Consider the following 53,694-nt stretch of genomic DNA (forward strand, 5'->3'; position numbering starts at 1 on the left):
AGCTACTGTTTATCAAGCTATTGTTTACCAAGCTACCGTTTATCAAAGTATTGTTTACCAAGATACCGTTTATCAAGCTACTGTTTATCAAGCTACTGTTTATCAAGCTATTGTTTACCAAGGTATTGTTTTACCTTGCCAGTCTAGAAATTCCGCTTCATGATTGAATGATAACCCTTGATGAATCGTCAGTAATTGTTGTGCGACAAACCTAGTTGTGAACAGTTTTCCTTCGGGTACGTTGTGTTGAAATGGTTTTGACAAATCAGTGTCTGTGGTACCAGGATGAAACGCAATCAGTTTGACGTTGTTAGCTCTGCGGCCATATTCAATTGCAGTGGTTTTGATTAGCATATTTAATGCCGCTTTCGATGCACGATAGCTATACCAGCCGCCTAAATGATTATCACTGATACTGCCCACTCTGGCGCTTAATACCGTTATGATGCAAGGCTGTTTACCTTTAAGCAATGTAGTAAGTTGTTGTAGCCACATCATCGGCACTATGGTGTTTGAATGGAATAGTGCCTGCATCGATTCTGGATTAATCTCTTCTAAGCGCTTTTCTGGCGCAAGTAATGGGCTCGATGTTGTGTCTTTTGAACTTGTCAGGGATTGAACCTCAGCAGTAGAGCTGCCGTTGGCTTGCTTATCAACTTGATTGTGTAACCTACCATTACAGATAAACACGTTAACGATATGGCCTTTGATTGGGGCTAAGGAATCGCAAATTTTTGCTATGCTTTCAGCTGTATAATCTGAAACCATATGCTGCAGATTAACCTTATTCTTAATCGCATCAGTCACAGTAGCTTGGTATTGTGTACTTTGACTGACAGTAATGATTTGTTCGATGTCATTATTTGCAATTAATTGATCAACAATGGCGCTTGCAATACCTGATGATGCGCCAATGATGATGGCTGATTGAGTGCTGTTGAGCATTGACACCACCTAGGTTGCTTTATTAATCGATTGAGTCTGCTTACTCGATGTATTCAAGTTACTCGATGGATTCAAGTTGCTCGATTGATTCAAGTAATTTGATTGATTCATTTTAAGTTGCAGCTGCCTGTTTCACAGCGCTGTTGACCTGTTAATAAGTAAGAAATTTTATAGCGATTTTTAGCAAAACCTCGATAAGCGATATCTGCAAAAGGCTTGACACAAGGCAACCTGAGTAACTGTATCCATTTGTGCTTGCCGGTTAATGCCCACGCTTTAGCTGTCACATCTAAGCCTGTAAGGATTTCACCCGTGTTGGTTTCAGCATGTAATATCTTATTAGCCACACTTAAATCAATATGAGGATACTTTTGCTCAAAACCCTGCTGATTTAGATCCGCCAGTTCAATTTTATGCAAGCGGTCATACTTTTTAAGTTGCTCCATTTCATTACTGCACAATGGGCACGCGCTATCGTAAAAAATTCTTAATTCCATTGTGAGACCTCTTTCAGATTTATTAATAGTCATTATGGGTACGCTCAATGTCACACAATAGATCTCTTATGAGTATCAGCGCACCTTTAATGCCAAGGTATTGAGTGTTACTATCGAGTTAATTGCTCACTTTTTGATGGAACAAAATATGAAGAAACTCAACCAGTTTGCTTCTTTTTTACTCATAACCTCCACGACGTTCTCCTGTCTTTTTACTTTTTCCGCCGCCGCTGCAAGCAGCGATGAAGCCACTAGTGTTTCTAGCATTCCAAGACCTGTCAAAGTGGAACAAGTCGATATCGGCACAGAATACCGTGAGCGCTTTTTACCAGGAGAAGTTAAAGCATCTGAAAAAGCGGCTTTATCTTTTCGTGTGTCAGGTGAAATAGCCCAAATATTGGTGAGACCCGGTGATCCTGTCAAAGCGGGTGATATTTTGGCGACACTGGATAGTGATATATACCAGCAGCAATTAGCCGTCGCCCAAGCGCAGTTTGAATTGGCTAAAGTACTTTTTGAGCGTAATGAGTCCTTGGTTGAGCAAGGTGTTGTATCTCGTAATGATTATGACCAAGCAAAGAGTGATTACACTATTGCCCAAGCAGCGTTGGATAAAGCTAAAGCTGACGTGACGTACACTAATTTAATCGCACCCTATCAAGGGGTGATTTCTAAGCGGATGAAGCGTGAGTTTGAGTTTGTGCAAATGCAAGAAGAGGTGATGGGGATCCGCACTGAGTCCGCAGCAGATATTAGCTTTCAGTTACCCGAACAGTTTATTGGATTTCTACAAAAATCAGATAAGAGCTTACAAGATATCAATAATATCGAAGTGAAATTTGATAGTCGCGATCACTGGTATGCGGCAAAACTCAAAGAGCTAAACACGGTTGCGGATCCAACGACCAGCAGTTACACCATCATTCTTACTTTACCTATGCCAGATGAACTTAATGTACTTCCCGGGATGTCAGCGCAGGTGAAAGTTAAACTGCCCGCAAGAACGGCAGATGCTCACCCCAAAATTCCTGCTGGTGCAATGGTTAAAGAAAACCAAGATACTTTCGTATTTGTTTGGTTACCAGAAGAGAAGCGGATAAAAAAAGTGGCTGTGACATTACAAGGCACTCGATTAATGACAGGTTTAAATGATGGTGATTGGTTAGTGGTTGCTGGAGCAAGCGAGCTCAAGGATGGTCAGTCTGCGGTTAAATGGATTAAAGAGCGAGGATTATAAGATGAAGACACTTTTTCCTCATAAGATACTTTCTACTCATAAGAAAATTTCTTCTCATAAACTGGTGAGTCATAAAGTGAGAAACACCTTAGCGGTATTAGTAAGCCTTATTGCTATAACAGCATGTACGCCGAAAGTGACCATAGAGCCAACTGAAACCTTAGTAAAAACTTACACTTTACCCCGTGCTAATAATGAAGTGATCAGAGAGTTTAATGGCGTTGCAAGAGCGCAGGATTTAACTAACCTGTCATTTCGAGTCGAAGGGCGAATTGAGCGAATACCTGCAACCAAAGGCAAAGTGGTTGAAAAAGGCGAGCTGCTTGCAGTGCTAGAAAAACGGGATTTTACAATCGCATTGAGTGACCGACAAGCCCGAAAAGAAGTCAGTTATAAGCAAGCCCAGCGAGGCAAACAGCTGGTTGATAGTAAGCTGATGGCACAATCTGAGTATGATCAAATGAATGCACAGTATTTGGTGGCTAAAGCGGAAGAGAAACAAGCTGAACTCTATTTGCAGTATACCGAACTTAGAGCACCATTTTCAGGCATTGTCAGTGATGTATTTTTGGAATCTTTTGAAAACGTTCAACCGGGAGTGTCGGTATTGAGCATGCAAAAGGTTGAGCGAATCGAAGTCGATGTGCAAATCCCTGACGTACTGATTGCAGTGTCTAAAAAGGAAGAGGACAGAAAGCAGCAGGTACGACTAAAAGTGAGCTTTGAAGCGTTTCCTAATACGACATTTGAAGGGCGTTTACTTGAAGTTAATACCGAAAAAGACCCACTAACATCAACTTACATTGCCACCATAGCTGTCGATTTAGACCCTAAGTACAAAGTATTGGAAGGTATGCCTGCCAAAGTTGAAGTCAACTTAAGTGATATGACATACACCTATAATCGAGAGTATCTAGTGCCTATTGAAGCCGTGGTCATGCAAGACGGTAGCGATATCAATACCCAAGCAAGTGGTGTCTGGCTTTATAACCCAAGTGATAAATCAATTGAATATCGCTCAGTGACGCTAGGGGTGATTGTCGGAAATGATATTGAAGTCACCAGTGGCCTTGAAGATGGATTGACGATTATTACGACTGGCGCCGCAAGGTTAGTGAAAGGTCAGCGTGTAAAGCTGATAGAAGGAGCCTAAATGATGGGAATATTAATGGGCTCTTATGGCCACAATAGTGACTTACTAACAGCGAAAACAAAGGAATGTGTCTTATGAATATTGCAGGTTACTTTGTTAAAAATACCGTTATCAGTTGGATGTTTACCTTAATCTTATTGATTGGCGGTTTAATGGCATTCACCGGTCTTGGTCAGTTAGAAGATCCACCATTTACGATTAAAGATGCCGTTGTGGTAACGCTGTATCCGGGGGCGACTTCAACAGAAGTTGAAGAAGAAGTGACATATCCCATTGAAAAGGCGATTCAAGCTTTGCCATATGTGGATTACATTCGCTCATTAAGTACTTCTGGTATGTCACAAATCACCGTGACCATGAAAAATGTATACGGCCCAGAAGAGCTACCGCAGATATGGGACGAATTACGTCGTAAAGTGAACGACATGTCAGCCAGTTTACCGCCAGGGGGTCAAACACCGATCGTTAATGATGACTTTGGTGATGTATACGGCATCATGTTGATGGTCAGCGGAGCAGACTATAGCTACCGAGATATTCTCGATTATGTTGATTATGTAAAACGTGAACTTGAGTTAGTTCCTGGTGTGGGTAAAGTTTCTCTTGCAGGTAATCAGCAAGAGCAAGTCTTTGTTGAGATGTCACTGAACAAAGCGGCTAGTTCTAACATTGATCCTTCATTAATCCAAAATTTGCTTAACTCGCAAAATATGGTGTCTGATGCGGGTAATATCAGAGTGTCAGCCGACAACTTAAAAATCCGCACCAGTGGCGGATTTAAGTCCGTCAGCGAGCTTGAAGAATTAATTATTCCTGGCACCCAGGGCAACAAGCTTATCTATTTGAAAGATGTCGCAACGGTTTCTCGTGGCTTTCAAAACATTCCAACCAATCTACTTAAATTTGATCAACACGATGCCATTAATATCGGTATTTCATTTTCAACTGGGGTAAATGTAGTTGAAGTTGGTAAAGCGATTGATGCCAAACTGGCGAGCATTGAAAGTGTCCGCCCAGCTGGGATGGTCATTGAAACCATGTACAACCAACCAAACGAAGTGGACGCTTCAGTAGGCAGCTTTGTGTGGAATCTGATTGCCGCAGTGGTGATTGTGGTCGGGGTGTTACTGGTATTTATGGGCTTCAAGTCTGGTATCTTAATTGGGTTAATCTTATTTTTAACCTGCCTAGGTACCTTTATGTTGATGCTACAAGCCGAAATTGAGCTGCAGCGGATCTCATTAGGTGCGCTTATTATTGCACTGGGGATGCTGGTGGATAATGCCATTGTGATTGTCGAGGGGATCCTCATTGGCAGGCAACGAGGGCAAACAACACTAGAAGCAGCTCAAGCTATTGTAAAGCAAACCATGTGGCCACTTTTAGGCGCAACAGTGATTGCGATTACCGCATTCGCCCCTATTGGCTTATCGCCTGACTCGACAGGTGAATTTGCCGGTTCGCTATTCTGGGTATTGTTGTTCTCGTTATTCTTATCTTGGATTACCGCAATTACGATTACGCCTTTCTTTGCGCAGCTATTTTTTGGCGCAGAGGGTGAGAAAGTAGAAGGTGAGTTAAAAGATCCTTATGGCGGCGCATTTTTTGTGTTTTATAAAATGCTGCTCGATCTATGTATGCGCTTTCGCTGGGTCAGTGTTATCTCAGTAGTGATTGCGTTTTGTATCTCTATCTATGGTTTTGCATACGTTAAACAATCCTTCTTTCCACCTTCAACGACTCCGATATTCTTAGTTGATGTTTGGATGCCTGAAGGCACGGATATACGTGAAACCCAAACGGTTGTCGAAGGCATGGAGAGCATCGCGGTTGAGCTTGATAATGTGGAATTTGTCGCCTCGACCATAGGTAAAGGTTTCCCGCGCTTTTTGCTGACGTACTCACCTGAAAAGAATTACGCATCTTATGCGCAAATTTCTATTCGTACGACTGACTTTGAAACCTTAACCGATGTAATGGTTAAGTTCAGGAAGGATGTTGAAACGGATTACCCTCAAGCGCAGCTTAAATTTAAGCGTCTTGAAATTGGTCCATCAACGGATGCGAAAATAGAAGCGCGCATTAGTGGCGCCGACCCAGATGTATTGCGTAGTATTGCCGCACAAGTGATGGAAATCTTTAATGCCACCCCCGCCACAGTCAATGTACGTCATGACTGGCGTGAGCGAGTGAAATACATTGCACCACGCTTTAACGAAACCCAAGCGCGTCGTTTAGGTATTGTAAAAAGTGAAGTTGATGAGGCATTGAAGTTCTCGTTTACTGGCATGCAAATTGGTGTTTATCGAGAAGGAACAACACTGCTGCCTATTATCGGTAGGCTACCAGAAGATGAACGTATTGATATCGAGTCAATGGAAAGCATCCGCATCTGGAGCCCAGCACTGAGCGCGTTTGTACCGCTGCAGCAAGTTGTCGATGGTTTTGAAGTGAAGTTTGAAGATCCGATTATTCAACGCCGGGATCGTAAGCGTACCTTAACGGTATTTGCTGATACTGATTTTGAGTATGACATTTTACCTGCAGAGCTATTTAAAACCATTAAGCCGAAAGTTGAAGCATTGGAGCTGCCTGTGGGTTATGAGCTGCAATGGGGCGGTGAGTATGAATCTTCAAGTGATGCGCAGGAGTCATTATTTGCGACGCTGCCATTAGGGTTCTTGTTCATGTTCTTAATTACGGTGTTCCTATTTAACTCTGTTAGAAAGCCGTTAGTTATCTGGGCTTGTGTACCGCTTGCGATTATTGGTATTACCTCAGGTTTATTGATTTTAGATAAACCATTTAGCTTTATGGCGCTGTTAGGGATGCTGAGTTTATCGGGCATGCTACTTAAGAATGGCATTGTATTACTGGATCAAATCAATACCGATATTAATAATGGGATCGAAACTTTTGAGGCAGTATTTAACTCAACAGTGAGCCGTGTAAGGCCAGTATGTATGGCGGCAATTACGACTATTTTAGGGGTGTTACCGCTATTAACCGATGCCTTCTTTGAGTCGTTGGCTGCCGTGGTAATGTTCGGTTTAGGTGTGGCAACCATACTGACATTGATCATTGTGCCAGTGTTCTATCTGATCATATTTAAAGTTAAGTATAGAAACTACAAAGAGTTTTAGTTAGCAAAACTAGCGATTTATCGCTATAACTATAAGAGTCAACGGTGAAACGTTGGCTCTTTTTTATGTGATCTAACTTGCTCATTCTCACGTATCACGTTTATGTATTTACAAGAGGCTCACTATGTCTATTAGCCAAGCAATGATTAAAGTAACAAATCTTCGTTTACGTACCTTTATTGGTTTTAACCCAGACGAACGTGAAAAACAGCAAGATGTTGTGATCAATATTGAGATCCAATATCCAGCCGACAAGTCATTTGAAACCGACGATGTTGCTGATGCACTAAACTATAAAGTTATCACTAAAAAAGTTATTCAACATGTTGAAGAAGGGCGTTTCTTATTGCTCGAAAAGCTAGTAGCAGATGTACTGGCTATTTGTAGTGAACACCCATCTATTACCATGTCACGAGTAACGATTGATAAACCTCATGCTTTACGTTTTGCCGACTCTGTTTCACTGTCTTTAGAGCAGCGCAAATAAGCGATCGCCTAGCAAGCTTTCACGTAACGGTGTGGTTTTTATTTGGCACGGGTTGTCATAAGGAAAACACATGATTTCAGAAGAAGCACGCAAAGTGCAGCAAGTATTAATTGAGCGAGGTCTTGAAACGCCATTAGTTGAAAATGACATGACTAATGAGCAAAAAATTGAACGTATCCAAGGCTTAATGACTGAAGTTGTTTCAACTCTCGGATTGGACTTAACTGATGACAGCTTATGCGAAACGCCGCATCGGATTGCAAAAATGTACGTTAATGAGATTTTCTCAGGGCTTGATTATCATCAATTTCCTAAAGTGACCCAAATAGACAACAAGATGGGCGTTGAGGAAATGGTTAAGGTCAGTGATATCAGTGTCGTGAGTACTTGTGAGCACCACTTTATCACCATTGATGGTGTAGCTGATGTAGCATATTTGCCGAAAAAGAAAATTATCGGCTTATCCAAAATCAATCGACTGGTGCGATTTTTTGCCCAACGTCCTCAAGTACAAGAGCGCCTGACACAGCAAGTGCTAGTAGCGCTACAAACCTTACTTGAAACCGATGATGTAGCGATAAGCATTAATGCTACCCATTACTGCGTTAAGTCTCGTGGGATTATGGATACTCAATCCCACACTAAAACGTCAGCTCTGGGTGGATGCTTTAAAAATAATCCAGCTTCACGGGCAGAGTTTTTCTCTAAGGGTTAAATAAGCTAACTTGTCTTTTATAACTTAAAATTGATTTTACAAACTAAGTTTACAAAAGCTGAGTTTACAAAATCTAAGTTCACAAAAGCTACAAAAGATAAGTCTATAAAAAGTCATCAATGATGATTAGGCCATTAGTCAGTGCTAATGGCCTTTGTTTTTTTCGAGTTTATTTTTTAATATCCATAAAGCAGATTTGGATTAACACAAGAATAAGAGATCCCAAATGAAACAAACCATACTGATTACCGGTGTCGGCAAACGAATTGGCTATGCATTGGCAAAACACTTTATTGCCCAAGATATTAATGTGATTGGCACTTTCAGATGTCACTATCCATCAATCGAAGAGTTGTTAGAACTAGGGGCTGATTTATATCAGTGCGACTTATGCCAACCCGCTGAAATCGATGACATGCTGACTCGAATTAAGGCGCAGCATCAAGGGTTAGATTGCATTATTCATAACGCATCTGATTGGCATAACGATAAAACCAGTGCTGACATCACCTCTGCCGATATCATGACCAGAATGATGAACATTCATGTCAGCGCACCTTATCAAATAAACCTTGCCTTAGCTGACATGTTAACCGCCTCAGCAGGCGAAAGTGTCGGTAGCAGTAACATTATCCACATTACAGATTACGTCGCTGAAAAGGGCAGTCAGAAACACATTGCTTATGCGGCCAGTAAAGCGGCGCTGCACAATATGACCTTATCCTTTGCTGCCAAATTAGCCCCAGCAGTAAAAGTGAACTCTATTGCGCCGGCAATGATTTTGTTTAACGAAGGTGATGACGAGGCATATAAAACCAAAGCATTAGCTAAAGCGATATTGCCAAAAGAGGCGGGTAATAGTGAGATTATCGAGCTAGTGGATTATTTGTTGTCGAGCCAATATGTCACTGGCAGAAGTTATGCGGTAGATGGTGGTAGGCAGTTAAAGTAGCCTTTAAAATACTGGGCTATGTTGTCGGTTAATGATGATATCACGATGTTCAGTGAAGATAGGCTAAGCGGAAGGCTTAGCCTATTTATGCCGTCACTAAAACATTATGTCATGACAACCAAAAGTTAGTCAGAGCATAGGCTTTGAGTGTCAGATTGAGCCTTTGTATTTAAACCTGCCGTCTTGTTATCTAGTCGGCCACTTAAACGTGTTAATCCCAGTGCGATCAATACAATCACAGCGCCAACCCAAGGGGTGTGCATTAAGCCTGCGTTAGCCACAATTAATCCGCCGCCCCAAGCGCCTAATGCAATACCGACGTTAAATGCGGCGATGTTTAAACCTGAAGCCACATCAACGGCATCTGGCGTGTATTTTTCAGCTAACTTGACTACGTATACCTGTAAACCAGGGACATTACCGAAAGCAAATGCGCCCCAAATCAAGATAGTGATTACAGCAGTCACAGGGTTAACAGCGGCAAAGTTAAACATGATCAATACCGTTACCAAACCAGAGAATATGATGGTTAGCGCTTTAATCGGGCCCATTTTATCTGCCATTTTACCGCCCCAAATATTACCGACGGCTACCGAAACACCATAAACCAACATAATCAGTGCTATCGCATCAGGATTAAAACCTGAAACTTGCTCTAAAATTGGCGCTAGAAAAGTAAAAGCGGTGAATGTGCCGCCATAACCCAAAGCAGTAATCGCGTATACCAGCAATAAGCGTGGCTGAGTTAATACTTTAACTTGAGCCGATAACTTAGCCGCTGGTGGCTGTTTTAAGTTATTAGGCACTAATATCGCGCTACCAATGAGAGCGATTAAACCCAGTACAGCGACGACTAAAAAGGTGGCTTGCCAACCGAATTCCTGGCCAATGTAAGTACCTAACGGTACCCCTGTCACCAAGGCTACAGTGAGGCCGGTAAACATAATGGCAATAGCGCTGGCAGCTTTTTCTTTTGGCACTAAGCCTGTCGCAATGGTTGAACCAATCGAAAAGAAAACACCATGGGCTAAACCTGTGAGTATTCGCGCCAGCATCAAGGTAGTGTAATCAGGCGATTGCCACGCCAAGAAGTTGCCGGCTACAAACAATGCCATTACGGCAAGTAACACATGTTTGCGATTCCATTTACCCGTAAGGGCTGTTAGCACAGGAGCGCCAATGGCGACCCCTAATGCATATAAACTAACAAGTAACCCTGCTGATGGCAGAGTGACATTTAAATCGGCAGCCATAGTCGGAATTAAGCCGACGATGACAAATTCAGTGGTACCGATAGCAAAGGCGCTAAGCGTCAATGCAAGGAGTGCTAAAGGCATAATATTGTCTCATTCAAGTAATTAACTTCAGTGCGTGTTTTGTTTCAATGACGCTATTATGCCGATAAGCTTATTTGCTAAAAATAGTGCTTTTTACAAATTACTTTTGTCATTAATGGTTATAATGAAGAGGTGAAATGACATTGAAAGATTAAGGGTATAGACATGCTGACAAGATCCGATGATTTAACCATCTTACTGACCGTGGTAGATACCGGAGGGTTTTCTGCAGCAGCAGAAGCACTGGATATTCAAGTTGCAAGGGTATCGCGTGCGGTGAGTAAAATTGAAAAGCAGTTGGGCGTGTCTATTCTTAATCGCACCACCAGACGCGTGAATGTTACTGACGAGGGGCGACGTTTTATTGATTCAATTCGCACAGGGTTGCAGCAGATCCAACAGGCTGAAGATGATCTTATGGCTCAAAAAGAAATGCCCCAAGGGCGCTTACGCGTGGATGCCGCTAGCCCATTTGTATTCCATCAACTTGTGCCACTCATAAAGTCATTTAATCAGGCATACCCTAACATTCAATTAGAGCTAAGCTCCAATGAAGGCATTGTCGATTTAATTGAAAAACGCACCGACTTAGCCATTCGCATCGGTCATTTATCAGATTCTTCATTACACGCTAGAGCACTGGGTAAAAGCGCCTTGTACTTAGTGGCAGCACCAGAATATCTCGCTACTCGAGGCATACCGATGCAAACTGCCGATTTAAGCGCACACGACACCATAGGTTTAACAGGCTCAAAAGCACTCAATCAATGGCCGTTAAAAGGATTTGAAGCACTTAACCCGAGTTTTTCATCCAGCAACGGAGAGACGGTGCGTCAGTTATCGATTGCAGGTAATGGCATTGCGTGTTTATCTGGTTTTATGGTCAAACAAGATATTGAAGCTGGGCGATTGATATCGATACTAGAGACACAAAAGCTATCTAATACAGCAAGGGAACAGGTCAACGCTGTGTACTATCGTTCCTCCACAGTCGCCAAGCGGATCTCTGCCTTCATCGACTTTATTCAACCTAAGTTGAGTTTGTAGTTGGTTAAGCTGACTTTTGCGCTCAGTCAATATTGGCAATGCCAAATCTTGAGCGTATCCCTCAACTTTTAGTTAAGCTAACTTTTGATTAAGCTAACTTTTGATTAATCCAACTTTTCATTAAGCTAGCTTTTGATTAAGCTAGCTTTTGATTAAGCTAACTTTTGATTAATCCAACTTTTCATTAATCCAACTTTTCATTAACCCAACTGCGCATTACCCCAAATGTGCTGAGAAAATCCTTCTCGTTGGCGTAATGATCACCGGTAAGGGCACATCCCAATACTCTATTGGCAAAAAGCTCACTTGTTGGCAGTCATGGGCATAACCTACAGCCAGAGGTTTATTGTCAGTTACTTGTGCTAGGGTGCGATCGTAAAATCCGCCGCCCATCCCCATACGGTTACCTTGATCATCAAAGGCCACTAATGGGGTCACAATCATATCTAGTTGGTTTACTGTAACCATATGGCGGATATCTAACTTAGGCTCAGCAATATCATAGCGATTGTTAATCATCTGGGTATCCGGGGTGTAGCGCATAAACAGTAAATGGCCCTTAGCAAAAGGGTGCAAGCGCGGTAAATACACCTCAACATCATGTTTCCATAACGCTTCAATTAACTTGCCCGTTGCTAATTCGCCATCAAAACCTAAATACAGTGCGACCCGCTTAGCAGAAATCCGTTGAATTTCGGCTAACAAGTGACGGCTGGCAATTAAAGCCAATTGATTTTGATCCGCTGCTGAAATCCCATTACGTTGCTGCCTGATATGGCGACGTATATTGTCACGACTCATATCATTACTATCAAAAATAGGCTCAGATAATGAAGGATCGGTAAAAGAGTCATTTTCCAACATTATTTGATGAGATACCGCAGGATCAGTTGCAGTGCTGCTAGAGGAAAAATAGGTAATTGAGGTTTGATTTGCAGCTTGAGTTAATGGCTGCTCATCTGAATTAGTCATAAAACGCGTCATGCTCATAGGTAGGAAGTACTCCATCACTTACAAATGAAAGATAAAAAGGCGTTATTAATAAGGAAACCGTTTTCAGGTTATCGCGATAAAGCAAAATTTCAAAGAAGATAATCAACTGTTTAAGCAGCATTTGCTTATATGACGAGAATTAATCAGTTGTAAGATAAAAAAACGCAGATTAGGTTACCCATAATCTGCGTTTTTCAATTGTGTATTACTTAGCAATGATGGGTTATTTTTCCATGTTCATTGATTTTAGTAATACTGGGCTGTCGTATTCAGCAACTAAACATTTGGCTTTTAGCCAGAATTGGCGACGTGTAAGGAAGTAGGCAAATATTACTGATAACATGGCCCATTCAACTAGGTTTTCGGCCATGAATCGAGTGCCAGGATGTAAAAACTCCAATAATTCATGCGGATACCTTCCATGGTTTTCAATAAAACCGACTCGAGTATTCAATAAATACAGGCCGTAATGCATGGCGCAGAAGGCACCAATACCAGCGATGAACCCAAGTAACTTGGTATACCATCTGTTAGGCAATTTAGCGCCAAACATCATAAAGTAAAAGCCCACTAATATTGATGCTGCCAATAATGCATTGGTTACTTCTAATGGATGGTTAATAACTTCAAGCCCGTTATAGAACAAGCTGAACCCAATATGTGGGACGAGTATGGTTAAACTGAATGCGAGTAACCATGTCTTCCCAGGGCCAATGTTCTTCCAATACCACTTTTTGACGCATTGAAAGCTCAGCCAGAAAAAGCCAAAAAAGAATAAGTAATTACATAAAGCAGGCAGGCCAAATAAGGCAAACTTCATTGTTAGTAATGCAAAATACCATTCAGGAAGCTGTAGTACACTCATGCGGTATGCAGAATCTTGTGCAAAAGTGGGGTACATGGCAGCGAATAAAATGCCTAAAGTAAGGAATAGAAAAGTGAAACTGATCAAGCCGCCAAACATTTTAGGTGCAATACCTTTAACACTTTGTTTTTTAAGCTGGGTCACTAAGGTCTGATAATTGGAGACCACAGCCTCTTTAATATCATTAGAAACCCAGTTCTCTTCCAGTAATCCAATTTTTGTTTTGGTTTCGCTAGCTTCAATGATGTCTTTAATCGCAGGCGTTGCCAGTACCGATTTATCAGTTGATTGACTACCGCCACCTAATTGCTTGGCCACACTCCACACTGCTGGATCGTAAACACCACCGGCATCGTGGGTGTTATTATTGCTCCCAGCAAAGCACATTGTGGTATCAACTTGATCGATATTGGCAGTAAATTGCAAAGTAGGCAGGTTAGCGGTAAACGCATATATAAAGGTGCAACCATCTAACGCACCTTCTACATTAACTTCGGTGACTTCAGTTAGTTGGTGAACGAGTTTTAGGCCGGTTTTCTTAACGTAATCGGTAGTCCATTCATGGTAATCATTGGTGTTATAAGCCCACTTTGTGCTGCGTATTGCATTACCGTCAATGGTGTAACTAAAGTAGAGATAACCACCACCATCACAAGTGCGACAAGTGACCTTGCCACTTCCGCCACATCCGCCGCAAGTATTACTACCGCTCCCCCAACAAGCTGAACATGACTCCGTGGTATGAATGGTGCGATTGTTTTCATAACGAGTGACATGATTACGGCCCTTGCCGCCGCAACTTGAACAAGAAGTACTGCCACGACCATGACAACTAGAACAAGTATCTTTACCTGTACCGTCACAGGTATAACAGACTTTACTGCCTACATAAGTCTCAGGAGCTGATTTTAAGCCCCTATCTTTAATCAAAAAATTCTCAGAAATATCAGGGCCGAGGATTTTAAGGAAGCGATCGTTGAACAAGCTATTTTGACCGCTAACATATTGTTTAGCAGTATCATTAGCACAACTATAGGCATTTGATGCCGAGCCAGATTTTATCCCAGAAGGGCAATGGCCGCCGTGTTCATGTTCTGTAACACCGATCTCAATGGTCCAGCCAAAGGTAAAATTGAGCTCTGGTAGTTTTGTTTGTTCGTCGCTTAATACAACGGGTACATTTACACCCGTTAAGTCTTTACCGTTATTGCGGATAAACTCTTGGAATTGTTCTAATTTACTCACGTAATACTTCCTATCAATCAATGCGTGAATGTGACGTTAAACTGGTCGTTCGTTTTATAACTTTATGGTGAAATCTGTTTCATCGGCCTTGAGGTATACCCATTTTCTAACAGCTTGATGGCCATTAGCTGACACTTTAATGTCATAGCCTCCAGGCGGCAGCATCATACCTGCCGCATATTTCGGTTTTATGTTCATTACGGCGATATTCGCACCACTAATATTAGTAGTAATTGTGAGTGGCAATAAGGCTTTAGCTACAGATGCTGAGCTTGGATGAGAGCTGGTTTCATGCTCTGGCATGATGGCTAAATCAAAGCGGTTAATCGGCTCGCTAATCGCATCAAATCCCCGAGTAATCATTAGGTGTTCATCGATCCGAGCACCAATAGGTTGCACCATAGGCTGAGTCACCAATAACCATTTAAGTGCGAATGAAATACTGGCAGAGTCATTGTTTTCCATTTGCTCAAAAAAGTAATGCATAGCGGAATCTTTCATGGTGTATTGGTTACTACTCACGGTGATTGGTACGATAAAAATCGACAACAATAACACCGCAGAAATTCCGCCTTTAATGTAACCTGCTTTGGCTTTTTGTTTACCATCGGCGGGTTCAGCATTGGTTTTATTGGCTTGCTTAGCTTGGACCAACTCAACGGCTTTCATCGGCAGTTTTAATACCGTTAATAACACTAATGCTAAGCTAATCGACATGGATATAGGTGGCACTATGGTTGCGCGCAGTGCAGATTTACCCGTTGATTCAAATGCGCCGCCATCAGCAAATTCAGCTTGCTGGGCCTCAAGTACATTAAGGTACTCTGTGGTTTTACGTTGAATATTAGGCTCAATAATACGCTGCTTAAATTCGCGGTTATTCCAATCTGCGAGGGTTGGGCTAACATAAAGCTCTTTCATTTTCCGTTCGATACGTTTTTGAATGTCGCCTTGCTTTTGGAATTGTGACCAACTCAAATTAGGCGGCATATCTAAGCCTTTATTTTTCATGCTTGAGCGCCAGCGTTTATCCGCTTCTTGGCGAACTTTTTTGGCAACGGCATTATCAAAACTGGTGCGATCAGCCATCACCCAAGTGGTGGGTAAAGACAAACCTTTTTGTTTGAGGGTTTTATTCACTTTAAGGCTGGTTAATTCATGATGTCTAAATTCATGAATAGACGAAATTCCTAATGGGTAACCACCTGATTCTTTGACAAAGTCAGGTTCCATTTTCACCATCAACACATTCTTATAGTGGTTAACATCATTGGTATAGACCATACGATGATCTTTAAAGCCTGCATCGCCGCCCGTCGCAGCATCAGCTGCTTGCATCGCGGTAAATAAACCAAACGTCATGATGCCGGTGATAATAGAGTTACCGACATTTTCAGACGTCGAAATTTCTTCTCGGATTAACCAATCATCAGGGGGAATATAAGGAATGCTGTATTTAGCGATTTCTTTGTCGTAGCCCTTTTGTAAACGTTCATAACAGCTGTTTTTACGGCTGCCTTTTTTCATGTCGCCGCATTTATTGCGACGCTCAAAAAAATCATACATTTTAGGGGCGATTTTTTGCGCTCTAGATTCAACTCGAGCTTCATAAGCGCTAACGCCTTTTTGATACTTACCCCAACCTTGTTTCACTTGATTTTGAGTATCTAGCCAATACTCATTTGAGCGTTCAGGTGAGCTTGCCAGTGCTTGGTTGTATTCGTTAGAACCTTGAGCATACTCTTTGTAATTATCCCGCAGTGAATGACGAAACTCATCATAGTTTGCGTAGTGCTCGTCAAAGCGAGACAACGCGCGATCGCGGACAAACTTTTCCATGATCATGCGCTTCTTTTGTTTAAGATCATCGACCAGTTTATCGTCAGCGTAAACTAAGCCACCAAACACCGATAAGAAGGTTTTTTCTGTGGCGTTATGGTCAGAGTCAGGGTCGTAATCAATGCCTTCAAACTGGATTGACTTTTCAATCAACGCACTGCGTAATACTTGAGATAAATAAGCTTGTTGACGCTCAGACGGTGACGAGGCATCAATAATAAAATGATCAACCAGCCATTTTTGCCCAAAAAACACCGTTGGCCATACCAAGATTGCAATCAAGGCGAAGTAGCCAATGGCTCGGCCTACACGTGCGACTCGTTTGCCCTTTAATAGCATATCGGCCAACAACAGGGTGACACCAATACCACTGATGGTTCGGCCAAATAATTCAACCGCGCGTAAATCATCTTCGCTGGAGTTTTTGCCGCCTGCCACATCAGTTAGCGCTGCATTAAATACCGCCTCAGGGAACAAATACAATACCGAGCAAATAAACATCAGCATCATCCACCAAAAAGGTTTGCCTAATTTGGTGATTTCATTTTCACGGGCTTGCTGGGCAGCGGCCTTTGCGGACGAGCTTTTCTGCTTTTTTTGTACTTTTTCTAATTGCTTTTCTGCCACTTGCATTTTCTGCTGTGTTGGCGTTTTATTGAGCAAGTTGGTTGCAAATGGGCTTTGTTTTTTATCAGTCATTTTGTTGCTTACTTTTTGTTTTTATTATTGTCTTTGTGTGCGCTATTTTGCTTTGCTATCAGGCAAAGTGAGTAAAATGGTTTCACCGGTTTTATGCTCAATTTTCTCGTCAGTAATGGTCGGAAATCCATGCTCAAGCAAGGGGGTTGGCGTGGTATTTTTCACATGTGCCTTTTTGGTGCCAGTGATGGATTTAAGCCCGTCATTGAGGGAAAGGTAATAGCCTTCAGTCTGATAGCCCAACATTTCCTGAAAACGATCAAAGTCTGCATCTTGAGGCAATGATGCGATATAACGACCAAGGTTACTGAGCGGTTGGTAGCGCTTTGCAGGCACTGAGGCGGTAAATAAACGTTGGCAAATTTTATAAGGTGTCGCATCCACAATCACACCGTCAGGCAGCTTATTCTTGTTGAGTTTAAGCAGCTGTGTTTGATGATAGTCGGTGCCATTGAGTGAATAAGTATAGACTTTCATTCCTAAGCTATGAGCTCGACTTTTTACTGCTAAATGCTGCATATAGCTGCGAATATCCAGATGAATACCAGAATTGCTACCGAGCTTATTTTGCAGTTTTCTTAGGGCTTCGCTGCTGGTGTAGTCTTTGTAACGTGAACGATAGCGCTTAGTGCCGTAACGTCCAGCTAGCTCGATGTCATCTTGGTTATCAAGGTAATAGGCATCATTTTTAACCCCTTTACGTAAATCACTGCGTAGCTTTTCTATACTCGTTGGGTGTCCTCCTTGTAAAAAACCAAGATACACATAAGGGTTAATCCCACGAAGTTTGTATAAAGTGTCTTGATCTGCCGCTGAAAAATAATAACCACTGAGGCCAATATATTTACGCAGCATATTGTCTAAATCGACAAGTTCTTGGCCATTGGCATCGGACTTTATTTCTACATTGAGTTTTTGCGAAGGCAGGCGATAAGCGGCAAATATCTTAAATGCTTCAGTGGCCGTAATTGGGCGCTCATTGAGTAAAGCATTCGTGTCTTTATCACGCAGTTTCAGTTCAGAAAAATCTTTGCGAGACATACGCTCAAGCTTGTAGCGCTCGCCAGTGTAGTGCACGGTTGCACGACCAGTTTGACTGTCATGGTGATTAACCCAAGTGCCATCTTTAAGTAGCATGACGTCAATTTCAACACTATTGAAGTTGTCATTTAATGCTGCAGCAATGGCGTTATAGCTACTTTCCGGCTGTCGAAAATCACCACGATGGGCTGAGATATCAATAGGACATTGTGCTGTTGATAGCATCTTAATATGGCCATGATTGGTGAGGTATAAATTACGATCGCCAAGCGCCATTTGGGTATCAATAATATCTAGGCCCTGACTAGCTGCATCAAGAGGTAAGTGAGCAAGTGCAGCGGGGACAACATAAGCTGGTTCAACGGGTTCTGGAGTTGATTTACAGCCAGATAAGATAACGAGACCAGTGATAACTATGAGGTTGAAAAAGGTAAAATGTCGGGTACGACCTGTCATAATCCATATTTACAAGTTATTAATATTGTAGGCTTTATACATGATTGTTTTCCCTGAAACAATATCAACCATAGTTTTAACGTGTGTATCTTTGTCAGTTTGCGATACGTAACAATTTTGCAGCCTGATTACACAAGTTTTGATACAGTTTTTGACAAGTATTGGATAGTTAACTGAGTTGCTTAAGGGGAGGGTAACGTGGCGGGACTTCATTGTTAAGCGGTCGACATTGTACTAATAAGTATTGAGTTAAGTGCTGAGTTAAGTATTGGGTTAAGTGCTGAAAACGGACGCTTAATCGTAAAAGTATATGGCTAAATCTCAGAGTCAAATGCTGAAGATTCAGGCATAAAAAAACCACCCGAATAAGGTGGTTTGTTTAATTAGGATGCTCCCCAGAATACCGACCGTCGGTGTAGCCCTTGAACCGTAGGTTCAAGGCGGGAAAATGTTCATCTCCTAAGGTTTCTCGGTACAAGCCGAGCATACGCAATGTCAATGAAAGCATTCACCCTGGGTTTGTAAATATCGGCACAGGGACATAACCTACAAGCGCATATCCCAGGGAGCAAAACCGGTGTGAATCATGTCAAACTCAACTTAAAATTGGTCTAACACAAGTCTAAAAACTGTTTAGTCGTCCTTGCTAGTTCGTTCAATCAGCGAGTTTTCTAACGTCGACTGTAATAACGAAATACGCTCATCCATTTGCGCCATGTACTGCTTATTCTTTTGCTGTTCTTCATGTAACTCGTAACCAATATTCAGCGCGGCCATAATGGCTAATTCTTCGCGGCTTAAATTGTTGGTACGTGCTTTCAGGTTAGTCAGCTGTTGCTCAACACCTTTAGCGATCGAACGCAATGCATCCTCTTGTCCTTTTGGACAAGCGATAGAGTAGGTGCGCCCTAAAAGGGAGATATCTATAGCACTATTACTCATATGTCGCTGAGGATCCTTATTCGTCTAAAATAAAAATTGTAGCAGTTTATCTAACCCCTTGACTGTAACGCTTTAGCATTAAAGCCATTTCTCTTTAAGATTAAGCCGTAAAGCTTATCGCATAACACTAAGTGCTTATTATCTAACACTCAATCAAGAGAATGGAACTAGCCTATTTGCGGACTATATAGCGCATATATTAAAAGTGCAAGGTAACTCGCGTCCTTAACACCTATTTGCTTGATGTATGAGCAGCTTAGGCCGCATATGTAACCTCCTAGTGACAACAGAGGTTAATTGCTAGCAATTTATCGCTATCCAAACTGAATCAACAGATACCGCAACTAGATACCGAATATGTTTATTTCGACCTGATTAAGCATACTAGTTTTGACACCATTCGCTTAGTTTATCGAGTTATATGTGGCAAGGTTTATATTAGCTTTTGATTTAGTTAATTCAGCACCATTAAAAAACTGAAAACAGAACCTAATGATTAACAAGCAATTAGCCTGTTATCTAAGCTAATCATCCCAAGGTGCTTTATACTAAAGAGATTCACATCAAAGTTTGTATAAAAACACGTCACCGGTGGCTAAATTACTCAGCAAATTCTTGTGCAGAGTTTGGTGGCAGTTATTAACTCTGCTAGCATTGCAGCAGATTGAATATTTAATGGAACATTACCATGGCAACCCCTCCTTCTTTATGTATTGAAAAACTGAAAAAAGCACTCGATTCAGCTGAAATTGGTCAGCATCCAGTCGAGGTGCATGGCGCCTTAGTCGGGTTAATTTGTGGTGGGGTAGAACAAGCTAATACCGTTTGGCTAAAACCATTACTTGAATTAATGAACGATGGTCAGCCATTAACCAGCGAGTTACAGCAATTAATCACGGAACTGTTTCAAGACACAGCCACCCGTTTGGGCGATGCTGAATATGGGTTTAATCCGTTACTACCTGAAGAAGAAGAGCCACTAAGCACTCGTCTAGAATGTTTAGCCTTATGGGTACAAAGCTACCTTACTGCCATTGCGTTAATTCAGCCTAAACTGAATGGCGCATCATCAGATGTACGTGAAATCATTCAAGACTTAGGTGCGATTGCACAAGTTGAATTTGACGTAAGCGATGACGATGAATCAGAAGCTGCGTTTATCGAACTGCATGAGTTTGTCAGAATGGCCGCTGTATTATGTTATTCAGAGTTCGGCCCAGAAATCCCATTCGATGACAGCGAGCCTGCAGCGCCACTGCATTAATAATTTAAGCTTCACTAAGTACTAAACAGTAAATTAGTCAGCTAAAACACGCGCACAGATAATAAGTCTTGTGCGCAAGCGTCAATCTAATTAATAAAAAGAACACGCTTTTATGACCCAGCCAGAAACACTTTCAACGTCTACTAAGCCTATTTCGAGTAACACAACGACAAATAAGCCTATTGCTAATAACGATGCAGAAAAAGTGGATATCACCATTGTTGGTGGTGCGATGGCAGGGGCCAGTCTCGCATTGGGTTTAGCCCAGCTTTCTGAAAAATATCAAACCAAACTTAACCGACCGTTATCAATTGCCATTATTGAAGCCGTAGCACCAGATGCCAATCATCCAGGGTTTGACGCGCGCTCTATTGCCATCGCTCATGGCTCAGTATTTGAATTAACTCGTTTAGGTATTTGGCCAAAACTTGCAAGCCTTGGCACCGAGATTGAAAACATCCACATATCCGATCGTGGTCATTTCGGCATGACAGAACTCAACGCTGAGCAGTTTAATCTCTCGTCCATGGGCCAAGTCGTTGAGCTGGCTAAAGTCGGTAAGGTCTTGTTTGATGAGTTAAAGCAACATGACATTAAGCTTTATTGCCCAGCGACCTTAGACGCCCTTGAAACTGACGCAACAGGTCACAGCTTAACCCTCAGTAATGGCCAGCAAATTCGTACTCAGTTGCTTGTAGCTGCTGACGGCGCACACTCCAAAGTACGCCAAGCACTAAAACAAGACATTGAAAAAGTTGAGTTTGACCAAGTCGCACTCGTTGCCAATGTACAAACTGATAAGCCGCATCAAGGTTGGGCTTATGAGCGGTTTACCGACACTGGGCCTTTAGCGTTACTGCCGATGTCATCTGAATCTGTACAAGGTAAAAGCCATCAGCCACGTTTGTCATTGGTGTGGGCGCTTGATAGTGAGCAAGCACAAGCACTTAAAACCGCGCCTAAAGCTGAGTTTTTAGCATCATTACAACGCGCGTTTGGCAACCGAGTAGGGCGCTTTACCGATGTAGGCGAGCGTGTCAGTTATCCACTGACATTGTCGTATATGCCGAGACCGATATACCATCGCACGGTATTTATTGGTAATGCTGCGCAAACCTTGCACCCGATTGCAGGCCAAGGGTTTAACTTAGGTTTACGTGATGTGGTCGGCTTAATTGATGCCATAGAAACAGTCATCAAACACAGCCTGCAACAGCAACAAGCATTAGATATTGGCCAACACACTGTAATACATGATTATCTGTCACTGCGTGAAGCTGATCGTAGCAATACCATCAACAATGTAGAGTTTTTAGTGCGCGGCTTCTCAAATCAGTACTGGCCATTAGTCGCTGGGCGCAGTCTAGGGCTAAGATTGTTGTCATGGTGTCCGCCGCTCAAAGCGCCTATTGCCCATAAAGCAATGGGTTGGAAAAGTGCCTAAAGATTGCAAGTGCAGTTATAAAGCATCTCAGTAAACCGATTGAAGATTAAGGATTAACATGTTTCAAACTCAGACCTATGATGTAGCCATAGTTGGCGGTGGAATGGTTGGCTTGGCAACGGCAATCGGTTTAGCCGAGGCAAACTTAAATGTGGTGGTGATTGATGCGGGCCAAACAGAGGCAGTGTCAGGTGAGCCACGTTTACGTGTGAGTGCGATTAACAAAGCCAGTGAGCGATTACTAACAAACTTAGGTGCTTGGCAATACATTGACCAAGCCCGCACTGCGCCTTATCAAAAAATGGCCGTATGGGACAAAGACGGCTTAGGCAAAATTGCCTTTGATGCCGCCAGCATCAGCGAGCCATCCCTTGGGGCGATAATCGAAAACCAATCCATCAGTTACGCCTTAGCCAAGCGCACCAGCGAATTAACTAACATTACCCATCTTGAAGGCCAGCGACTTGAACGCATCGCTTTTGGTGAACGTGAGTCTTGGTTAACCTTAGATAACGGCGAAAACTTAAGTGCTGCGTTAGTGGTTGCAGCTGATGGCGCTAACTCTTGGGTGCGAACCCAGTGTCAAATTCCACTGACCTTTTGGGATTACGGCCACCACGCCATTGTAGCCACCATTCGCACGAGTCAGCCCCATGAAGACACTGCCCGTCAGGTGTTTTTAGCCGACGGCCCATTAGCATTACTGCCACTATACGAAGACAATCTTTGTTCTATCGTATGGTCAGTATCGCCACAAGAAGCCGAAAGGCTATTAGCGTTATCGCCTGAAGAATTTTCTAAAGCTTTAACCGCAGCATCTGATGGTCGCTTAGGCGTATGTGAACTGGTTAGCGAGCGTCAATCACACCCACTGCGTATGCGTTATGCACGCCACTTTGCTCGTCATCGTTTGTTATTGGCAGGCGACGCCGCCCACACCATTCATCCGTTAGCAGGCCAAGGGGTTAACTTAGGCTTTTTAGATGCGGCCAGTATTATCGAAACCGTTAGCGAGTTACATGACGCGGGTAAAGATCTCGGTGATTACGCCAACCTTCGTGCACTAGAGCGCTGGCGAAAAGCTGAAGCGATAGAGATGATCAGTGCAATGGAAGGTTTCAAACGACTATTCGCAGGCAGCAATCCAGTTAAAAAAGCCTTACGTGATTTGGGTTTAAACCTGATTGATAATGTCGCTGGACTAAAAACAGTGTTCATCAAACAGGCTATAGGCAATAAACTGAAACTTCCTAAACTTTGCCGTGAGTAAAATTTGATATCACTTCGGCCTAAAACCTCTTATATATCAGGGGATCGGCCGAAGTAGATGAAATTCTTGTAAAAAAACTACACCCTTCGCATTAGTTAAACTAATGTTAAAATCTCGGATTAGAAAATTTCCTACTATACAAAGTTCACCCTATGGGTATAATTTTGCCCCATTCATAGCCGTGAATATCGGAAAGACGATATTTCCAATGTTCACGGTATATAAATCGCCTTCACCTGTTGTACCCTCAGAAGGCTCATAAAAAAGAGATAATAATGGCTAATAAAACTGTACTCTTTAACAAGCACTTAGAATCAAACGGCAAGATGGTAGATTTCCACGGTTGGGATATGCCACTTAACTATGGTTCACAAATCGAAGAACATAACGCAGTGCGCCAAGACGCAGGCATGTTCGATGTATCACACATGACAGTGGTTGATGTGACAGGTACCGATGCTTGTGCATTCCTACGCAAATTATTAGCAAACGATATTGCTAAGCTAAAAGTCGCTGGCAAAGCGCTTTACAGCGGCATGCTAGACGACAACGCTGGCGTTATCGACGACCTCATTACTTATTACCTTACTGATACCCATTACCGTGTGGTGGTTAACTCAGCCACTCGCGTTAAAGATTTAGCCTGGATGGAAAAACAGTCAGCAAGTTTTGATGTGACCATTACTGAGCGCCCTGAGCTTGCAATGATTGCTGTGCAAGGTCCTAACGCGAAAGCTAAAGCGGCTACAGTATTCAGCGCTGAGCAAAACGCCGCCGTTGAAGGCATGAAAATGTTTTTTGGTGTGCAGTCAGAATCATTATTTATTGCGACCACAGGTTACACCGGCGAAGCGGGTTACGAAATCATCGTCCCAGAAGCTGAAGCCGCTGCATTATGGCAAGCACTGCTTGAAGCTGGCGTAAAACCATGTGGCCTAGGCGCACGTGACACCCTACGTTTAGAAGCGGGCATGAACCTATACGGTTTAGACATGGATGAAACCATTAACCCGTTAGCAGCAAACATGGGCTGGACTATCGCATGGGAGCCAGAAGATCGTGACTTCATTGGCCGCGCAGCACTAACAGAAATTAAAGCAGCAGGGCCAGACAAATTAGTTGGCCTTATCATGGAACAAAAAGGTGTATTACGTCACGGCATGCCAGTGTTCTTCACTGACGCAGATGGCGTTGAACATGAAGGTTCGATCACCAGCGGGACTTTCTCGCCAACTTTAGGCTATTCAATTGCCATGGCGCGTGTACCTAAAGGTATTAGTGATACGGCTGAAGTCGAAATGCGTAAAAAGCGCGTAGCTGTTAAAGTCATTGCACCAAGTTTCGTACGTAACGGTAAACAAGCATTCTGATGTTAGCAGCGAATTGCGCTAAATCGGTTAATTTTTTTGTCGCCTGTACTCATTGATAGTGACACATAAGCTATCAACTCCATACAGGCTGCTCAAATTTAATCGATTTCACAGCACGTTTTGCGACTAACATATTTTGGTATAAGCACTTATTTAGATAATATCAATCAATAATCAACGAATTGATGATTAAGTACTTATCCCATTAACCCAAATTATACTAATAATTGCGCTTTAAATTTATAGATATAGGAATTACGATAATGAGCAACATTCCAGCTGAACTTAAATATGCTTCATCTCATGAGTGGATCCGTAAAGAAGAAGACGGCACTTACACTGTGGGTATCACTGAGCATGCACAAGAGCTATTAGGTGACATGGTATTCGTAGAATTACCAGAAGTTGGCGACACAGTAACAGCTGGCGAAGATTGCGCAGTAGCTGAATCAGTTAAAGCAGCGTCAGACATCTACGCACCGATTTCAGGTGACGTAGTGGCAGTAAACGAAGCATTAGAAGATTCACCAGAATTAGTAAACAGTGAAGCATTTGGCGAAGGTTGGTTCTTCCGCGTTAAGCCATCTGACGAAGCTGAAGTGGCTAACCTGTTAGATGCTGACGGTTACCAAGAAGTGATTGACGAAGAATAATCGTCGACGCTAATAGAAGCTCCCCTGGGAGCTTCTTTTGTTTTGCCTTTAAAAATTTATTAATGGCATAAGCGATCCTTACGCTTGCTATTAAAGTATTGCACAACAACATTTTTCCCTAGACCAGTTTAATGCCCTACAGCTTGATTCTGGCAGATTTGGAACACGACTTCTCATGACAAAGCAAACCCTAACTCAATTAGAGCAACACGAATTATTTTTAAGCCGACATATCGGCCCTAACCAAGCTCAACAGCAAGAAATGTTGAACTATGTTGGCGCAGAATCGCTTGAAGACTTAACCGCACAAACTGTGCCTGGTTCAATTCGTTTACCGCAAGAGTTGACCATTGGTGATTCATGTGGCGAAGCGGAAGGCACAGCCTACATCCGCACCATTGCTGATAAAAACAAAGTATTCAAAAGCTACATCGGCATGGGCTACTACGGTACTGAAGTACCAAACGTCATTTTACGTAACGTGTTTGAAAATCCGGGTTGGTACACAGCGTACACCCCGTACCAGCCAGAAATTGCTCAAGGTCGTTTAGAAGCCATTCTTAACTTCCAACAAGTGTCGATGGACTTAACCGGTCTTGACCTTGCATCAGCATCACTACTTGATGAAGCGACCGCCGCTGCTGAAGCAATGGCAATGGCAAAACGTGTGTCTAAAGCCAAAAAAGCCAACATCTTCTTTGTGGCAGACGACGTGTTCCCACAAACATTAGATGTAGTGCAAACCCGCGCAGAATGTTTTGGTTTTGAAGTGATTGTTGGCCCAGCAGCAGAAGCCGCAAACTACGAGCTATTTGGCGCATTATTCCAGTACACCAACCGTTTTGGTGAAATCACCGACAACACTGAACTGTTCGCTAAGCTTGCTGAAAAGAAAGCGATTGTGACTGTTGCTGCTGACATCATGTCACTGGTAATACTTAAGTCACCGGGTTCAATGGGCGCAGATATCGTATTTGGTAGCGCGCAGCGTTTTGGCGTACCAATGGGTTATGGTGGACCACACGCTGCATTTTTCGTTGCACGTGATGCACACAAACGTTCAATGCCTGGTCGTATTATTGGTGTATCAAAAGATACACGCGGTAATGACGCACTGCGTATGGCAATGCAAACACGCGAGCAACACATTCGCCGTGAAAAAGCCAACTCAAACATTTGTACTGCACAAATCTTATTAGCGAATATGGCGTCGTTCTACGCCGTGTTCCATGGCCCACAAGGGCTTAAAACCATTGCTAGCCGCATTAACCGTTTAACTGACATTCTAGCGACTGGCCTTAAAGCCAAAGGCGTTGAGTTAGTTAACAACACTTGGTTCGACACCATTAGTGTTAAAGGCTTAGACGTAGCAGCAGTTACAGCTCGCGCTGTCGATGCAGAATTAAACTTACGTATCGATGCTGACGGCATTTTGGGTATCAGCTTAGATGAAACCACCACACGCGAAGATATCGACCAGTTATTGACTGTGATTATCGGTGAAGGTCATGGCCTTGATGTTACGGCTATCGATGGAGACATCGTAGGTAACGGCTTTAGCTCAATCCCAGCAGAGCTTGAGCGTAAAGATGCCATCTTGACTCACCCAACATTCAATCGCTACCAAAGCGAAACTGAAATGATGCGTTACATCAAGCGTCTAGAAAACAAAGATTTAGCCCTAAACCATTCAATGATTTCATTAGGCTCATGTACCATGAAGCTTAACGCAGCCGTTGAAATGCTACCGGTAAGCTGGCCAGAATTTGCCAACATGCACCCATTCTGCCCGTTAGACCAAGCGCAAGGTTACACTCAGCTAATCAATGAGTTATCTGACTTTTTAGTTAACATCACAGGTTACGATGCCGTTTGTATCCAGCCTAACTCAGGCGCACAAGGCGAATACGCTGGACTGCTAGCGATTAAGAAATACCACGAGTCACGCGGCGAAGGGCACAGAGACATCTGCTTAATCCCACAATCTGCTCACGGTACTAACCCTGCATCGGCGCAGCTTGCAGGCATGAAAGTGGTCGTGACAGCATGTGATAAAGAAGGCAACGTCGACGTAGAAGACTTACGTGCAAAAGCCGCTGAGCTTGCTGACAACTTATCGTGCATCATGATCACCTACCCATCGACTCACGGTGTGTATGAAGAATCAATCGCTGAGATTTGTGAAATCGTCCATGAGTATGGCGGCCAAGTTTACCTTGATGGCGCAAACATGAACGCACAGGTTGGCTTAACGTCTCCGGGCTTTATTGGCGCAGACGTATCGCACCTTAATCTACATAAAACCTTTGCTATTCCACATGGCGGCGGCGGACCAGGTATGGGCCCAATCGGCATTAAAAAGCATTTAGCGCCGTTTGTAGCAGGTCACCAAATCGTAAAACCAGGCCGCGAAAGCGACAACAATGGCGCAGTATCAGCCGCGCCATACGGCAGTGCAAGCATCCTACCTATCAGCTGGATGTACATTAAACTGCTAGGCACCGAAGGCGTGAAACAGTCTACTCAAATGGCACTGCTAAACGCTAACTACGTAATGAAGAAACTGTCAGGTCACTACCCAGTATTATTCACTGGCCGTAACGACCGTGTAGCGCACGAATGTATTATCGACTTACGTCCGCTTAAAGAGTCTTCAGGCATTACCGAAATGGACATTGCTAAGCGTCTAAACGATTACGGATTCCATTCGCCAACCATGAGCTTCCCAGTAGCGGGCACCTTAATGATTGAGCCAACAGAGTCAGAGTCAAAAGTTGAGCTAGACCGTTTCGCAGAAGCGATGATCTCAATACGCAAAGAGATCGCCAAAGTAGAATCAGGCGAGTGGCCAAGCGACAACAACCCACTGCATAACGCACCGCACACCATGGCCGACATCATGGACCCAGCGTTTGATACACGTCCTTACAGCCGTGAAGAAGCCGTGTTCCCATCAGCAGCGGTTAAGGCGAATAAGTTCTGGCCGACAGTGAACCGTATTGATGATGTTTATGGAGACCGCAATCTAATGTGTTCTTGCGTCCCTCTGAGTGACTACGAATAATTGCTGCTTGGGCTCGCTATTACTGCGTTGAACCTCGGCTCCAGTGCTCATTGACAACAGTCAACTCCGCGCTAGAGCCTTCGGTTCGCCTTGTACTAGCTTCGCTAGCGACGCAATTATGGTGGTAGCTGGCTTCATTTAAGTTTGGTTATTGGTAAAAAGAAAAAGCGAACCGATTGGTTCGCTTTTTTAATGCTAATCATTCCACCTCAAAATTCAACAGATAAATGGTTCTTTCAGTATGTCTATTTTAAGTGAACTCTTGAATTAGCATTTGGAATTCATTTGATGGACTACCTTGTTCAATATAATCAACTACGGATTTATAACTTTCACAAATTCGGTATTGTTTCATTGTAGGTTTTTTGGGATCTTTATAGTTTTTAATTACACCTTTATCCATTAATTCAGGCAATAGTTTTACAGCTGAAAGTTTCTTTCTGACTTCCTCTTGTTTTCTTGGGTAAAAGTTACCTCTTTGGTAAAATAATCTAAAAACTTTTTCCAAATCAGATTTTATTATATCTAATGTATTACTCGATTCTTCTTGTTTTTCAGATAATAAGTGCTGTATTGAAGTAACATCACAGCTTTTACTGAACAGTCCATCAGGAATCTTATAATTAACTCCTGCTCTAGGATCTATATCTTTAAATATAGAATGATGAAAAGCAGTATTTTCATCTATACTGCATTCCCAAAAATATTCATAATTATTGAATGTGCAATTTAGCAGTTCCTTACCTCTAAAATCGAATGTAGGCTTTGAGCTTGAGTCACCGAATATATCGACCAAACAAACTCCTACTAATTGATTTTTTTCACCAAAAAGCTTTTCCAGTAAATCAGATCTTGAATTAACATTTGATTGTCTTTCACTACCATTTTGAAGCAAGGTTAAAAGAAATGAGACAATAGAAGAAACAAATGTTTCACGATTGACACCTTCGATAGTTGCGACAGCCTCTATTGCATCGATGCAAAATAAAATTAATTCATCATTTAGATTTAATTTTTCAGCTACTAGATCAGTAAAGCTACTATCGTATTTTAGATAACCACTAACAATCCGAACTAATTGCTCACTAATACTCTTAGGTTCTTTTTGTTTAAAAAAGTCATAGACTAAAAGAGCTTTAAAATATGTGTCAAAAACATCATATCTAAAATAAATCATGTTATTTTCACATTGAATTAAGGGATGACCTTTTATTTTCTCTATTAATGAGTTGTCAAAATCAGTAGTAATTTCTTTTAATTCTTCTTTTATGTCATATAAACTAATTCCATTCTGCTTATTTGAAGCGATGCGAATGAAAAGTTCAACTTGCTGATCAATTGAAAGGCTTTCTAGCTTGACTATTTCACGTCGACAAACTTGAGCTACGAGCTGATCAGTATGATTATCTGAGATTAAATATTTACTTTGAAAATATTCTTGATTACTTGCTGTTATATCCTGTGAGTTAATTAGATAACCAATCATATCTAGCAAAAATGGAATGTATGTTTTGCTATTATAATCATCTGAACCAACAGAAGTTTCGATGGCTAAATCATCAGCCATAACCATAGCCTTTTGTACTTTCTTTTTATCACCTTTAAGTTTTTGTTCAAAAAACTCATGTGCTAAGTTCTGGTTAAATGCTTTTAAAGTGAGTTCTGGTAAAATTATTTTTTTACCTACTTCATTCCAGAAATGATCTCGACAAGTTATTAGCACTTTGGTTTTATGCAAGCCTGATGAGTATTCCTCAAATATCGAAATGATAAATTGTTCTACATCGAATTTATCTCCCAACTTGGCTATTACCTCATCAATACCGTCAAGTACGACAATTAAACTACCATTATCAATAGACAGTTGTAACGACTCTTTATCAAATCGAGCCCCTTCAATTTCATCCGCATCCATTAGTGCTTTATAAAAGTCGAAAACATCTGAAACTTTATTCTCAATACTAAAATTCCTAGATAACTCACTGATAATCTCTTTTGAGTCGATAAATAATATACCAGTCTCTGAAGTGTCTACACTTACTGAATCTAAGAATTGCTTGGCTAAAGTTGTTTTACCAATTCCTCCATGACCACTTACTACAAAAAGTGGTTCATTTTCAGAGTTTAACCATTCTTTTAACCTGTTAATTGCTGGTAAATCAAAATTTTCATCATCATCATCATCATATAAACCATCTACATAAACAGGCAGGTTAAATTTTTCATACGGTAGTATGCAATCCTTATATAGATGCTCATAACCAAATTCATCAATAAAAAAAACATACTCAGAGCTAAATAGCTTTTTAATATTAGTTTTTCGTCTTTCTACATCCTTTATCTTTGGTCTATCAATTAAGATAATTGAAGATGATATATTTTTAAGTAATTTCTTATTTTTTATGTCTGCGAATGTTTTTCCTTGATTTGAAGATTCATGGATGTAAACAAATTCCCTTAATCCTGAGAATTCATCTTTTAGCCTATAAACTTCGTAGATTATATTGTCTTTCCACCGCTTTTCTTTAATTGGAAAGTTTTCAGCTAACGAAAAGCTTGAGTTTTTATCAATAAAAAGTTGAATGGTTTTTTCAATTGATTTCTCGGATGTGACAAGTTGATCTTCAGTATTCATTTTCTTGTAAAGATTCGATTCTCTGAACTTATTAAATTCAGATTTTAGACTTTCTATTTCATAAGGAGTGGCCGTACGAACTTCGTCAGTTTTCTGACCTTTACGAACTAAAATAGCACCTTCATCTAGATGTCGTGTTTTTGTTTTAATGCTCTGTTTTAATTCAATTAAGTCTATTGGGCTTGGGATCTCAAAAACTAATAAAGCATCTGACTCTATAGTTATAAGGTCAATATTTATATCTAACAGTGCAGGTTTTGTACAACGTTCTAATTTTTGTAGAAGAATTTTTTTGAAATTTATTAAGTTTTTTAATTGCTTAACTTTATCTAAATCCAAGTTATATGTTGCCTTCTCTTCCTCTGAAAAGCCAAACACTAGGTAGCGGTGCTCACCTACCTTATTTATGTAGCCATTAGCTAAAGATATTATATCTTTAAGTAACTCGCCCCATTTATCTGACATTTCGTCGTTAGGAGTAGAGTCATCCCAGTACCATTGTCTTTTAAATTCGAGTGTTGGCGATTCTTCTTGTTTTAATAGAATCGAAATATCCATTCGCATCAAAATTTCCTTGATAAGTGCATAAATGTCTAGGGAGCTCACTGTGTCAGCGTAAACTTTTCACTTTTTGCTTGTGTGTTCAAATGAACTGGCTTTTACAAGCGAATGATTGGCTTCTTCTTCCCTGAAAGGCGTTCTCTTATTGGATTAAGAGCTTGGCCTGCGTTTGTTTTTTTTATTGGTGATACATTACGCTATTGGGTCTGTTTATTGCAATGGGTTAGCGCACTGTTTTGTCTGAAAAGTTGATATAAAATCATTTAAAAGTAGGATGTTACATTATGTAACTTATGTTTTCGCACGGTATGTTGGTTTGTTTGTTTCGGTGGCTTTAGCTGTTTCTTTTACTTAATTGTTTTATTCGTGAAATTTGGTGTTCAATTATTTGACTTAGGTCTTCTTTATTCTCATTTGGCCTCAGTCAAAAGGAAACGCTGTCATGTTAAAATTTACAGTATTCAGCCGCATCGGCTGTTAGTGAATAACATGTACAGGTTGACGAAGATTAATGATTTCAGGTGAACACTTTAGCTTTACAATTTCAGAATTAGAACTTCTTTTTAGAGTGCAATATAGTGCACTTGAAACAGAAAAAAATACAGGTCAATCTAGCTCCCGTTTCCGTAACCTTCTTCGTTCTAAAGAGTCAACTGAGTCATTTGAAAAGCAAAATTTCTTGCTAAAGCAACAATGGTTAGATGACTGGTCAAGTGCCACTTCTAAGCTGTTAAATATTCAACTTCGTGATACAGATTTACATCAAGATATTCAATTGTGTTTTAGTGAGTGGAGTAATGCAAAGGTAACTGCTTTCTTAGTTGAAGCAGTAACGTTCACGCCTTATACCGCTGTAGGTGATAAAGAGAAAGATAAACGCTTCTCCGATATTAAGTACAGTGAAGAAAAATTGAAGTTGAGCTTTGCTAACATCTTGTCAATCACTGTGGAAGAGGTTGACAGAATAAGCAATGTTTATATCAAGACGATTAAAGCTATCCATAAAGAAACTAACAATAATAATACTTTACTAATCTTAAGCGCTGCAGCAGCGGTTTCATTATTGATGGCCCCGTACTTGGCCGCAGGTATTGGTGGGCTAATGGGGTTATCTGGAGCTGCAGCAACAAGCGCTGGCCTGGCGATGCTTGGTGGAGGCTCATTGGCTGCAGGAGGTTTTGGGATGGCTGGCGGCTATGTAGCGACTATGGGTGGTGGTATTCTACTTTCATATGGCGCAAATAAAGCATCTATAAATAAAGAACTAGAAAGTATTAACTCAAATGAGCTTGTTATTTCTAGTTCGAAGTTTGCGGCTTTTTTAGAGCATTACAAAATGTTGCTAAGCCTACCTGACCGACAAACTCTAATGCTAAGCACATGTTCATCATTACGTGATTTACAATCCGTATTTGAATCTGATGCGGACAAGGCATTCGTAAATGGCGATAAAAAAAATGGAAAAACCATTGAAGATAAAGTACAGAAGATTGCAGCCTTTAGAAGAATAATACGAGCTTAATAAAAAATAAGTGGGATCAAATTAAACTTTTCATTTTGTGCTTGAGTGGTTCAAATGAACTGGTTTTCTACAAGCTAATGATTGGCTTCTTCTTCCCTGAAAGGCGTTCTCTTATTGGATTAAGAGCTTGGCCTGCGTTTGTTTTTTATTGGTTCTACAATAAGCTATTTTTTTAACCAATTGCAATGGGTTAGCGCACTGTTTTGTCCGAAATTTTGAAATTAAATCATTTAAAAAGCAGGGTGTTACAATATGTATCGTTAATTATGTTTTGGTGGTACAGATTGCTAAAGACTACCTTTGATTTCAGGTGTTATAGACTGTTCAATGACTTGCTTTACTTCTTGCACCGAATATCTCGCTTTGGCTGGAAATCGTATGAGCGGTAGTCGGGCACTTTCACAAGCTTCATTAATGAGTGCGTCACGTTTTTGAGCTTGTTTGCTGTTATGGCTTTTATCATCTAGCTCTATGGCTGCAACAAACTCCATGGTGTCGGGTTTACACAATATATAGTCGAAGTGCTTGGCTGAAATTCGATTAAATGCGGTTTGCCAATTGCTTCGGTTCAAGCCTTTTTCTGGGGTAAGCACATCGGCAACTCGCACTTTGGCAAATACACGATATTGATCTGCACAGGCGGTATCAAGCACACCCAAGAATGAGCGTTCTGCATTGCTGAATAACTTGGTTTTACGGCGATAATTTAATTGCTGAGGGCGGCTAATAAAGGCGATAAATAGCCTAATAAGCACGATAAATACAAATGCTAAAATAAGGTAGGTGAAATCCATTATTCATCCTTGAATTGAAATAAGTAATATGTGGGGCCAGACTCTGCCCCCACATATTTATTGTTGCTAACTACAATAAATTATCACCTAGCGAAGAGACCTAATTAATATCCAGAATGAGCACAGTGGAGCCAGTATTATGGCTAAATCATATTTTGTGGTGGTATACATGAAAGCAACAATCGCCATCCAAAACAAAAGATAGTAATAAGTAAAGATACGACCCATCTTATGTGCCTTGCTCTGGTATCTATTATGGATAGCCAGCCTAATACCAAAAAATGGAAATAAAAGAACACTCCAAACAATAAGCGTACTAATGCCAGAAGGTAGATCACCTATTGAGTTACGCAAAGGGATTGTAATTGCGTAGTTGAATGCAATGACTATCGCCAAGCCAATAACATCGAGTGAAATGTCAGAAAATTCAGCATCCGTATTGCCACTAACACGCGTCATGATGACCTGGAAGTAAAGATTATACGAAGCCAAAAAGCCAACAGCGATTACTATCAAGTAGAGCACATTAACTGAAAACATCATTAACCCATTCGAAAACTTAAAGCCTAAGTAGTCTTCCATGTAGTAATGCAACAATTGCGGCGCAAGCTCTATTCCATATGAAGCAATATATAGACTAATCGCGTTATCAAACAAACCTAGAGGCAGACGCACCCCAAGCATAAACCCTATAGGAGCCAACAAAATATAGGCTAACAAGACAGTAATCATCGGGAGCGAGATTGTCACCAAAACCATGCTAACCGTCTTAAAAAACCATTGATATAGCTTTTCCTCTTTTCTTCGGTAAAAGTTACCAGCGCAAAGAGAGATAGTTAATATTAGCCAAAACGGGTGTGTAAAGAAAAACAAGGGGGCTTTAGTGGCAACAACTAAGATAGTTTCAAAATTATCAAAAATCCCATAAACAAGCGTGCCCAGTATCACCAGCCCTATAGTTATTAACCAATACGACACATCAGAACTACCTTGCCCTATCGAAGCTCCTGAATTGCCACTGCTTCCTGAATTCATGTTTCCACTCATCATGTCATCATGGTCTTTTTCGATCTGAGTCATGAGTCGCTCTTCTTCATGTGTTCGATAATTTGCCATATGTCTTTACTTCCCTGAATACGAATGAATAAGTGGGCTAGAGTAAACTTCTCAATTGTGCTTGTGTGGTTCAAGTGAACTGGCTTTTTACAAGCGAATGATTGGCTTCTTCTTCCCTGAAAGGCGTTCTCTTATTGGATTAAGAGCTTGGCCTGCGTTTGTTTTTTATTGGTTATACATTACGCTATTATTTCTTTTTATTGCAATGCTTTAGCACATGAAATTGAAATTAAATGGTAAAAGTGACAAAGTCGTATTTCAGGTTTTTTGATTATTCTTGGCAATGGAATGAAGTGGGGGGGGTGTTAGAGTGTCAGTGATAAACAAATTAGCTTTACTGAGTGAGCAACTTGGCGCTTTATCAGAGTCTTATGATAAACAACGCCCTTTAAGGGAGCTAATTGAACCTTATGAAGCAGTATTAGTTCAGATTGATTCTATATATTTGCAGCTTCAGCAAGGTGTGGCAGTAAGTAAAAAGCTGGAATTGGCTGAGGCGCTCGAGCTGTACGCTGAAAATATCAGTCAGTTAGTCTGTTTATATCGTCAGTTTTATCAGCCTCATAATGTGGTGACTATAGCGAAGCGCATTGTTAGTTTGTCGAGTATTCCGGTGCTGCCAGATTGCTTTGCACATTTGTATCTCACATTACTTGAGTGTTTCTCAAGTGTGCATGAATTAAATAGCTGGGAGTTTGATTTAGAGCCCTTGAGTCAACAAATGCTAGCGTTTACTGAGGCAGGGTATCAAAAAACGCCTCAGTTATGGTCTGAAGCTTACGCATGGAATCTTGCGACCTTAGCATTTTGTATTACTGAGCATTCACGGGAAAGTCTGCAAAGACACTACTACCAGCGAAGCTTCTCAATCTTTGAGCAATATAATCTCACCATTCCGAAAATATGGCAGCAAGAGTATTTACGCTTTCTATAGCAGTCGTAAATTCTGATCCCCATAAGCCATCCTTCACTTGTTACTTGGTTATTATACAGGCTATCAACTTTTACTAATTCGATGCACATGTTATGTTGTAACGTATCTTTGATGAGTTTTAGTGCTGTTTCATTAATGTCATTGGATATTTTCTGCAGCACCACAGGATTGATTTACATAATAGGAGATACTCAATGAATGCTGCACTTTCTGAGCCGTTATCTGACGCGGCCTTTTCTACACAAAACAGTATCGAAGAAAGTTACACACAACGCTCCAGTGTCGGTATACAAGCCAATGTATTGGCTGATATCTATAAAGAGAATATCAATATTGCCCTGTGGCAACGTGCTTTTAAACCTGAGCTTGTAACTGCAATTAGTGAGTTTGTGGCGTTAAACCCTCGTTTGAGTAAATCGGTTACTGTCAGTCCCAGTTCTGCATTTGAAATACTTGATGATGCGACAGATGGCACAGCGCCCAAAGCACTGTTAGAGGATATCGCAGAGTTAGTTGATATGTTCTGTTGTTTGTTTGAACTTGACGATGTTGGCCTTAGATTAGCCACGTTACACGGCGCCATGTGCCCACGATTTCATGTTGATAAAGTGCCGTGTCGTTTGGTGACCACTTACCACGGCATTGCAACGCAATGGCTAAATGAATATTCCCTAGATCGTTCTAAACTAGGCCATGCAAGTAACGGCAAGCCCGATTCAGAGTCTGGTTTATATGCTGATGATTCTGACATTCAGCAGATGACATGCGCAGATGTGGCCTTACTTAAAGGTCAGTCTTGGATTGGAAATGAAAACACAGCACTGGTTCACCGTTCACCTGCAGTAGCGACGGCCGGAGCGAGGTTGTTACTCACGTTAGATTTTGCATAGGTAATTATTTACATATTGGCAGAATATGTAGCGCCACAATAATTGAATCACTATGCAAGTGGAGTTACAAACAAAGTGATTTTACACGCTATTATTCGATAAACTTCATTGAATATGATTTGCAAAACTAAACTTGTTTCCATTTTGAAAAAGTTAACTTTACTGAATAACGTTCTGAAATAACGTGACTGAAATAGAAAAGGCTAGACCCATTCGGGTCTAGCCTTTTAGTCATTGTCTGTTTGCTATTACCTTATTTACAAAGGTACATGTGACTTCTTGATTGGCTATGCCACTACAATGCTTAGTTCACAAAGCCAATAAACAAGTAAGTTGCCAAAATCACTGCGACCCACAGCACCATGTTACCTGATGGGTAATCACTGGAGATAAAGCTTCCTGCACCGCCTTTATTCTGGCGAGATAAAAACTTCTGGCATTGGTCTAACTTGCCTCGTACTGATTGACGAATATCGCCATCTACTTTCCAAATGACATCAAAAACGCGTTGTAGTGCATTAGGCACTAAGCGCCTGTATACCCAATCTACATCAAGGTGAGTAGAGCGCAGCTCAGGTGGATACATCCCTTTTAAATTCAACCAAACGAACGCTAATGCTGAGAACAGTAATAACTGAGTCTGAGCCAGTACATGGGTCGCATCATATGGGTTATAGCCCGTATCGTAAGGTAGCAGAGAGTAAAGCGCTGCAGGGTAAATACCAATACCAATACATAGACAAGCGGCAATGAACATCGCTGTTAACATGTTGACTGGTGGGTCATTGGCTCGAATACCCGAGTCATGGGCGAAGAAGGCAAAATATGGGATCTTAATACCTGCGTGGTGGAATACACCCGCCGAGGCAAACAGTAGCATTAACCAAACCCAGTCATGACCAGTCTCCATCGCTGCAGACATTACCATTGATTTACTCACAAAGCCGCTAAACAGTGGGAATGCTGAAATAGACGCTGCGCCGACAATACATAATATTGTGGTTTTGGGCATCGTCTTATAGAGACCCCCGAGATCTGAACCATTTATTCGGCCAGTCATATGCAGTACGGCGCCCATACTCATAAACAGTAAGCCTTTAAAAATCACATCATTAAACGCATGAGACACTGCGCCATTTAATGCAAGGGAAGTCCCGATACCGATCCCGACTACCATAAAGCCCACTTGGTTTATCAAACTGTAGGCTAACACTCGACGAAGATCGTTTTCGATCACTGCAAAGAAGATAGGGAAACAGGTCATTGCCGCGCCGATATAAATCAGTATTTCTGTGCCAGGGTAGGCACGAGCAAGGGCATAAACCGCAACCTTGGTGGTAAAGGCGCTGAGTAAAACAGTACCGGTTGGTGTTGCTTCTGGGTAAGCGTCGGTAAGCCAAGTATGAGCAAAAGGAAACGCACACTTAATGCCAAAGGCGATAAAGATAAGCCAGCCAGCAATGCCATTTAAACCGATATAGTCAAAGGCAATACTACCTGTCTCGTTGATATAAAATAGCGCGCCAACTAACAGAATAACCCCAGAGAGTACCTGCATGATGAGGTAGCGCATCCCCGCGCTATATGCTGCTGGAGTACGGCGGGCCCACACTAGAAATACAGAGGTAAAGGCGAGTAGCTCCCAAAACACGAATAGGGTTAACAAGTCACCGGCAAATACGGCGCCAATGGCACTACCTGCGTATAGCATAGCGGCAACTTGTTGCACTGTATCTTTAACGTGTAATGAGTAGACGATGCCAATAAATGCGGCAATATGGAAAATATAGCCAAACATCAGACTTAATTTATCTGCGCGATAAGGGACTAATTCATAGTCTAAAAACATCAATTGCAAATGGACGCCTTCTGGCACCGTCCACAAATGCAATCCGCTGATCACTGGGATCGCTATCATCAAGGCACCGCGCAACTTTCCACGAGTTGTAGCAGCAATCAATCCGCCAATGATAAACAGCACAAACGGCGGTAACTCAAGCATCCACATCGCGATCACCTTTATTGTTATTGTTAGCTTCTTTGGCGTGGCCATCGCTGACGTCGACTATTTCAATTTTGCTATTATCAAGCTCTTCAACGGGCCCATAATAATCTTCTGGACGCATCAAAAAGCTGCGCATCCAACTGGCGACCACAACAAGGATCACACAACCGACAAAGCCATAAATTGGGTAAAAAGCAGGTAGGTTTTCCCAGCTATGGTAAACATGGCGATGAATGACAAAATCAAGTACCACTAACAATGCACAGCAGGTGTATAACAGGTATAAAATCCGCTGGATGTTTTTGGGTTTATCAAAGAGGTACTGCTTCTCATTGTCCATGGTTGACTCCAGATACAGTCAAAATAGCTTTCGCCAATTCATAAAAGGGCTGTGGATGAATGAACATAATCAAGCAGCCTAAGGATGTGATAACTATTGCAATTAAAGATGGCATAGGGGCTTCTTTAATACCGTTATTTGACGGCTTAAATCCTTTACCTGGGAAAAAGGCATGGTAAGGAATTGGCAGAAGGTAAGCGATATTAAGTAGTGAACTGAGCATTAAGGCAACCATGACAACCCAATAGCCGGTTTCAATAGTGCCCATTAATAGGAACCATTTACTCCATGTTCCTCCTGCTGGTGGAACGCCAATAATGCTAAGACTAGCAATGAAAAATGCGGCCATGGTGATTGGCATGGTATAGCCAAGTCCGCGTAGCTCACTTACCTTAGATTTATGGCTAGCTACCAAAATGGCTCCGGCACAAAAGAACAGGGTAATTTTGCCAAAGGCATGGGAGGCGATATGCATTGAGCTACCGATAACACCTGATGATGTGGCCAGTAGGGCACCGATGGTGATGTAGCCCAGCTGACTTATCGTAGAGTAGGCCAATCTTGCTTTTAAATTATCTTGTCGCATGGCCACAATCGAGGCCATCACCACAGAGAAAGTCGCTAAATAAAGCAAAAATTCTGTAGTTGGCAACTGTGGCAGTAAATCGAGACCAAAAATGAAGATACACACTTTTAATACTGTAAATACCCCAGCCTTTACCACTGCCACGGCATGTAAAAGTGCACTGACAGGCGTTGGTGCGACCATTGCTGCAGGTAACCAGCGGTGAAATGGCATCATAGCCGCCTTACCAATACCAAATATAAACAGGACTAATATAGCGCCCGCTACAGTGGTATTCACATTGGCATCAAATACACCGCCAGCGGTAAATTCGAGGGTGCCACTAACAAACCAAGTTAAGATGATGGCTAATAGGAAAAAGGCCACAGAGGTACTAAGCAAGATACCAAGGTAAACCCGCCCCCCTTTTTTAGCTTTATCTGTACCCGCATGAGTCACTAGCGGGTAGGTAGACAGTGTGAGTACTTCGTAAAACACGAATAGGGTAAATAGGTTAGCAGAAAAGGCGAGGCCCATGACGGCACTAATCGCTAAAGCAAAACAGATGTAAAAGCGGGTTTGGTTTTCTTCTTCATGACCACGCATATAACCAATGGCATAAATGGTCGTAATTAACCAAAGAAAACTGGCAATTAACGCGAATAACATGCCTAGAGGTTCTACTACAAAGCTTACCTCTAAACCTGGCATAAGCTCCCACCATGAGACCTCAATGCTGGTGCCAGCGTTGAGCGCTTGATAGAGGTTTATCACGCAATAAAGTACCACAAGACTGGTACTGATAGTGACAGCCTCACGTAGGTTAGGTTTCTTTCCTGTTGCAGCTATTGCAAAGGTTGCCAGCAGCGGTAATAGGATAGTTAGCTGTAACATCAGCGCTAAAGATGGATTCATGGGTTTATTCCAAACAAGCTTTGAGAAGCCGCCTGTGCCACTTGCACACTCAGGCGAGTATCGATACCGAAATAGATATTAGCGAAGACGAGGATCCAGATTGGAACAAGGAAAGTCCAAGGTGCCTCTTTAACGGCTTCACGACCAGGTAATGGCGGTTTGAAATAAGCCATTTCTACAATGCGCCAGATATACACAATGGCCAGCAATGACCCTAATAGGATAAGTACCGCAACAGGCCACATACCTGCTTCAACACTAGCCACAAGCAGATACCATTTACTGACAAAGCCGACGGTTAACGGCACACCAATCAAACTGAGACCACCGATAACAATGGCAGACATGGTCAATGGCATTTCTCGGCCTAGCCCTTGGAACTGTTTGAGCTGGACGCTGCCAATTCGGTACATTACTGCGCCTAATGCTAAAAACAGTGCACCTTTCATTAATGCATGGTTAAACAAATGCAGTAAGGTTGCCATTACCCCGGTACTGGTATTTATCGAGTAACCGATGATCATATACCCCACTTGAGCGATGCTCGAGTAAGCTAGGATATGTTTCACATTTTGCTGATAAATCGCAGTGATAGAAGCGGCAAATACCCCCACAAGTCCAAGCACCATTAAAATGCTTTGTAGTGGCAACGAGGTGAACGAGAAAGAAATCCCAAATACGGTAAAGGTGAAGCGGATCAGCAGGTATACAGCGACTTTAGTTGCTGTAGCGGCTAAAAATGCCGTTACTATTGAAGGCGCATAAGCGTATGCATTTGGTAGCCAAAGATGTAAAGGGAATAGGGCTAGCTTCAAACAAATGCCGACGATCAAAAATGCGAAGGCAACAAATACTGTTCGGGTATGACCAACATCCACTAATCGGGTGGCCAGATCGCTCATGTTTAACGTGCCCGTCATTTGATAGAGCATGCCGATACCAATCAAAATAAAGGTCGCACCGATGGTGCCCATGATCAGGTATTGGTAGGCTGCCCATAACGCGCGTCTGTCTCTACCTAAACCTATTAAGGCATAAGCAGATAGAGAAGAAATCTCTAAAAATACAAACACATTAAACGCATCACCGGTTGCGACGATGCCGAACATGCCAGTTAATGACAGTAGGTATAGACTGTAAAATAAGGTGTGGCGATCTTCGTCGAGTTCTTTTTGTATGCTGGTGTTAGCGGCAAACAACACCACGGTTCCAATGGTGGAAATAATCAGCAGTAAGAAAGCGTTAAGCTTATCGATGCGATATTCAATTCCCCAAGGTGCTTCCCAGCCCCCGAGTTCATAGATAATCGTACCTGACTTCATCACTTCAATGAGCAGTAATATGCTGTTGACGCAGGTTGCAGCACAGACTATTAAGGCAAATATCCACACTAGTTTAGAGCGGTTTAAGAACCAGCATAGCGGGGCTGCAATTAGCGGCACCACAACTTGTAAAATAGGCAGGTGAGCTAACACTATGATTCATCCTCGCTGAGCTGATCTTGTTTTTGGATCTCATCTTCTTCGACACAGCCATAGGCTTCTTTGATTCTGATGACCAGTGCTAAACCAAGTGCTGTGGTTGCAATACCTACCACAATGGCGGTAAGAATTAACACGTGGGGCAGAGGGTTAGAGTAATCACTGATCCCTTCAGCAATAATCGGCGCACTGCCGCGCTCGACCATGCCGACGGTGATATAAAAGATAAACACTGAGGTTTGGAAAATGGTGAGTCCAACTAGCTTTTTAACCAAGTTTCCGTGGGCGATAACGATATAAAAGCCAATCATCATCAACAATACGACGATCCAATAGTTATAGAGTCCGAGAAACATCCTGCTCCCCTTTTAGTTTTTGTTCTTGTTCTGATTGTTGTTTCTCTGCTTGAATTTCAGCTTGAGCTTGTCTGCGACCATCAAAGTTGAAGAAGATACTCAACATGACTGAGGCAACGGTGATGCCTACGCCTAATTCAATCAGTAATATGCCAATGTGTTGACCTGAAACAGGATCATCAGCCAGTACGTTGTAGTCTAAGAAGTTAGCGCCATTGAGCATGGACACAACCCCGACACAGGCGTAAAGCAGCAACCCAACTGCGGCTAACAGTTGAATCAAGGCTGGGTTGAATACTTTTTTAGCGGTATCTAAACCAAATAGCATGGTGTACAGAATAATTGCAGCAGCAAAAATAACGCCCGCTTGGAATCCGCCACCTGGGCCAAAGTCACCGTGAAATTGCACATACAATGCAAACAATAAGATGAACGGGATGAGCGTTTTACTGACAATACGCACCACCATATGACGTTCATGCATTTGTTCTTCTGTGGCTTCTTCAGATTTGATTTTTTTCCGGCGACGAGGCAGCGATAACAGAGAAAGCACACCAATGCCTGCAGTAAAGATAACGGCCACTTCACCTAAGGTATCAAATGCACGGTAACTACCTAAAACGGAAGTCACAATATTAGGTACACCGACTTCCTCCATAGAATCATGGATATAACGAGGGGCAACATGTTGATGAACAGGCGCCTCAGGATCACCGAAATAAGGCATATCTAAAGTGCCGTAAATCAGCATGCTACCAGTGACTAACACCACAAATAGCGCCAGAAAGGGTTTATGCCGTTTTGGCGCCTCTTTTCGGCCTGTTATGGTGATGGCCGCTAACATGAGTAAGCCAGAGATACCTGCACCAACAGATGCTTCGGTAAAGGCGACGTCTACTGCATCAAGCACCACAAAGAAACAGGCAGACAATAAGCCATAAATCCCAGTTAACATGACCACGGCTAATAGGTTTCTTGTGAATATGATTGCAACGGCAATAACGACTAAAAATATCAGTAGTACAATATCAACTAAAGCTTCGATGGCTTGTTCCCTCCCTGATTATCAGGCTTACCTTCTAGCGGTAATAAGCCATTACGTAATGCGGCTTTTGCTAAAGCATGGCTGGCAGACGGGTTGATAAATAGCGTGCACAATAAGATGAGTATTAATTTAATCAGCACTAAACCATTGGGGCTTTGTAGCATTAACCCAAATAGCACTAAACACGCGCCTAAAGTATCGGTGACACTCACAGCATGCATGCGAGTGTAAAAATCAGGAAATCGCAACATCCCCACGCCACCTGATAAGCAAAGGAAGCAACCAATTAGCAGGCTTAAACCGCTGATAATTTCGATTACGAGGTTCATTCTTCACCCTCCTTGGTTGAATGAGGCTTATAAGGAGCTACTTTAAATTCTGCTGAGTCAGAGTAGCGTAATACCCCAATCACACTGATAAAGTTAATCAAGGCGTATACAAGGGCGATGTCGAGAAACTCTGGACGGCCCATTAAAAAGCCCAATACAGATATCAATAGGATTGATTTGGTGCCAAACATATTGAAAGCGAGGATGCGATCGTAAAGAGTTGGGCCGACAATGCAGCGAATGATCGCTAACAGCATGACGACAAGAATTGCGATAGTAGCGGCAGCTAACATTAGTTTTCGAGCTCCCTTACCCGGCGATCCATATCGCCGGTTTTTAATGTATCGATATCATCCTTATGTAAAGCATGAACAGTGAGTTGATCATCAATTAAGTCTATGGCGACAGTCCCTGGCGTTAAGGTGATTGAGTTGGCGTAGATAACTTTATTAATGTCAGTGCACTGGCGTGTATCTATGGTGGCCAGAGTTGGCGAGATGCTGCTGTTACCCAACCAAATATGTTTAACCACACTGATGTTGGATAACACGACCTCTTTTGATAGCCATAACAGGTAGGTTGCCATATTGACCGACAGACTAATCGGATGAGATTCGTGGTCGATAACATCCATTTTCTGGGCGATATAGAGCACCAGCATGATCGAAGCTGCCCCTAATGACAGTAATAACGGGTTACTGTAGTTGGAGTTTATCCACCAAAATAGGGCTAAGGTTAATAACAGAATAAGCCTATGGCTCGGAAAAAAGCTGCTTTTCTTTTCTTGTGTCATATTCTCGAATACTTCGTGTTAATTAAGGACTGTGTAAACTTAGCGACTCAAAAATGATTGAGTTTTATGACAACGAACTATTCAAGTCGATGCAGTGCTAAGTTGATCATTGGCTTCATATAGCCTGTTCAATATTTTATTCACATGGTAATTCTGCTGATAACGCCTGATAAATTTTGCTGTGCAACAACTGTAAAGAGTCGGCAGAGGCTGGGAGTTGTTCAACCGTTCGGCCGACTATGCGTTCAATCAGCTGATCACGGGTTGCTTTTGTTGGGATACACACTTCGGTGATTTGCTTTTTTGACGTCTCGTTACCGACTCGGGTTTGGTAGGCTCGATCTGAAAAACCGCCAGCACTTTCTCTAATCTTATATTGGTAACTCGTATTTAAAGCGCCTGCGAGAAATCCCTGAATGTAATAAGTACAGGCTTTAGTTGAGCTGTCAGACGACGCATTTTTTAGCGACATGCAAGATGAAAGTACTAATTGTGCTTCATTTTTATCGGTATTTGCAGATGCTGGTAACGAGAAAGATAGCAATAATAGCGCTAAGAGTTGGATGATCTTCATGTAGCCCCCTTTTTATAATGGCTTAATCACAGATAAACATTAGCAAAACTAAAATTTATCAATGTTAGCAACAGCAAGTTTTCAGGTGCAGGCTGTTAGTCGCTTGCTAACCTATCAATGACTTGGCTTAAGGCAGTGTTTTATCGTCGATTTTATTCAGTTAGGTATTATTACAATCTGTACCTGGATAGGTATCGATATACTGACTGCTTTCAACTAATAAAGTAATTGCTAAAACACTGCAACTATAACAAAGGTTTAACAAATGAAACCTTGGCGGAAACAATTAATTTACACTGCCAATCTATTTATAACACAAATGATTTAAGTTTAAATACTAAGTGAGTGTAAAGTCGCATATTTTTCGTTATATGAAGGAATTTTTCAGTTACTTACCTAAGTCCTTGCTGAGCCTAGGCTGTAGGCTACTTTTAAACTGGTTTTAGTTTAAAACGCCAGTTAATTAAGGTACTGTTTCACGATTTTAAGGTGTGTTATTGCCTTGTGTTTAGGTTTTAATGGCGTTTTCTGCGGCAAGTTTTGTCAGGCTTTAGTTGAAAGCTCTAAATTGAGGGCTCTAAATTACGGGCTCTAGATTACGGGCTCTAGATTGAGGGTCTAGATTAAGGGCTTTAAATTGAGGGCTCTAGATTAAGGGCTCTAAATTGAGAGTTCTAGATTAAGGGCGTTAAATTGAGGGTTCTAAATTAAGGGTTCTAGATTAGGGGTTCTAGATTAAGGGGTTTAAATTGAGGGCTCTAGATTGAGAGTTCTAGATTAAGGGCGTTAAATTGAGGGTTCTAGATTAATGGGGCTAAATTAAGAGTTCTAGATTAAGGGCTCTAGATTAAGGACGGTAGAGTATGTGAATTGGTAACTTAACCAATGACACGCCCTAGTTTGAATGGAGAGTTGCACTGATTGTACCCAGCTTTGCATTGTATGAACCCAAAATCATCACCAGGCCAAGCGAAACAAAAGTTAATTTGAAGCTGCACAATCCTTACATAAGCATTGTATTTCAATCTGAGAATTGATGAGCTGAAAGTCAGCTTGTTTAATACTGTCTTTTAATGCCTCAATGACACTGGTTTGAATGCCTTTCTCTGCCACTTTACCGCAGGTTTTACAGATCAAAAATTGAGGAACTTCGTGGGCATGTTCGCAAGTGATGTGTGAACAAGCCAAATATTTATTTTCAGAAGATAATTTATGCACAAGCGGCAATTGACTCAGTATATCGAGCATGCGGTACACAGACATAGGGGCTAATGCTTCTTGATGTGTGGTGCGGTAGATATCAACAATTTCATAGGCTGAAAGGGGCTTACTGGAGTTCAGTAATACGCCTAAAACATTTTTTCTTTTCTCTGTTAACTTAACGCCATTGTCGCGACATATTTGCTCCGCTTTGGTAAAAATCGCAACGTTTTTGTGGGTAGGCATGGTTTGGCTCTAAAGAAATCAATGTTGCGCTATTATTTATCTTCGGGCTGAGATTGTAAATAATAAACCACCAAACATCTTTTTAAAGGTCGACTCAGGTTCAGATAGTGTGAGATAGGCGAGCCTATGAGCCATCAGTAATCAGCAATTATAACGTACTTACAAAAGGGGAAATTCCCGCAGGTGATTTCAGAATGACTGCAAAGCAATAATTATGAGCTTTATTCATTTTAAACATTACAAAAAATCATTCTATCTGGCCTTAACAAACGTGAGAATTTCAGACACAATGTAGATAACATCCATCTAGACGGCTAAACATGAGAAAATCCCTAAAACAGCGTTCATCCGATCATCACCGTGGGATCTACTTTATTGGCACAACCCCACCTAAAATCGATACCGATTTTGAAATGGTCAGTACTATTGCTGATAAGTTATTAGCGCGCCTTGATGAGATTAGCTTTGATGGTTTGATCATTTACGATATTCAAGATGAAACTAGCCGTATTGATGCGCCAAGACCTTTTCCGTTTAAAGCTACCCATGATTCTGGCACTTATGCTCAATTGATCAATCAAAAGTCTGGTAAGCCTGTAATTGCTTATAAGAGTGTTGCAGGCCTTGATGAACAAGGTTTTAACGAGTGGTTATCTCGGGCTTGGTATCAAAATAATGTCAGAGACATCGTATTAGTCGGCTCGCCGTCCGCGCAAGTCGCAAGTTCTCTTCCATTAAATGATGCATACCGTGTGTTATCGGAACACTCTCAGGAGTTTTACCTTGGTGGTGTTGCCATTGCTGAGCGCCATTTAAGTAAAAAGAATGAACATATCCGTCTATTAGGTAAGTCCAATAAAGGCTGTGAATACTACATCACGCAAGCGGTGTATAACGCCCAAGCCACTATCGATATGCTTACCAGTTACGCTGAAGAGTGTGAGCTGAATAATATCAAGCCCAATCGAGTGATCCTGACTTTTTCACCTTGTGGTAGTGCTAAAACATTAGAATTTATTAATTGGTTAGGGGTATCAGTACCTGAAGAAACCAGCAACCGTATTTTGTCTGCAGATGATCCACTGTATGAATCAATTAAAGTTAATTACAGTAATTTGCAGAAGATTTTGGACGCCGTTATTCCACTTAATATCCCATTAGGCTTGAATATTGAAAGCTTAACCAATCGTAAAACAGAAATTGATGCGTCTATTTTGATGTATAAACTGCTTAAAGGCACGATGGATCAAGCCTTGGCCCAGAATCAAATAAATCAATTTGTGTTAAACAAATAAGCTCACTGCAAGCATGCCCTATGGCGTTAATTTCCCTAGGGCATGACTTTTCATACACAACTCAGCAGCGTTATTTCAAGTCCGAAATGATGGCCGGAATACCGGGTAGTAAACCCACTAGCGCCATAACGCCTGTGAGAATGACAAACATGATACTGGGTGCTATCCAGCGATTCATTCTAGTCAGTTTTGCGCTTCTGTCTTTACAGCCAATCAAGCCTAAATTATCCAATAGCATGGTGAGTGACCAGCCAAATGCAGGGTTCACTAATACTGATGAAAACACCACAATAGCGGCAGATTGGGTGGTTTTACCTTCGCGAGTCATTTCCATACCTGCTTCAAGTAATGGAATAAATACCCCAACGACCAGTGCAACACACAGCACAGGTTCCCAAATAGCAAGATCCATTGGATAACCCCATAGCGCAGCAATAACGCAAAACAATGCGGTAAGTAATGCACCCGCTGGAATAGGGCGCTTAGCAATCGCAGCTGGGACAATATAAGTCCCCCAAGATGAAGTGAAATTAGCCCCACCAAGTAGTGACCCCACTGTTTGACGAATTGAGGCACTGGTCATGGTATCGTCAATGTTCATATGTACTTTTTCAGTACGCGGAGGATAATTTATCTTTTGAAATACTTGATGGCCTAAAAAATCAGGGGACCACATAGCAACGGCTAAAATGGCAAAAGGCAGCACGACCATGAAGCTTTCGATAGTCGGTAAACCGAGCATCCAACCTGAGTTATCTCCCCACCAATACATTGGGTTCATATTAGGTAAACCAGGGGCGGTATGAAACTCAAATGGCGCGCCCATGGCAAAGGCTAATGTGCCGCCCAGTAAGCAACTTAATGGCACTGCAAGCCAACGTTTTCGCCAATGTTCCAGTAATGCGTACAGAATAATGGTGCAAAAAATCACGATAAAAGCAATGTGCTCCATGCCGATACCATCAGCCCACGCATACAATTTTTTTACTTGTGATGCGGTGCCGACAAAGCCTAGATACAAGAGTAGCCCTCCGCACACGCCTTTACTGGTGAGGTTTGCCAGCATACTGCCGCCTTTACTAATAGCGAGTATTAACCCTAGTGCGCCAATCAGTAATCCAAAGGCCATTGGGTGGCCACCTGCTGCAACCACAATCGGTATGATTGGGATCAACGGCCCATGGGTGCCAGCTAAGTTTGCTGTAGGTAATAAAAAACCTGAAAAGATAACAATGAAGAATGCAGCAATAATCAGTTCATAACGGACATTTTCTAAGATGAAACTTTCTTCAAGCCCTAGTGATGTTGCAAAGGTTGTCGCAATCGCGCCCACCATGACAACTTTACCAATGGTTGCAGCCATAGCTGCAATTGAATCTTCTGGTTCAAAGCGAAAATCTTTGAAAGGTAAGTTAGGACGCCAGCGTTTTGGGTCCATGATGCTGAGCTCGTGTTCTAGATATTCTTCTCGACTATTAAACGATGAACTTGGCTGATGTTGCTGTTGGTAATTTAACTTGTTTGCTTTTGTTGATTGGTCACTTTCTTGCTCATGTACTGATTCAGAATTACTGCTCATATTATTCCTATTGTTCATTCAAGAAAGTTCATTCACTAAAACTCACTTATTAAATTTCACTTGCTAAATTTCACTTGCTAAATTTCACTTGCTAAAAGTGCTTTGGATATAGACTCGGGATATAGATTAGAGGCACCTTATCTGAAGCATGTGGCCATAGCGAACAATAAAAGCAGTTTTGGACTCAGACATTAGTCGTAGGTAAATAATAATTTACAGATTTAAAATCAATAACTTGAATTGAATATTATCTATAGATAAGTCACAGGGTAGTTTTATGTAGGGTATTTGGGGTGTTACTCAGTCAGTTAATTACATTGAAAAATATATTGCAGAATAAACAAGAGTCATTATCTCATTACGATGTGATACCAAAGATAGGTTTTAATAAAGTCGACCTAAACCTCGTGATAGGTTTATAGCGTCATCCAGCTGATGATGAATCTGTTCATTGCTAAATCGGAATCTTGTTTAATTACTAATCTTGCGGTATTTCGACATTTAAAGCATTGAGGAGGAAATGCTTTAGGTTATTGAAAAGGTGAGCGTTAATTTATTAACTTAATTAGTGAGATAGTCTACTATTTGTGTGTATGGTTATATATGGAGATAGGATGTCTGCAGTTCACCCCAAACTAATTGAAATTGTTGTAGAACAAACGCCAAGGGCAATGATTGCCATGCTTATCGTCTCTATTGCTTATATTTCTATATTCATCTCATTTATTCCAATCACTATTTTATTGGCTTGGTTTTCATTGCAGTTACTTCTCGCGGTAGCTCGATACCTCAATATAAAAATGTTTAAACAGCATTTGAGTGACGACAATGCTAAGGGCTTGAGCCAACAAGAGATGGTATTTATAGGCCTTAATCTATTTCAAGCTTTCACTTGGATGGTTTCGTCTGTACTGATTATTATTTTCGCACCTCAACCATTTGAGCTGGTTAGTTTTGTGGTAGCGATAGGCATCATTACTGCTGCGACATTATCTATGACATCGCTTTATAAGGCTTATTTAGTATTCTTTTTTGCGATGATAATTCCTCAAGTTTTTATCATGTTTTATTATGGCGAGCATCAGCATATTGCCATGGTGGTATTCGCGGTAATTTATATTCCTGCAACAATCTTACTGTCTAAGTCGATGTATCATAGTCGTTTATCAAGTATTGAAGCTCATGAAGAAATAGAGAAAAGTGCTGAGGAATTCAGGAAACTCTCTATTGTTGATAATTTAACCAATGCTTATAACAGACGTTATTTTTTTGAAACCTCGAAAAAGGTTCTTATGATGGCGCTTAGAGATAGAAGAAAAGTGTCGATGCTGATGTTTGATATTGATTATTTTAAGAAAGTTAATGATACGCATGGGCACCAAACTGGAGATTATGTCTTAGTTAATTTGGCAAAAAATGTAAATCAACTCATGAGGGAAAGTGATATTTTTGCCCGCATCGGTGGCGAGGAGTTCGCCATTTTACTGAATAATACTTCAATGAATGATGCCAAAGTTTTAGCTGAAAGAGTTCGCGCTATGGTCGAAACATCCACTTTTGAATATAACAATACGGCTATACACATCACCATCAGTATTGGTCTTTCAGAGTGGACAGGTACTAGCATGCAAGTTGATCAGTTATATGCCATGGCCGATCAACATTTATATCTTGCTAAAGAAAATGGCAGAAACTGCTGTTATCCAGGCTAAAAATTCTGTTTTATGCACGAATAAATTATCATCTCATCAACATCGAAATTGTTGAATTAATCTTCTTTGGTGTGGGAGATGGTTAGTGCTCCATCTAGATGAATATCTCTCTGTGGGAAAGCAATTACAATCTTGTTCTGTTCAAATAATTCGTCAATTCGAAAGCGTATCTCACTACTGGTTTGTCGCAGTTGGCCTTCCATTTTTGCTTCCATCCAAAAATAGACGACAAAAGCTAAGGCGTTGTCACCAAAGTCATTGAAGATTACGGTAGGAGCAGGGGTTGTTAATATAGACTCTTGCTCTGAAACAGCTTGTTCGATTAATTGAGCCACTTTACGACAAGGCGAGCCATATGCCACGCCAACACTGATAGTGGTGCGTGTTTTAGTATCCATTAAGGTCCAGTTGATAACAGTATTTTCAAGTAATTTACTGTTAGGTATTAATAAATGCACGCCATCAGTACGGCGAATTCGAGTTGATCGAGTATTAATGGCTTCTACATTCCCTTTAACGCCATCAACCTCTAAAAAATCTCCAATTTTAATTGGACGTTCCCACATTAAAATCCAGCCACTAATAAAGTTGTTAATGATGTTCTGAGCGCCAAAACCGACACCAATTGCGACAGCGCCAGAGAGAAATGCAAAAGCCGTGATGGGGATATTAATCAGTTCCAATGTTATGGCTAACATGATGACAATACCGAGAATATAGGTAATGCGGCTAACCAAGTGCACTACATCAGGTTTCATTCCTTTTTTAGTCATACGACTGGTTAATAATTTAATGATCGCTTTAAGAACGAAATAACTTATCAGGAGTAAAAAGGGAATAAACAGAATATCGCCAACACTGATGGCTTTTTGTTGGACGGTAAAAACGGGTGTATCGAATATCGCAATGATATTGTCTAGCGCGCCATTAATTGTATCGAAATCCATCGTCATTCCTTGTTGTTTCATTAATTTGGCTAGTTTATTTTAGCTCGATTTTTAACAACTGCTCATGTTAGTTACATGGCGATGATTAAGTTTATAAGGATGATTTGTGCATTAGTTGGAGGTTGCTTCTGAGCGTAGCAAGCTTACGTTAGCTTATTTAGAAACAGCAAAACTAGGCGAACGGTTAGTTTTACTTGTGAATATTTTAACGGTTTCTGGAATGATTATTTGTAGGGTGCGCTCCTACATAAGTGATTCGTTTGATTGAGGTTTGTTAGTTAACATGCTTTGTGACAGTCAGGTTTAATTGCAGCCATCACTTACCGACCATATTTATCAAATACACCGACAGGAAAACGCTATTTATGCCACACGCCTTTTCAAATAGACGCCGCATTTTAAACCTTACCGCAGATAAAAAAGCGCTGAGGGCACAATTTCGCTGGGAAACCATCAATGCAATTGCTTATAAGTTGGGTGGTGTGTTGTTTGTTATAGGTAGTTTTTTCTTTTTCCCGAGTAGAGCTGAATATGCCTATATCGGTGGTTGGATATTCCTTGCTGCCTCGTTAACGTATTTAGTGGTGAATGTGCATGATATGGCCGAAATCCGACGTTACTGGAAAGACCATAGTACTCATAAAACAGATGAGGTTTTAGAGTACTTTGCGGGGGCGACTTATTTGCTCGGTACACTATGTTTTGTATTTGGCCGCATAACCAGCTTTCCTCAAGTTGACTGGGCGCTTGTCAGTACTTGGTTATTCATTATTGGCAGTACACTGTTTATTGTTGGAGCAGCGGCGAACATCTTTTTGATTATCAAAGCTGACTCTGTGAAATTACTGCAATTGATGAATTTAACCTCCATATGTTTCATCGTCGGGTCAGTGCTTTATGGCATGGCATCAGTGCCGTATTTATGGGCGTTCGAGTCGCCTAATGATCACTTACTTATTCTTAATTTTCTTGCTTGGCAGTACATGATTGGTAGCTGCTTGTTTCTGTTAGGTGGCATGTTTAATTACTGGCGGGCGTATTTGTTAGTTCAATCGGAAATTGCCAAGTTGCAGGAGTCATAATAAGGGCTTATAGGTGTTATTGGGGTTAAGGTTCTTTTATTGTGCATTGTTGATTATTACTATTACTAAATCTGTAAGTTCGCTCCGTTTTACTTAAGCATTTATATGAAATATTAATTT

General features: G+C 41.5%; 43 protein-coding genes and 1 other RNA gene. 19 read left to right on the top strand and 25 right to left on the bottom strand.

The window, feature by feature from the left end; all coding sequences use genetic code 11:
- Window positions 1-114: 114 nt before the first annotated feature.
- Together BCU84_RS11715 and BCU84_RS11720 are read right to left on the bottom strand one after the other, a co-directional pair.
- Window positions 115-945, bottom strand: coding sequence for an SDR family NAD(P)-dependent oxidoreductase (locus BCU84_RS11715; RefSeq protein ID WP_102528262.1), 831 nt, complete (start codon window positions 943-945; stop codon window positions 115-117).
- Between the two features lie 107 nt (window positions 946-1,052).
- Window positions 1,053-1,442, bottom strand: coding sequence for a DUF393 domain-containing protein (locus BCU84_RS11720; protein ID WP_102528263.1), 390 nt, complete (start codon window positions 1,440-1,442; stop codon window positions 1,053-1,055).
- Window positions 1,443-1,590: 148 nt separating this feature from the next.
- Here BCU84_RS11720 and BCU84_RS11725 point away from each other — a divergent pair, with 148 nt between their 5' ends.
- The 6 genes from BCU84_RS11725 (at window position 1,591) to folM (ending at window position 9,129) form a co-directional block, all read left to right on the top strand.
- Window positions 1,591-2,679 (top strand): efflux RND transporter periplasmic adaptor subunit, encoded by a 1,089-nt coding sequence (locus tag BCU84_RS11725; protein WP_102528264.1) that lies wholly within the window; start codon window positions 1,591-1,593, stop codon window positions 2,677-2,679.
- A 1-nt stretch (window position 2,680) separates the two neighbouring features.
- Window positions 2,681-3,832: an efflux RND transporter periplasmic adaptor subunit gene (locus BCU84_RS11730; protein ID WP_102528265.1), complete on the top strand. Its 1,152-nt coding sequence runs from the start codon at window positions 2,681-2,683 to the stop codon at window positions 3,830-3,832.
- Between the two features lie 74 nt (window positions 3,833-3,906).
- A complete protein-coding gene (locus BCU84_RS11735) occupies window positions 3,907-6,975 on the top strand; it encodes an efflux RND transporter permease subunit (protein ID WP_102528266.1) in 3,069 nt (1,022 codons plus the stop codon).
- A gap of 130 nt (window positions 6,976-7,105) precedes the next feature.
- The gene (gene folX / locus BCU84_RS11740; protein WP_102528314.1) at window positions 7,106-7,462 is read left to right on the top strand and encodes a dihydroneopterin triphosphate 2'-epimerase; all 357 of its coding nucleotides are present in this window, start codon (window positions 7,106-7,108) and stop codon (window positions 7,460-7,462) included.
- Window positions 7,463-7,532: 70 nt separating this feature from the next.
- Complete coding sequence (folE, locus tag BCU84_RS11745) at window positions 7,533-8,177, top strand: GTP cyclohydrolase I FolE (protein WP_102528267.1); 645 nt, start codon at window positions 7,533-7,535, stop codon at window positions 8,175-8,177.
- Between the two features lie 226 nt (window positions 8,178-8,403).
- On the top strand, window positions 8,404-9,129 hold the full coding sequence (gene folM / locus BCU84_RS11750; RefSeq protein ID WP_102528268.1) for a dihydromonapterin reductase: 726 nt from the start codon (window positions 8,404-8,406) through the stop codon (window positions 9,127-9,129).
- A gap of 125 nt (window positions 9,130-9,254) precedes the next feature.
- Here the strand turns inward: folM and BCU84_RS11755 are convergent, their stop codons facing one another.
- A complete protein-coding gene (locus tag BCU84_RS11755) occupies window positions 9,255-10,466 on the bottom strand; it encodes an MFS transporter (protein ID WP_102528269.1) in 1,212 nt (403 codons plus the stop codon).
- 165 nt (window positions 10,467-10,631) lie between these two features.
- Here BCU84_RS11755 and BCU84_RS11760 point away from each other — a divergent pair, with 165 nt between their 5' ends.
- Window positions 10,632-11,513, top strand: coding sequence for a LysR family transcriptional regulator (locus BCU84_RS11760; RefSeq protein WP_102528270.1), 882 nt, complete (start codon window positions 10,632-10,634; stop codon window positions 11,511-11,513).
- Window positions 11,514-11,729: 216 nt separating this feature from the next.
- Here BCU84_RS11760 and BCU84_RS11765 read toward each other — a convergent pair whose 3' ends face one another.
- From BCU84_RS11765 to zapA, 6 genes are all read right to left on the bottom strand, one after another.
- Window positions 11,730-12,503: a 5-formyltetrahydrofolate cyclo-ligase gene (locus BCU84_RS11765; protein ID WP_102528271.1), complete on the bottom strand. Its 774-nt coding sequence runs from the start codon at window positions 12,501-12,503 to the stop codon at window positions 11,730-11,732.
- Between the two features lie 226 nt (window positions 12,504-12,729).
- Window positions 12,730-14,616, bottom strand: coding sequence for a hypothetical protein (locus BCU84_RS11770; RefSeq protein ID WP_102528272.1), 1,887 nt, complete (start codon window positions 14,614-14,616; stop codon window positions 12,730-12,732).
- Window positions 14,617-14,670: 54 nt separating this feature from the next.
- Entirely contained in the window at window positions 14,671-17,154 is a 2,484-nt protein-coding gene (locus BCU84_RS11775; RefSeq protein ID WP_102528273.1) for a hypothetical protein, read from the bottom strand.
- Window positions 17,155-17,196: 42 nt separating this feature from the next.
- Window positions 17,197-18,651: a glycerophosphodiester phosphodiesterase family protein gene (locus tag BCU84_RS11780; RefSeq protein ID WP_102528274.1), complete on the bottom strand. Its 1,455-nt coding sequence runs from the start codon at window positions 18,649-18,651 to the stop codon at window positions 17,197-17,199.
- 388 nt (window positions 18,652-19,039) lie between these two features.
- A non-coding RNA gene (gene ssrS, locus BCU84_RS11785) (6S RNA) lies at window positions 19,040-19,222 on the bottom strand.
- 62 nt (window positions 19,223-19,284) lie between these two features.
- Window positions 19,285-19,593, bottom strand: a complete 309-nt coding sequence (gene zapA, locus BCU84_RS11790; protein ID WP_102528275.1) for a cell division protein ZapA — start codon at window positions 19,591-19,593, stop codon at window positions 19,285-19,287.
- Between the two features lie 688 nt (window positions 19,594-20,281).
- Between zapA and BCU84_RS11795 the strand changes: the two genes are divergently transcribed.
- The 6 genes from BCU84_RS11795 to gcvP all read left to right on the top strand — a co-directional run bounded on the left by BCU84_RS11795 (window position 20,282) and on the right by gcvP (window position 28,658).
- Window positions 20,282-20,857: a UPF0149 family protein gene (locus BCU84_RS11795; RefSeq protein ID WP_102528276.1), complete on the top strand. Its 576-nt coding sequence runs from the start codon at window positions 20,282-20,284 to the stop codon at window positions 20,855-20,857.
- A 112-nt stretch (window positions 20,858-20,969) separates the two neighbouring features.
- Window positions 20,970-22,301 carry a 2-octaprenyl-6-methoxyphenyl hydroxylase gene (gene ubiH / locus BCU84_RS11800; protein WP_102528277.1) on the top strand — a complete coding sequence of 444 codons (1,332 nt, stop codon included), beginning with the start codon at window positions 20,970-20,972 and terminating at the stop codon, window positions 22,299-22,301.
- A gap of 58 nt (window positions 22,302-22,359) precedes the next feature.
- A complete protein-coding gene (locus BCU84_RS11805; protein ID WP_102528278.1) occupies window positions 22,360-23,571 on the top strand; it encodes an FAD-dependent oxidoreductase in 1,212 nt (403 codons plus the stop codon).
- A gap of 275 nt (window positions 23,572-23,846) precedes the next feature.
- Entirely contained in the window at window positions 23,847-24,941 is a 1,095-nt protein-coding gene (gene gcvT, locus BCU84_RS11810; RefSeq protein ID WP_102528279.1) for a glycine cleavage system aminomethyltransferase GcvT, read from the top strand.
- Window positions 24,942-25,204: 263 nt separating this feature from the next.
- Entirely contained in the window at window positions 25,205-25,594 is a 390-nt protein-coding gene (gene gcvH, locus BCU84_RS11815; RefSeq protein WP_102528280.1) for a glycine cleavage system protein GcvH, read from the top strand.
- 175 nt (window positions 25,595-25,769) lie between these two features.
- The gene (gcvP, locus tag BCU84_RS11820; RefSeq protein ID WP_102528281.1) at window positions 25,770-28,658 is read left to right on the top strand and encodes an aminomethyl-transferring glycine dehydrogenase; all 2,889 of its coding nucleotides are present in this window, start codon (window positions 25,770-25,772) and stop codon (window positions 28,656-28,658) included.
- A 250-nt stretch (window positions 28,659-28,908) separates the two neighbouring features.
- Here the strand turns inward: gcvP and BCU84_RS11825 are convergent, their stop codons facing one another.
- Complete coding sequence (locus tag BCU84_RS11825) at window positions 28,909-31,857, bottom strand: NB-ARC domain-containing protein (protein ID WP_102528282.1); 2,949 nt, start codon at window positions 31,855-31,857, stop codon at window positions 28,909-28,911.
- A gap of 508 nt (window positions 31,858-32,365) precedes the next feature.
- Here BCU84_RS11825 and BCU84_RS11830 point away from each other — a divergent pair.
- Complete coding sequence (locus tag BCU84_RS11830; RefSeq protein WP_102528283.1) at window positions 32,366-33,376, top strand: hypothetical protein; 1,011 nt, start codon at window positions 32,366-32,368, stop codon at window positions 33,374-33,376.
- 287 nt (window positions 33,377-33,663) lie between these two features.
- Here BCU84_RS11830 and BCU84_RS11835 read toward each other — a convergent pair whose 3' ends face one another.
- A complete protein-coding gene (locus BCU84_RS11835) occupies window positions 33,664-34,170 on the bottom strand; it encodes a DUF2726 domain-containing protein (RefSeq protein ID WP_102528284.1) in 507 nt (168 codons plus the stop codon).
- 87 nt (window positions 34,171-34,257) lie between these two features.
- Window positions 34,258-35,286, bottom strand: coding sequence for a hypothetical protein (locus BCU84_RS11840; RefSeq protein ID WP_102528285.1), 1,029 nt, complete (start codon window positions 35,284-35,286; stop codon window positions 34,258-34,260).
- Window positions 35,287-35,602: 316 nt separating this feature from the next.
- Here BCU84_RS11840 and BCU84_RS11845 point away from each other — a divergent pair, with 316 nt between their 5' ends.
- Both BCU84_RS11845 and BCU84_RS11850 read left to right on the top strand, forming a co-directional pair.
- Window positions 35,603-36,220: a hypothetical protein gene (locus BCU84_RS11845; protein WP_133146640.1), complete on the top strand. Its 618-nt coding sequence runs from the start codon at window positions 35,603-35,605 to the stop codon at window positions 36,218-36,220.
- A gap of 194 nt (window positions 36,221-36,414) precedes the next feature.
- On the top strand, window positions 36,415-37,110 hold the full coding sequence (locus tag BCU84_RS11850) for a DUF1826 domain-containing protein (RefSeq protein ID WP_102528287.1): 696 nt from the start codon (window positions 36,415-36,417) through the stop codon (window positions 37,108-37,110).
- 304 nt (window positions 37,111-37,414) lie between these two features.
- On the opposite strand, the gene BCU84_RS11855 is transcribed toward BCU84_RS11850, so the two are convergent.
- The 11 genes from BCU84_RS11855 to BCU84_RS11905 all read right to left on the bottom strand — a co-directional run bounded on the left by BCU84_RS11855 (window position 37,415) and on the right by BCU84_RS11905 (window position 46,959).
- A complete protein-coding gene (locus BCU84_RS11855; RefSeq protein WP_102528288.1) occupies window positions 37,415-39,118 on the bottom strand; it encodes a Na(+)/H(+) antiporter subunit D in 1,704 nt (567 codons plus the stop codon).
- On the bottom strand, window positions 39,105-39,455 hold the full coding sequence (locus BCU84_RS11860) for a hypothetical protein (RefSeq protein ID WP_102528289.1): 351 nt from the start codon (window positions 39,453-39,455) through the stop codon (window positions 39,105-39,107). The genes BCU84_RS11855 and BCU84_RS11860 overlap by 14 nt, the downstream gene beginning before the upstream one ends.
- Entirely contained in the window at window positions 39,445-40,935 is a 1,491-nt protein-coding gene (locus BCU84_RS11865; protein WP_102528290.1) for a monovalent cation/H+ antiporter subunit D family protein, read from the bottom strand. The genes BCU84_RS11860 and BCU84_RS11865 overlap by 11 nt, the downstream gene beginning before the upstream one ends.
- Entirely contained in the window at window positions 40,932-42,410 is a 1,479-nt protein-coding gene (locus BCU84_RS11870) for a monovalent cation/H+ antiporter subunit D family protein (RefSeq protein ID WP_102528291.1), read from the bottom strand. The genes BCU84_RS11865 and BCU84_RS11870 overlap by 4 nt, the downstream gene beginning before the upstream one ends.
- On the bottom strand, window positions 42,410-42,772 hold the full coding sequence (locus BCU84_RS11875; RefSeq protein ID WP_102528292.1) for a cation:proton antiporter subunit C: 363 nt from the start codon (window positions 42,770-42,772) through the stop codon (window positions 42,410-42,412). Before BCU84_RS11875 ends, BCU84_RS11870 begins: the two co-directional genes overlap by 1 nt.
- Window positions 42,753-43,787: a Na(+)/H(+) antiporter subunit B gene (locus tag BCU84_RS11880; protein ID WP_277868763.1), complete on the bottom strand. Its 1,035-nt coding sequence runs from the start codon at window positions 43,785-43,787 to the stop codon at window positions 42,753-42,755. The genes BCU84_RS11875 and BCU84_RS11880 overlap by 20 nt, the downstream gene beginning before the upstream one ends.
- A 17-nt stretch (window positions 43,788-43,804) precedes the next feature.
- Entirely contained in the window at window positions 43,805-44,146 is a 342-nt protein-coding gene (gene mnhG / locus BCU84_RS11885; RefSeq protein ID WP_102528294.1) for a monovalent cation/H(+) antiporter subunit G, read from the bottom strand.
- Window positions 44,143-44,439 carry a monovalent cation/H+ antiporter complex subunit F gene (locus BCU84_RS11890; RefSeq protein WP_102528295.1) on the bottom strand — a complete coding sequence of 99 codons (297 nt, stop codon included), beginning with the start codon at window positions 44,437-44,439 and terminating at the stop codon, window positions 44,143-44,145. The genes mnhG and BCU84_RS11890 overlap by 4 nt, the downstream gene beginning before the upstream one ends.
- Window positions 44,439-44,939, bottom strand: coding sequence for a Na+/H+ antiporter subunit E (locus tag BCU84_RS11895; protein WP_102528296.1), 501 nt, complete (start codon window positions 44,937-44,939; stop codon window positions 44,439-44,441). Before BCU84_RS11895 ends, BCU84_RS11890 begins: the two co-directional genes overlap by 1 nt.
- 136 nt (window positions 44,940-45,075) lie before the next feature.
- Window positions 45,076-45,513, bottom strand: coding sequence for a Rap1a/Tai family immunity protein (locus tag BCU84_RS11900; RefSeq protein WP_102528297.1), 438 nt, complete (start codon window positions 45,511-45,513; stop codon window positions 45,076-45,078).
- Window positions 45,514-46,494: 981 nt separating this feature from the next.
- The gene (locus BCU84_RS11905; RefSeq protein ID WP_102528298.1) at window positions 46,495-46,959 is read right to left on the bottom strand and encodes a Fur family transcriptional regulator; all 465 of its coding nucleotides are present in this window, start codon (window positions 46,957-46,959) and stop codon (window positions 46,495-46,497) included.
- Between the two features lie 320 nt (window positions 46,960-47,279).
- Here BCU84_RS11905 and BCU84_RS11910 point away from each other — a divergent pair, with 320 nt between their 5' ends.
- The gene (locus tag BCU84_RS11910) at window positions 47,280-48,254 is read left to right on the top strand and encodes a hypothetical protein (protein WP_102528299.1); all 975 of its coding nucleotides are present in this window, start codon (window positions 47,280-47,282) and stop codon (window positions 48,252-48,254) included.
- A 70-nt stretch (window positions 48,255-48,324) separates the two neighbouring features.
- Here the strand turns inward: BCU84_RS11910 and BCU84_RS11915 are convergent, their stop codons facing one another.
- On the bottom strand, window positions 48,325-49,833 hold the full coding sequence (locus BCU84_RS11915) for a DUF3360 family protein (RefSeq protein WP_102528300.1): 1,509 nt from the start codon (window positions 49,831-49,833) through the stop codon (window positions 48,325-48,327).
- A gap of 614 nt (window positions 49,834-50,447) precedes the next feature.
- Between BCU84_RS11915 and BCU84_RS11920 the strand changes: the two genes are divergently transcribed.
- Window positions 50,448-51,545 carry a GGDEF domain-containing protein gene (locus BCU84_RS11920; protein ID WP_157936219.1) on the top strand — a complete coding sequence of 366 codons (1,098 nt, stop codon included), beginning with the start codon at window positions 50,448-50,450 and terminating at the stop codon, window positions 51,543-51,545.
- Between the two features lie 56 nt (window positions 51,546-51,601).
- Here BCU84_RS11920 and BCU84_RS11925 read toward each other — a convergent pair whose 3' ends face one another.
- On the bottom strand, window positions 51,602-52,492 hold the full coding sequence (locus tag BCU84_RS11925; protein ID WP_102528302.1) for a mechanosensitive ion channel domain-containing protein: 891 nt from the start codon (window positions 52,490-52,492) through the stop codon (window positions 51,602-51,604).
- Between the two features lie 365 nt (window positions 52,493-52,857).
- Between BCU84_RS11925 and BCU84_RS11930 the strand changes: the two genes are divergently transcribed.
- Entirely contained in the window at window positions 52,858-53,574 is a 717-nt protein-coding gene (locus tag BCU84_RS11930) for a YrhK family protein (protein WP_102528303.1), read from the top strand.
- Window positions 53,575-53,694 lie beyond the last annotated feature (120 nt).

The organism is Shewanella sp. 10N.286.51.B7 (assembly GCF_002873615.1).
In the GTDB taxonomy this organism is placed as follows: domain Bacteria; phylum Pseudomonadota; class Gammaproteobacteria; order Enterobacterales; family Shewanellaceae; genus Shewanella; species Shewanella electrodiphila.

Coding starts and splice junctions, on each gene's coding strand:
- BCU84_RS11715 (WP_102528262.1), bottom strand. CDS start 945: ATGCTCAACAGCACTCAATCAGCCATCATCATTGGCGCATCATCAGGT.
- BCU84_RS11720 (WP_102528263.1), bottom strand. CDS start 1,442: ATGGAATTAAGAATTTTTTACGATAGCGCGTGCCCATTGTGCAGTAAT.
- BCU84_RS11725 (WP_102528264.1), top strand. CDS start 1,591: ATGAAGAAACTCAACCAGTTTGCTTCTTTTTTACTCATAACCTCCACG.
- BCU84_RS11730 (WP_102528265.1), top strand. CDS start 2,681: ATGAAGACACTTTTTCCTCATAAGATACTTTCTACTCATAAGAAAATT.
- BCU84_RS11735 (WP_102528266.1), top strand. CDS start 3,907: ATGAATATTGCAGGTTACTTTGTTAAAAATACCGTTATCAGTTGGATG.
- folE (WP_102528267.1), top strand. CDS start 7,533: ATGATTTCAGAAGAAGCACGCAAAGTGCAGCAAGTATTAATTGAGCGA.
- folM (WP_102528268.1), top strand. CDS start 8,404: ATGAAACAAACCATACTGATTACCGGTGTCGGCAAACGAATTGGCTAT.
- BCU84_RS11755 (WP_102528269.1), bottom strand. CDS start 10,466: ATGCCTTTAGCACTCCTTGCATTGACGCTTAGCGCCTTTGCTATCGGT.
- BCU84_RS11760 (WP_102528270.1), top strand. CDS start 10,632: ATGCTGACAAGATCCGATGATTTAACCATCTTACTGACCGTGGTAGAT.
- BCU84_RS11765 (WP_102528271.1), bottom strand. CDS start 12,503: ATGAGCATGACGCGTTTTATGACTAATTCAGATGAGCAGCCATTAACT.
- BCU84_RS11775 (WP_102528273.1), bottom strand. CDS start 17,154: ATGACTGATAAAAAACAAAGCCCATTTGCAACCAACTTGCTCAATAAA.
- BCU84_RS11780 (WP_102528274.1), bottom strand. CDS start 18,651: ATGACAGGTCGTACCCGACATTTTACCTTTTTCAACCTCATAGTTATC.
- zapA (WP_102528275.1), bottom strand. CDS start 19,593: ATGAGTAATAGTGCTATAGATATCTCCCTTTTAGGGCGCACCTACTCT.
- BCU84_RS11795 (WP_102528276.1), top strand. CDS start 20,282: ATGGCAACCCCTCCTTCTTTATGTATTGAAAAACTGAAAAAAGCACTC.
- ubiH (WP_102528277.1), top strand. CDS start 20,970: ATGACCCAGCCAGAAACACTTTCAACGTCTACTAAGCCTATTTCGAGT.
- BCU84_RS11805 (WP_102528278.1), top strand. CDS start 22,360: ATGTTTCAAACTCAGACCTATGATGTAGCCATAGTTGGCGGTGGAATG.
- gcvT (WP_102528279.1), top strand. CDS start 23,847: ATGGCTAATAAAACTGTACTCTTTAACAAGCACTTAGAATCAAACGGC.
- gcvH (WP_102528280.1), top strand. CDS start 25,205: ATGAGCAACATTCCAGCTGAACTTAAATATGCTTCATCTCATGAGTGG.
- gcvP (WP_102528281.1), top strand. CDS start 25,770: ATGACAAAGCAAACCCTAACTCAATTAGAGCAACACGAATTATTTTTA.
- BCU84_RS11825 (WP_102528282.1), bottom strand. CDS start 31,857: ATGCGAATGGATATTTCGATTCTATTAAAACAAGAAGAATCGCCAACA.
- BCU84_RS11830 (WP_102528283.1), top strand. CDS start 32,366: ATGATTTCAGGTGAACACTTTAGCTTTACAATTTCAGAATTAGAACTT.
- BCU84_RS11835 (WP_102528284.1), bottom strand. CDS start 34,170: ATGGATTTCACCTACCTTATTTTAGCATTTGTATTTATCGTGCTTATT.
- BCU84_RS11840 (WP_102528285.1), bottom strand. CDS start 35,286: ATGGCAAATTATCGAACACATGAAGAAGAGCGACTCATGACTCAGATC.
- BCU84_RS11850 (WP_102528287.1), top strand. CDS start 36,415: ATGAATGCTGCACTTTCTGAGCCGTTATCTGACGCGGCCTTTTCTACA.
- BCU84_RS11855 (WP_102528288.1), bottom strand. CDS start 39,118: ATGTGGATGCTTGAGTTACCGCCGTTTGTGCTGTTTATCATTGGCGGA.
- BCU84_RS11860 (WP_102528289.1), bottom strand. CDS start 39,455: ATGGACAATGAGAAGCAGTACCTCTTTGATAAACCCAAAAACATCCAG.
- BCU84_RS11865 (WP_102528290.1), bottom strand. CDS start 40,935: ATGAATCCATCTTTAGCGCTGATGTTACAGCTAACTATCCTATTACCG.
- BCU84_RS11875 (WP_102528292.1), bottom strand. CDS start 42,772: ATGTTTCTCGGACTCTATAACTATTGGATCGTCGTATTGTTGATGATG.
- mnhG (WP_102528294.1), bottom strand. CDS start 44,146: ATGAACCTCGTAATCGAAATTATCAGCGGTTTAAGCCTGCTAATTGGT.
- BCU84_RS11890 (WP_102528295.1), bottom strand. CDS start 44,439: ATGTTAGCTGCCGCTACTATCGCAATTCTTGTCGTCATGCTGTTAGCG.
- BCU84_RS11895 (WP_102528296.1), bottom strand. CDS start 44,939: ATGACACAAGAAAAGAAAAGCAGCTTTTTTCCGAGCCATAGGCTTATT.
- BCU84_RS11900 (WP_102528297.1), bottom strand. CDS start 45,513: ATGAAGATCATCCAACTCTTAGCGCTATTATTGCTATCTTTCTCGTTA.
- BCU84_RS11905 (WP_102528298.1), bottom strand. CDS start 46,959: ATGCCTACCCACAAAAACGTTGCGATTTTTACCAAAGCGGAGCAAATA.
- BCU84_RS11910 (WP_102528299.1), top strand. CDS start 47,280: ATGAGAAAATCCCTAAAACAGCGTTCATCCGATCATCACCGTGGGATC.
- BCU84_RS11915 (WP_102528300.1), bottom strand. CDS start 49,833: ATGAGCAGTAATTCTGAATCAGTACATGAGCAAGAAAGTGACCAATCA.
- BCU84_RS11920 (WP_157936219.1), top strand. CDS start 50,448: ATGTCTGCAGTTCACCCCAAACTAATTGAAATTGTTGTAGAACAAACG.
- BCU84_RS11925 (WP_102528302.1), bottom strand. CDS start 52,492: ATGGATTTCGATACAATTAATGGCGCGCTAGACAATATCATTGCGATA.
- BCU84_RS11930 (WP_102528303.1), top strand. CDS start 52,858: ATGCCACACGCCTTTTCAAATAGACGCCGCATTTTAAACCTTACCGCA.